Here is a 57671-nt window from a genome sequence, read left to right on the forward strand (position 1 = left end):
AGCCCGCCGGCGCCCCCGACGAGAAGCATCTGCGCATCCGCGTCACCTTCGACGACACCGAAGGCGGCGAGCTGCGCTTCGTCGACCAGCGGACCTTCGGCGGGCTCTCCGTACACCCCGAGTCCGTGGCACCCGGCGCGGGCGCGCTCCCCGACGTGATCGCCCACATCGCCCGCGATCCGCTGGACCCGCTCTTCGACGAGGGGGCGTTCCACTCGGCGCTGCGCCGTCGCCGTACGACGATCAAGCGGGCCCTGCTCGACCAGTCGCTGATCAGCGGAGTGGGCAACATCTACGCCGACGAGGCCCTGTGGCGCGCCAGACTGCACTACGAGCGCCCCACCGCGTCGCTGACCCGCCCCCGCACCACGGAGCTGCTCGGCCATGTACGCGACGTGATGAACGCGGCGCTGGCCGCCGGAGGCACCAGCTTCGACAGCCTCTACGTCAACGTCAACGGGGAGTCCGGCTACTTCGAGCGGTCACTCGACGCATACGGGCGCGAGGACGAGCCCTGCCGGCGCTGCGGCACCCTGATGCGCCGCCGCCCGTGGATGAACCGCTCCAGCTACTTCTGCCCGACATGCCAGCGCCCGCCGCGCCCGCGGTCCACGGTGTCCGTGGCGCCGGGGCGGGCGGGCAAGCCGGCCGTCTCTCAGTAGCCGAAGTCCTGCGTCCACCAGGGGCCGTCGTCGTCGATGTACTCACCGACGCCCATGGTCCGGTACTCGCAGTTGAGGATGTTCGCCCGGTGCGACGGGCTGGCCATCCAGTCCTCCACCACGCTCTCCGGGCTCTCCTGACCGCGGGCGATGTTCTCGCCGCCCAGGTCGAGGATGCCGAGGTCCTCGGCACGGTCCCAGGGGCTGGAACCGTCGGGCGCCAGATGGCTGAAGAAGCCCTCGATCGCCATCTCGCGGCTGAAGTCCCCAGCCAGGTCAGAGAGTTCCTTGCTGGCCTTGAGGGGCTTGCAGCCCACGTCCTCGCGCTCGTCGTTGACCAGCGCCAGTACGTCGGCCTCGTCGCGGGTGGTCTTGCCCACCGGACGGGAGGCACCCTGGGAGTTGCCCGCGCCGGAACCCTGGGCCTTGCCCTTGCCGGAGCCGTTGTCCGAACCGCCTCCGCTGCCCTGGCCGTTGCCCGCGCCGGAACCCTGGTTGTTCCCGTCGCTCTGGCCGTCCCCGGGGGCGGGACGCTGCGAGTCGTTGCCGCCGCCCGGCTCCGACGGCTGCGAGGAACCCGGGTCCTGATTGCCGGGACGGGAGGTGTCCGGCGGTACGTTGCCGCCCTGCGAGCCTCCGTCGCCGATCGGGTCCTCCGAACCGCCCTCAGGCGCGGGCACGTTCGGCTTTGACGACTGGTCGGGAGGACCACCGGCCTCGACGTCGCTGTACTGAGTCCCGGCAGTACCTCCGGGCTGGGGAACCACTGTGGAGGCGACGGCCACCGCACCCATTGCCATCGCCGCGGACGCTCCCAGGAGTCCCGCCCGTGCCGAGAACCCGCCCCGCTGAGGAGTGGGGGGGATCGGCCTGCGGTGCGAGCCGCGCTGCCGAGCCGCCATGTCGTAGGTGACGACCGGCTCGGGAGCGTGGGAAACACGTCTGTGACGGCCCATCTCAGAAAGTCCTCACATGTTCGGCTTTCGAAGCCTCCCCCGAACGGGTGAAGCTTGTTGCGCGGGACTTTACGGCATGACAGAGGGGGCGCATGTGCCGACCGAGGAAATGTCCGGATAGCGTGCGGCCATGACTTCGGGTAATACGAAGCCGGGTGACAATAACGCGTCAGCAGTCCCCGCGCGCATGACGGCCTGGGTGCGCGGCCGGGTCCAGGGGGTCGGCTTCCGCTGGTTCACGCGGGCCGCCGCTCTGCGTATCGGCGGACTCGAGGGCTTCGCCGTGAACCTCGGCGACGGACGGGTCCAAGTGGTCGCCGAGGGACGGCGCCCGCAGTGCGAACAGCTCCTGGAGTGGCTGCGATCCGGCGACACGCCCGGGCAGGTCGACGGCGTCACGGAGATCTGGGACCGGCCGCGTGGCGGCTACAACGGCTTCGCCATTCGATGATCCAAACCGGTTGCCATTCGGGGCTGACCATGCAAGGCTGCCGCCACGAGTGGTTGAGAGTGATCTTCACGCCCCCTGCGGGCCGCCGTCTCCGGCGTTCGAGCGCCGTCGAGCAAGGGCCGCCCAGGGCCGCGGGGTGTGATCGTGTTGACCGTCAAACCTTTTGGTGAGAAGCTTGAAGTCCCCCGCAACCGGACTGATTGCTCCGGAAAAACAAGTTCAGAAGTGGTACAGCGGGCGCGATTTTTTCCCTCACGACCAGCCACCACTCGGGTTGGTCACTCAGTGTGGAGGACCATCGATCATGGCAAAGGCGCTTCTCGGTTACGTCGGCGGCTCCGACCCCCGAGTCCTCGCCGAGATGCGACGGCTTCAGCAGCGTGTCCAGGACCTGGAATCCGAACTCGTACGGATGCAGGCCGAGAACGACGCTCTGTCCGCCGCCGCACGGCATCAGGACTCGATGCTCGAAGGAATCGACATCGACGTACACCAGGCAGAGCCTGCGCTGACCTGACTCGACCCGCTCCCGGGCCGGGCCTTGCGTACAGGCTGCCGCTCATGAAATCCGCGAGGGACGCTTCGGCGTCCCTTCGTTGTTTCCAGGTCCTCAGTATCCAGGTCTTCCGGGTGGCCTCTTCCTCCACCACCTCGTGTGCTGTGGGCAGTTGGCGCGCGCTTACCGACTGATGTGCCCATGGCCTGACGCGGTGAAACCGAATGGAACCGGCGGGAGTTCGCCGCGCTCGGTGCCCGTCCCGGACAGGTGCGGGCGGCAAGTGGACTAGAGTCCGACGGCGTGCATCTGAAGAGCCTGACACTGCGGGGATTCAAGTCCTTCGCCTCCGCCACGACGCTGCGTTTCGAGCCCGGCATCACCTGCGTCGTGGGTCCCAACGGCTCCGGCAAGTCGAACGTCGTGGACGCCCTGTCGTGGGTGATGGGGGAGCAGGGCGCCAAGTCGCTGCGCGGCGGCAAGATGGAGGACGTCATCTTCGCCGGTACGACCGGGCGTCCGCCGCTCGGCCGTGCCGAGGTCTCCCTCACCATCGACAACGCCGACGGCGCCCTGCCCATCGACTACTCCGAGGTCACCATCACGCGGATCATGTTCCGCAACGGGGGCAGCGAGTACCAGATCAACGGCGACACCTGCCGGCTGCTGGACATCCAGGAGCTGCTGTCGGACTCCGGGATCGGCCGCGAGATGCACGTCATCGTCGGGCAGGGCCAGCTCGACGGCGTACTGCACGCCGACCCCAACGGGCGGCGTGCCTTCATCGAGGAGGCCGCCGGAGTCCTCAAGCACCGTAAGCGCAAGGAGAAGGCGCTGCGGAAGCTGGACGCGATGCAGGCCAACCTCGCCCGCGTGCAGGACCTCACCGACGAGCTGCGGCGCCAGCTCAAGCCGCTCGGCAGGCAGGCCGCCGTCGCGCGCAAGGCGCAGGTCATCCAGGCCGACCTGCGGGACGCCAGGCTGCGGCTCCTCGCGGACGACCTGGTGACGCTGAAGGAGGCCCTGAAGTCGGAGATCGAGGACGAGGCCGCGCTGAAGGAGCGCAAGGACGCCGTCGAGGCACGGCTGAAGGACGCGCTGCGCCGCGAGGCCGACCTGGAGCACCAGGTACGGATGCTGACGCCGCGTCTGGAGCGGGCGCAGCAGACGTGGTACGAGCTTTCGCAGCTCGCGGAGCGGGTGCGCGGCACCATCGGACTCGCGGACCAGCGCGTACAGCATGCGGCGGCCGAGCCGGTCGAGGAGCGGCGCGGACGCGACCCGGAGGACATGGAGCGCGAGGCCGTACGCATCCGTGAGCAGGAGGCGGAGCTGGAGGCCGCGCTGGAGGCGGCCGAGCGGGCGCTGGACGACACCGTCTCGCACCGGGCCGAGCTGGAGCGGCAGTTGCAAGAGGAGGAGCGGCGCCTCAAGGACGCCGCCCGCGCCATCGCCGATCGCCGCGAGGGCCTTGCGAGGCTGCACGGACAGGTCAACGCCGCCCGCAGCAGGGCCGCTTCGGCGCAGTCCGAGATCGACCGGCTGGCCACGGCGAGGGACGAGGCGCAGGAGCGTGCCGCCGCGGCGCAGCAGGAGTACGAGAGTCTCCAGGCAGAGGTCGAGGGGCTGGACGAGGACGATACGCAGCTCGCGGAGCAGCACGAGGCCGCCAAGCGTGAACTGGCCGACGCGGAGGCCGCGCTCTCCGCGGCGCGTGAAGCCGTCACCACTGTCGAACGGGAGCGTGCGGCGACCTCCGCACGCCATGACGCGCTCGCCCTGGGCCTGCGCCGTAAGGACGGCACGGGCGCGCTGCTGTCGGCGGGCGAGGCGCTGAGCGGGCTGCTGGGCCCCGCTGCCGAACTGCTCAGCGTCACCCCGGGGTTCGAGGTTCCCGTGGCGGCGGCACTGGGCGCCGCCGCCGACGCCGTGGCCGTGGCGGACACCTCGTCGGCCGCGGACGCGCTGCGGCTGCTGCGCAAGCACGACGCGGGCCGGGCAGCGCTGCTGCTGGGCTCCGCCGCCTCCGGGCCGGGGGAGGAGCCCTCCGGGTCCGCACACGGCGGCGACGGCGGGCCGACCCCGGCCGCACATCTGGTGACCGCCCCGGCCGAGCTGATGCCGGCCGTACGAAGACTGCTGCGGGACATGGTGGTCGTCAGAACGCTGGAGGACGCCGAGCAGGCCGTCGCCGACCGGCCCGGCACGGTGGCCGTGACCGCCGAAGGCGACGTACTCGGGGCCCACTTCGCGCACGGCGGCTCGGCCGGAGCGCCCAGCCTCCTGGAGGCGCAGGCGTCGGTGGACGAGGCCGCCGCGGAGCTGGAGGAACTGGCGTCCCGGCACACGGAGTTGAGCGAGCAGCAGGAGCAGGCGGCGGCACGGCGCCGTGAATGCGCGGCACTCGTCGAGGAGTTGGGGAAGCGGCGCAGCGCGGCCGACAAGGAGAAGTCGCAGATCGCCGGGCGCCTCGGCACGCTGGGCGGGCAGGCGCGTGGGGCGGCCGGCGAGGCCGAACGCACGGCCGCCGCGGTGGCGAAGGCCGAGGCCGCTCTGGTACGGGCGAACGAGGAGGCCGGGGAGCTGGCGGAGCGCCTGTCGGTGGCCGAGGAGGCGCAGCAGGACGAGGACGTCGAGCCCGACACCTCCCTGCGCGACCGGCTCTCCGCCGACGGCGCCAACGCGCGGCAGACCGAGATGGAGGCCCGCCTCCAGGTGCGTACGCACGAGGAGCGGGTCAAGTCGCTGGCGGGGCGGGCGGATTCGCTCGACCGTGCGGCGCGTGCGGAGCGTGAGGCGCGGGCCCGTGCGGAGCGGCGGCGCGCCCGTATGAGGCACGAGGCGGAGGTCGCCGGGGCGGTGGCCTCCGGTGCGCGGCAGCTTCTCGCACATGTAGAGGCGTCCCTGGAGCGTGCACAGGAGGAGCGCGAGTCGGCGGCCCAGGCCAAGAGCGAACGTGAGCGCGCGCTGACCGCCGAACGCAACGAGGGCCGCGAACTCAAGGACGAACTCGACAAGTTGACCGACTCGATGCACCGGGGCGAGGTGCTGGGCGCCGAGAAGCGCATGCGGGTCGAGCAGTTGGAGACCAAGGCGCTGGAGGAGCTGGGCGTCGAGCCCGCGGGGCTGATCGGCGACTACGGTCCCGACCAGCTCGTACCGCCGTCCCCGCCCGCCGAGGGCGAGGAGCTGCCGGAGGATCCGGAGCATCCGCGCAACAAGCCGGTGCCGTTCGTACGGGCGGAGCAGGAGAAGCGGCTGAAGGCGGCCGAGCGCGCCTATCAGAAGCTGGGGAAGATCAACCCGCTGGCGCTGGAGGAGTTCGCGGCGCTGGAGGAGCGCCACCAGTTCCTCAGCGAGCAGTTGGAGGACCTGAAGAAGACGCGCGCCGACCTCCTACAGGTCGTGAAGGAGGTCGACGAGCGGGTCGAGCAGGTCTTCACCGAGGCGTACTACGACACGGCCCGGGAGTTCGAGGGCGTCTTCTCGCGCCTCTTCCCCGGCGGCGAGGGCCGCCTCGTGCTGACCGACCCGGAGAACATGCTCACCACGGGCGTGGACGTCGAGGCCCGGCCTCCGGGCAAGAAGGTCAAGCGGCTCTCGCTGCTCTCCGGCGGAGAGCGTTCGCTGACGGCGGTGGCGCTGCTGGTGTCGATCTTCAAGGCGCGCCCCAGCCCCTTCTACGTGATGGACGAGGTCGAGGCGGCGCTGGACGACACCAACCTCCAGCGGCTGATCGGTCTGATCGAGGAGCTGAAGGACAGTTCGCAGCTCATCGTGATCACTCATCAGAAGCGCACGATGGAAGTCGCCGACGCGCTCTACGGCGTCTCCATGCAGGGCGACGGCGTGACGAAGGTCATCAGCCAGCGGCTGAGTTGAGCCCCGGCCTGCGGCTCCGTAGGTCCCAACGGGGCGCAGGGCACCCTCTCTTCACACTTTGAACGAGTACGTGACAGTCGTAACTGTCATTCATTCAGTCTGGACCTATTGACTTCGATACTTAAAGTCATAGTCTCTGCAACGTCACTTTTACCTTCAAGCTGTGGCGCATGCAGTGTGCGTGCACGCCTCGGAGGCGACACAGTCCCGAACCCGGTCCCCACGCCGGGCACGCAGGAGAGACCTTGACGAGCACCTCACCATCGGCGCCCCCGGCGGAGAGCGGTCACACCGCCCCGCTCGGACGTGTCGTCTTCATCGCAGCATCGGCCGCCATGGGCGGCTTCCTCTTCGGCTACGACAGCTCCGTGATCAACGGCGCGGTCGAGGCGGTACGCGGCAGGTTCGACGCCGGCTCCGCCATGCTGGCCCAGGTGATCGCCGCCGCACTCATCGGCAGCGCGATAGGCGCCGCACTCGCCGGACGCATCGCCGACCGCATCGGCCGCATCCGCGTCATGCAGATCGCCGCCGTGATCTTCACGGTGAGCGCCGTCGGCTCGGCACTGCCGTTCGCGCTGTGGGATCTCGCGCTGTGGCGCGTCCTCGGCGGGGTCGCCATCGGCATGGCCTCCGTGATCGGGCCCGCATACATCGCCGAGGTGTCGCCGCCCGCGTACCGCGGACGTCTCGCCTCCTTCCAGCAGGCCGCTATCGTCACCGGCATCGCCGTCTCCCAGCTCGTCAACTTCGCGATCCTCACGCTCGCCGACGGCGACCAGCGCGGGAACCTGGCCGGTCTCGAGGCGTGGCAGTGGATGCTCGGGATCATGGTGGTCCCGTCGATCGCCTACTTCCTGCTCTCCTTCGTGATCCCCGAGTCGCCGCGCTTCCTGATCTCCGTCGGGAAGCACGCCAGGGCCCGGGAGGTGCTCCGGGGCGTCGAGGGCGACCACGAGCGCATCGACGACCGGCTCGCCGAGATCGAGCACGGCATGCGCACCGAGCACAAGTCGACGTTCAAGGACCTGCTCGGCGGGCGCTTCGGCTTCCTGCCCATCATCTGGGTCGGCATCGGGCTGTCGGTCTTCCAGCAGCTCGTCGGCATCAACGTCGTCTTCTACTACTCCTCGACGCTGTGGCAGTCCGTGGGGATCAACCCCGAGAGCTCGTTCTTCTACTCCTTCACGACCTCGATCGTGAACATCATCGGCACCGTCATCGCGATGCTGCTCGTCGACAAGATCGGCCGCAAGCCGCTCGGGTTCATCGGCTCCGCCGGGATGACCGTCTCGCTCGCGCTCGTGGCCTGGGCGTTCTCGGCCGTACGGGGCTCGGGCAAGAACGTGTCGCTGCCGGACACCCAGGGCACCGTGGCGCTCGTCGGGGCCCACACCTTCACGCTCTTCTTCGCGCTCTCGTGGGGCGTCGTCGTATGGGTGCTGCTCGGTGAGATCTTCCCCAACAAGCTGCGTGCCGCCGGGCTCGGCGTCGCCGCTGCCGCCCAGTGGATCGCGAACTGGGTCATCACCGCCAGCTTCCCGAGCCTGTCGGACTGGAACCTGTCCGGCACCTATGTGATCTACACGGTCTTCGCCCTGCTCTCGATCCCGTTCCTGCTCAAGTGGGTGCCGGAACCGAAGGGCAAGGCGTTGGAGGAGATGGGCTAACCGACCCCCGCCGCCCACTCCTTGGCACGGTCGCCGCCCCGGTCCCCCTCCACTACGGGCCGGGGCGGCGGCGCGTGCGGGGGCGGCGTACCGGTGCAGGGTTGACGGTGGCGGATACTGGACGGGCTATGGAAATCGTCATCCTTGTTGCAGTCATCGCCGTGGTCCTGCTGGCCACCGTCAGCGGGCTCGTCGTCAGCGGCCGCAGGAAGAAGGCCGCCCGCGAGAAGCCCGCCGCCACCAGGGGCACGGCCACCGCACCCGCCGAACCCCGTGTGGGCGACGAGGCGGTGGGCACCGCCGAAGCGCCCCGAAGAACGATCGAGGAGGTCGGCCTCCCGGAGGCCGAGGCCGAGGCGCCCGCCGCTCCGGCCCCCGCCGAGCCCGCGATCGAGATCCCGGAGCCGACCGCCGGCAGGCTCGTAAGGCTGCGCTCCCGGCTCTCCCGCTCGCAGAACACCCTGGGCAAGGGCCTTCTCACGCTGCTCTCCCGTGAGCATCTCGACGATGCGACCTGGGAGGAGATCGAGGACACGCTGCTGACGGCCGACGTGGGCGTGGCACCCACGCAGGAGCTGGTCGAGCGCCTCCGTGAGCGGGTACGGGTCCTCGGCACCCGCACGCCGGAGGAGCTGCGCGGGCTGCTGCGCGCCGAACTGCTCACGCTGGTGGGCCCGGACCTGGACCGTACGGTCCACACCGAGACCGCGGGCCCGGTCGACCGTCCCGGTGTCGCACTGGTCGTCGGGGTCAACGGCACCGGCAAGACCACCACCACCGGCAAGCTCGCCCGAGTGCTGGTGGCCGACGGCAAGTCCGTGGTGCTCGGCGCCGCCGACACCTTCCGTGCCGCCGCAGCCGACCAGTTGGAGACCTGGGGCAAGCGCGTCGGTGCCCGCACCGTGCGCGGACCCGAGGGCGGCGACCCGGCGTCCGTGGCCTTCGAGGCCGTCAAGGAGGGCACCGAGCAGGGCGCCGAGGTGGTGCTGATCGACACCGCGGGGCGGCTGCACACCAAGACCGGGCTCATGGACGAGCTGGGCAAGGTCAAGCGCGTCGTGGAGAAGCAGGGCCCGGTCGACGAGGTGCTGCTCGTCCTCGACGCCACCACCGGTCAGAACGGACTCGTACAGGCACGGGTCTTCGCCGAGGTCGTGGACGTCACCGGCATCGTGCTCACGAAGCTGGACGGTACGGCCAAGGGCGGCATCGTCGTCTCGGTACAGCGTGAACTGGGCGTACCCGTAAAGCTGATCGGGCTCGGGGAAGGCGCGGACGACCTGGCGCCGTTCGAGCCGGAGGCTTTCGTCGACGCGCTGATCGGCGGGGATTGACCGCGCGGGACTCGGCGGACGGCGTTCCGCGAGCCCCGCGTGGCCGCGGCGAGCGCACGGGTCCGCAATGCGGCGCCCCGCCCCCGGTGCCTCAAGTCAGGCCGGGGGGCGGGGCGTTGCCACGTCCGGACGGCTCGTGCGCCGGGTATGGCTCGCGTGACTCACGTGGCTCTCGGTTTCCGGATGTGGGGCGTATGCGCCGGGCGTACCGTCCCGGCCGTCGCCGGCCGGGCGGGAAGAGCCGGGAGCCGGGTCAGGCCGCCGAGCGGTTGGACACATACGCGAGCGTGCCCAGCAGCAGCCTCGCCTGTGGCGGACGGGCCGTGGCCTCCAGCGTCGGCTGTCGCAGCCAGCGCACCGCGCCGAGCCCGCCGCGGTCCGACGGCGGCGCCGTGACGTACTCGCCCTCGCCGAGGCCCCGCAGATCGAGCCGGGCGTCGTCCCAGCCCATCCGGTAGAGAAGTTCGGGCAGTTCGGCGGCGGCGCCGGGGGCGACGAAGAACCAGGCACGGCCGTGCGGCGCCAGGGCCACGGGCCCCAGCGGCAGACCCATGCGTTCAAGTCTTACGAGCGCGTGCCGTCCGGCGGCCTCGGCGACCTCGATGACGTCGAAGTGGCGGCCCGTGGGCAGCAGCAGCGCGGCGCCGGGGCACTGCGCCCAGGCCGCGGTCACCTCGTCGAAGGGCGCGCCTGGCGGCACTTCGAGTGAGGCGTCGAGCGGGTGCGCTCCGGGCGCGGGGCAGACCGCCGCGCCGCATGAGCATTCCGTACGCCCCCCGGCTCCACGCGCGGCCCTTGCGCCGGGGACCACGGACCATCCCCACAGGCCGGTGTACTCGGCGACTGCGGTGGCGGCGGAGGCGCGGTGGCGCCGGCGGGAGCCCGGGCGGAGCTGATGAGAGTCGCGGATGCCGCCCAGACCGCTGATGGCGCCGATCGTGAATCCCATGCTCCCTCCAACGGGTCCTGCCTGCCGATGGTTACGAGCGCACTGCGCACAGTGACGGGTCACATGCGTGAGCGTCCGCCCGCATCGGCCGAGTCGTGTGTCAAGTGAATCGTGTGCGGCGTCACAAGGGTTCATTCGAAGGGGTGGCGAATGGTGGCGATTCTGCGAACCCCCTCGCCCGGCCAGTGATCGTAGGATTACTTTCGGTACACACCGACGGTGGCGGTATCGCCTCGTGGGTATGCCGGAGGCATGGGGTGTCATGGGGGCGGTGAGGGGACTGATGGGGGTTTTACCGGTTGGTGAGGGCGAGAAGCTCCCCAACGAGCAGCTGAGTTCGTGGTTCATGCGCAGCGGCTGGTCGAAGGGTGAGCTTGCACGCCAAGTCAACCGCCGGGCCCGTCAGTTGGGCGCACACCACATCAGCACCGACACATCCCGCGTACGGCGCTGGCTGGACGGCGAGCAGCCTCGCGAGCCCATTCCGCGCATCCTGTCCGAGCTGTTCTCCGAGCGCTTCGGCTGCGTCGTCGCGGTCGAGGACCTCGGCCTGCGTCCCGCCCGGCCTTCCCCCGCGGCCTCCGGGGTCGATCTGCCCTGGGCCGGGCCGCAGACCGTAGCGATGATCAACGAGTTCACGCGCAGCGATCTGATGCTCGGCCGGCGAGGGTTCCTCGGCGCCTCCCTGTCTGTCTCGGCCGGACCTTCGCTGATCGAGCCGATGCAGCGCTGGCTGGTGCCGAGCCCGTCGGCGCCCGAGGCGGGGGCCGTGGGGCCTTCGGACGCCGGCTCCGCTGCCGTGACCTCCCCGCACGGCAGCGGAGCGACGTCTTCGGCCCACGGCAGCGGCGGCGGCGCGGTCGCGGCGATGCCCGCCAGGGGCCGGTCCGCGGCGCGGCAGCGCACGGCGAAACTGTCGATGCCCGAGGTCGAACTGCTGGAGCACACCACGGTGATGTTCCGGCAGTGGGACGCCCAGTGCGGCGGCGGACTGCGCCGCAAGGCGGTCGTCGGGCAGCTCCACGAGGTGACGGACCTGCTTCAGGAGAAGCACGCGGAGCCGGTGGGAAGCCGGCTTGTTCCGTGTGACGGCCGAACTCGCCGCGCTGGCCGGGTGGATGAGCTACGACATCGGGCTCCAGTCCACCGCGCAGAAGTACTTCGTACTCGCGCTGCACGCCTCGAAGGAGGCAGGGGACCGGCCGCTCGGCTCGTACGTGCTGAGCAAGATGGGGCGGCAGATGATCCATCTCGGCCGCCCCGACGACGCGTTGGAGCTGATCCACCTCGCGCAGTACGGCAGCCGCGACGGGGCGACGGCCCGTACGCAGGCGATGCTGCACGCGATGGAGGCACGTGCGTACGCGAACATGGGGCAGCCCGGTAAGTGCCGGCGGGCGGTGCGCATGGCCGAGGACACCTTCCAGGACGTCACTCCGGGGGACGGCGACCCGGACTGGATCCGCTTCTTCTCCGAGGGCGAACTCAACGCGGAGACCGCGCACTCCTACCGCGACCTCGCCTACTCCCAGGGGCGCAGCCCGACTTACGCGTCGATGGCGCGGCCGGCGATGGAGCGCGCCGTCGAGCTGTTCCGGCAGGAGGCGGAGGAGACCGAAGGCGGCGGCCACCGCCGCTCGTACGCGCTGAACCTGCTGGGCATGGCGAGCGTGCATCTGCTCCAGCGGGAACCGGAGCACTGCGCCTACCTGGCGGGGGAGGCGATCGACCTGGCCAGGCGCCTCCGTTCGGAACGCGTCAACAACCGCCTTCGCAGGACCGCCGCCTGGGCCGCACGCGACTTCGGGGAGGTGGCGGAGGTGGTGCAGCTCGGCGAGCGGCTGGCCGCCGAGCTGCCCGACATGGAGACGGCGGGCGCGGCGGCGGGATGAGCACGGGCCGCCGCACCCGCGTGCATCGGCGCACGCCACGCCTGCGTCCGCGCAAGCCACGCAGCCGTCGCGCCCATCCGCGTACGGGGCCGCACCGGCGCCTGCCGGACCGACACGGACGGGTCTCAAAATAATTACGAACTCGTGGAACCCATCCGGGAGTTGATCCGTCCAACCCATGACAACCGGCCGTGACCGGCACCCCGGACACCCGACAGGCTCCCCCCGTTTCCTGTCGTACAGGGTGCGGTCACGGCCGGTTCTGCATGCCGGGGGCGCGAAGGCGCCCGCCGCACTCTCCGTCCCGGGTCCTTCGCGTCTTCGCATGGGCGGCCTTCTCCGGCAGTTCACCGGTACGTAACACCGCGGCGCGCATCGTCACCGCCGCGAAACAACCCGCGGCATCGACGGAAACCGAATGCGGCGACTGTTGCCGGTACACCCCCCTGGGCCACCCCGGCCACCTGGCGACCCGGCCATTCCGGTCGGCCCGCCCGTCCCGCATCCCCGTCCGTTCCACGCGGGCCGGTACTTGGAGGAGACGTCCATTGAACGGCGCCGATACCGCATTCGTACTGATCAGTGCGTTCCTGGTCATGCTGATGACGCCTGGCCTCGCCTTCTTCTACGGCGGCATGGTCCGCGTCAAGAGCGCGCTCAACATGCTGATGATGTCCTTCATCTCACTGGGCGTACTGAGCGTCCTGTGGGTGCTCTACGGCTACTCCCTGGCCTTCGGGCCCGACACCGGCGGCTTCATCGGCAACCTCGACTTCGCCGGGTTCAAGGGCATCACCGACGGATCGCTGACCGAGAAGGGCGGCATCCCGGTCCTGGCCTTCGCGCTCTTCCAGATGATGTTCGCGATCCTCACGCCCGCGCTGATGAGCGGGGCGCTCGCCGACCGTGTGAAGTTCGGCGCGTGGACGGTGTTCATCGCGCTGTGGGCGACGCTCGTCTACTTCCCCGTCGCGCACTGGGTGTGGGCTGAGGGCGGATGGCTCTTCGACCTCGGCGTCATCGACTTCGCGGGAGGCACCGCCGTACACATCAACGCGGGCATCGGGGCGCTCGCGGCCGTACTGGTCGTCGGCAAGCGCATCGGCTTCAAGAAGGACCCGATGCGTCCGCACAGCCTGCCGCTGGTGGTGCTCGGCGCGGCCCTGCTGTGGTTCGGATGGTTCGGCTTCAACGCGGGCTCGGCGCTCGCCGCGGACGGCACCTCGGCCCTCATGGCCATGAACACCCAGCTCGCCACCGGAGCCGCCGTACTGGGCTGGCTCGTCTACGAGCGGATCCGGCACGGCGCGTTCACCACGCTCGGTGCCGCCTCCGGCGCCGTGGCGGGGCTCGTCGCGATCACGCCGTCCGGGGCGAACGTCAACGCGATGGGGGCGCTGGCCATCGGCCTGGTGGCCGGGCTGGTCTGCTCGTGGGCAGTGAGCCTCAAGTTCAAGCTGGGCTTCGACGACTCGCTCGACGTGGTGGGAGTGCACCTCGTGGGCGGTGTCATCGGGACGCTGATGGTCGGGTTCCTCGCCGTCGACGGCGACGCCGGACTGGCGCAGTTCGGCAAGCAGGCCACCGGAGCGTTCTCCGTGATGGGCTATTCGTTCGCGGTCTCCTGGATCATCGCCAAGCTGATCCACGTCACTGTCGGGATGCGTGCGAGCGAGGACGAGGAGACGAGCGGTCTCGACCGTGCCTACCACGCGGAGACCGCCTACGACTTCAGCGCCGTCGGCGGCTCCCACTCGGGTGCGGGCGTGGGCGCGCTCGCCTCGGGCACGGGAACGGGCAGCGGCCGGGGCGCCGCCTCCCAGGCAGACTCGTCGTCCGCCGCCTCCTCGTCCGTACGTGACGACGCGGCGAAGTCCGGCCCCCTGACCGAGAAGAAGGTTGACGCATGAAGCTCATCACCGCGGTCATCAAGCCGCACCAGCTCGAGGACGTGAAGGAGGCGCTGCGTGCCTTCGGCGTGCAGGGCCTGACGGTCACCGAGTCCAGCGGCTACGGGCGCCAGCGCGGGCACACGGAGGTCTACCGGGGCGCCGAGTACACCGTCGACCTCGTGCCGAAGGTCCGTATCGAGGTGCTGGCCGAGGACGAGGACGCCGAGGAGTTGCTGGAGGTCGTGGTGAAGGCCGCCCGCACGGGCAAGATCGGCGACGGCAAGGCATGGACGGTGCCGGTGGAGACCGCCGTCCGCGTCCGTACCGGCGAGCGCGGGCCGGACGCCCTCTAGGGGTCGGCGGACATGAGCGGGCACACGGGGCTCCAGGACACGACGGACGGCATCGACCCGGACGGCGGCGACGACGAGGCCGACGCGGCCGGCGGCGCCGGTCCGGACGATGCGGCCGGCGCCGCCGATGCGATCGGCGGCGATCCGGACGGTGGGGGCGGCTACGCCGCGGCCCGGCTGCGTCTCCTCCGCGGCGACGACGGCACAGCGGCGGGTGCTCCCCGCCGTGCCGAACTGGCGCGGCTGACCGACCGGTGGCTGGCCGGTCTGCTGGGGGACGCCGGACCGGGCGTCGCCCTCGTCGCCGTCGGCGGCTACGGGCGGGGCGAACTCTCGCCGCGCAGCGACCTGGATCTGCTGCTGCTCCACGACGGCAAGGCAGGCACCGGCGGGATCTCCCGCATCGCCGACCGGGTCTGGTATCCCGTCTGGGACCTGGGGATCGCGCTGGACCACTCCGTGCGTACGGCGGCGGAGGCACGTGCCACCGCCAAGGAGGATCTAAAGGTCCAGCTCGGTCTTCTCGACGCCCGGCACATCGCGGGCGACGAGACGCTCACCGACGGGCTGCGCACCGGGCTGCTCGCGCAGTGGCGGGCGGAGGCCCCCAGGCGGCTGCCCGAGCTGAGGGAACTGGCGGAGGAACGGGCGCGCACGCACGGCGAGTTGCGCTTCCTGCTGGAGCCCGATCTGAAGGAGGCACGCGGAGGGCTGCGGGACGCCACGGCCCTGCGCGCGGTCGCCGCGTCATGGCTTGCGGACGCGCCGCGCGACGGGCTGGCGCGGGCGCGGGAGTCGCTGCTGGACGTGCGCGACGTACTGCATCTGTCGACGGGCCGTGCCACCGACCGGCTCGCTCTCCAGGACCAGGACCAGATCGCGGCGGCCGCCGGCCTCGCCGACGCGGACGCACTGCTGCGGCATGTGTACGAGTCGGCGCGGACCATCGCCTACGCCGCCGACGTGACCTGGCGCGAGGTGGGCCGGGTGCTGAAGGCGCGCGGGGGGCGCACTTCACGCCTGCGGGGGCTGCTGGGCGGCGGCGCTTCGGGCGCCCGGCGCACCCGGCTCACGGCGGCGAACCAGGCGGTGGACGGTGAACGCACGCCGCTCGCCGAGGGCGTCGTCGAGCACGAGGGCGAGGCCGCCCTGGCGCGCACCGCCCGCCCCGAACGCGATCCCGTACTGCCGCTGCGTGCGGCGGCGGCAGCCGCACAGGCCCAACTGCCGCTCGCGCTGCCCGCGGTACGCAGGCTCACGGCCGCGGCCGAACTGCCCGTGCCATGGCCCGCGGAGGCCCGCGAGGAGTTCGTCACGCTGCTCGGCGCGGGTGAGGCGACGGTGCCGGTGTGGGAGGCGCTGGACGCCGAGGGCCTGATCGGCCGGCTGCTGCCCGACTGGGAGCGGGTGCGCTGCCGCCCGCAGCGCAATCCCGTGCACCGCTTCACCGTCGACCGCCACCTCGTGGAGACGGCCGTACGTGCCTCGGCGCTGACCCGCCGGGTGCAGCGGCCCGACCTGCTGCTGGTGGCCGCGCTGCTGCACGACATCGGCAAGGGCTGGCCCGGCGACCACTCCGTGGTGGGCGAGACGATCGCCTACGACATGGCCCGGCGCATGGGCTTCGACGCCGCGGACGCGGACGTGCTCGCCACGCTCGTACGGCATCACCTGCTGCTGGTGGAGACGGCGACGCGGCGCGACCTGGACGACCCGGCGACGATCCGTTCGGTGGCGGACGTGGTGCGCGGCGTGGGAACGCTGGAGCTGCTGCACGCGCTGACGGAGGCCGACGCGCTCGCCACCGGGCCAGCCGCGTGGTCGGCGTGGCGGGGCACGCTCGTGGCGGACCTGGTCAAGCGGGTCGGCGGGGTGCTCGCGGGGGAGGCGGTGGAGGAGCACACGGAACCGTTCGTGCCGTCGGCGGAGGCCGAACGCCTCGCGGTCGAGGCATGGCGTGCGCTGGGGGGCCGGCGCTCGCGCTCAGCACGCCGGGCACGTCGAGTGCGGCGGGGGAGCACGCGGAGGGCGAGCACGGCGGCGGTCGCCACGGCGATCCGCGCGGCGGCGGCGGACGCCACGGCGGCGGACACCAGGGTGACGTGGAGCCGTCCGTCGCCCCGGTCGGTGCCGAGCTGCTGGTCGCCGTCCCGGCACGTCCCGCGTCCGGGCACCCCGAAGACCCCGCAGGCGCCCGGGAGTTGACCGTGCCCGGACACCTGGCGGCGGGCGGCGGGCCCGGTCAGCCCGGCGCCCCCGGCGGCAGCGGACCGTATGCGATGGGCGTGCTCCCGGCGGTCGCGGGCGTGCTCGCGCTGCACCGGATGACCGTACGGGCGGCGGACCTGCGCCTGATGCGGCTCCCGGCCGAGGTGGCGGAGGGCGTGACGGAGGGTGCGACGGAGGGAGCGCCCGCCGCGCACGTCGGCGACGGAGACACCGGTGCGCCCGGCGCCTCCGATGCACCCGGCGCCTCCGAGGCCCCAGCAGCGGACGCTTCCGTACTGCTGCTCTCGTGGCGGGTGGCCGCCGAGTACGGCTCGCTGCCTGCCGCGCCACGGCTCCGCGCGGACCTCGCGCGGGCGCTGGACGGCTCACTGGACATCGCCGCCCGTCTCGCCGAGCGCGAGGCCGCCTACCGCGGGCCGAGGCGGCGCCGGACCGGGCGTCAGGCACCGCCGCCGCGCGTCACGGTGGCGAGGGGCGGTTCGCAGTCCGCGACGGTGCTGGAGGTACGGGCCCAGGACGCCCCCGGTCTGCTGTACCGCATCGGGCGGGCGCTGGAGGGCGCCGGTGTGCTGGTACGCAGTGCACACGTCAGCACGCTCGGCGCCAACGCCGTCGACGCCTTCTATCTCACGGGGGCCGACGGTGCCCCGCTGCCCTCCACCGAGGCGGCCGGGCTCGCACGCGAACTCGAAGCGGAGCTGGGCGCGGCTCCGGAGGAGGAGACGTAGCAACGCGGCCCCGGTACGCACCCGGCCCCGGTACGCGCGCGGCCCCGGTACGCACGCGGCCCCGGTACGCAGGCGCACCTCGGCACGTAGCCGCACAGCGCACCGACAGAACCCTGTACACCCAACGATGCGGTGAGCACTGCTCTCGCGTCGAAGCGCCGCTCTCTTCTGTCGCACCGCGCACCCCCGCAGACCGCTGCTCTCCGAGCGGAGCAGTGCTCTCCCGGGGAGGCACCGCTCACTCGCTCAACCACCGCTCACCCAGCGGGACATCGCTCACGCCACGGAGCACCGCTCACTCGGCCAACCACCGCTCACGCCACAGAGCACCGCTCACCCAGCAGACCGCCGCTCGGCGCGCGGCACCTCGCGGAGATCCGTGCCCGGCGTGTGCGTGGGCCCCGCCCTCGCGCCTGAAGCCCGTCGGCGCCCGGACCTGACCGCACTCCGCGTGGACGGATACCCTTGGAGGCCGACTGCCGACCTGACCCAGTACCCAGACGCGAAGGATCCGCGAACGCCGTGTTCGACACTCTCTCCGATCGCCTCGCAGCGACCTTCAAGAACCTCCGGGGCAAGGGCCGCTTGTCCGAGGCGGACATCGACGCCACGGCGCGCGAGATCCGTATCGCCCTGCTGGAGGCGGACGTCGCCCTTCCCGTGGTGCGTGCCTTCATCAAGCAGGTCAAGGAGCGTGCCGTCGGGAGCGAGGTCTCCCAGGCGCTGAATCCCGCACAGCAGGTCATCAAGATCGTCAACGAGGAGCTGATCGGCATCCTCGGCGGCGAGACCCGCCGGCTGCGCTACGCGAAGAACCCTCCGACGGTCATCATGCTCGCGGGTCTCCAGGGTTCGGGTAAGACGACCCTGGCGGGCAAGCTCGGGCGCTGGCTTCAGCAACAGGGCCACACGCCGCTGCTCGTCGCCTGCGACCTCCAGCGTCCCAATGCCGTCAACCAGCTCTCGGTGGTCGCCGAGCGCGCCGGTGTCGCCGTCTTCGCCCCCGAGCCGGGCAACGGCGTGGGCGACCCGGTGAAGGTCGCCGAGGACTCGGTGGTCCACGCCCGGGAGAAGCAGCACGACGTGGTGATCGTCGACACCGCGGGCCGCCTCGGCATCGACGAGGAGCTGATGCGGCAGGCCGCCGACATCCGCGACGCGGTCAGCCCCGACGAGATCCTCTTCGTCGTCGACGCGATGATCGGCCAGGACGCGGTCACCACGGCCGAGGCGTTCCGCGACGGCGTCGGCTTCGACGGCGTGGTCCTCTCCAAGCTCGACGGCGACGCTCGCGGCGGTGCGGCCCTCTCCGTCGCCCAGGTCACGGGCAAGCAGATCATGTTCGCCTCCAACGGCGAGAAGCTGGACGACTTCGACGCGTTCCACCCGGACCGCATGGCGTCCCGCATCCTCGGCATGGGCGACGTACTGACGCTCATCGAGAAGGCCGAGCAGACCTTCAGCCAGCAAGAGGCCGAGAAGATGGCCGCGAAGCTGCAGAAGGGGCCGAAGGAGTTCACGCTCGACGACTTCCTGGCGCAGATGGAGCAGGTCCGCAAGATGGGCTCCCTGTCCAAGCTGCTCGGGATGATGCCCGGCATGGGCCAGATGAAGGAGCAGATCAACGACCTCGACGAGCGCGAGGTCGACCGCACGGCCGCGATCATCAAGTCGATGACGCCTGCCGAGCGCGCCGAGCCCACCATGATCAACGGTTCACGCCGCGCCCGTATCGCACGGGGTTCCGGCGTCGAGGTGAGCGCGGTGAAGAACCTCGTCGAGCGGTTCTTCGAGGCGCGCAAGATGATGTCGCGCATGGCCCAGGGCGGCGGCATGCCGGGGATGCCGGGGATGCCCGGCATGGGCGGCGGAGGCAAGAAGAAGCCGAAGCAGCAGAAGAAGGCCAAGGGCAAGCGCCAGTCGGGCAACCCGATGAAGCGCAAGCAGGAGGAGCAGGCCGCCGCCCAGCGCAAGGCGGCGGGCGCGGGCAGCGCCTTCGGCGGTTCGGGCGCGGGACAGGGCCCTGAGGAGTTCGAACTTCCTCAGGAGTTCAAGGACATGCTCCCCCCGAAGTGAAGCATCGGGCGCGGGGGCGGATGATGTCGTTCATGCGCGTATACATCCGGCCCCCGCAGCCCGGCGACGAGACCGCCTACCGAGAGGCGGTGCTCCGCTCCGCCGACCATCTCAGCCCCTGGAACCCCGTCGAGCCGGACGGCCTTCCCGATCTGCTGCGGCGTCAGGGCCCCGCGCTGCGCAGCTTCATGATCTTCGACGCCGAGGACGACGGGCTCGTGGGACGCGTCAACGTCGCGAACATCGTCCGTGCCCGCTTCTGCAACGGCGCGCTCGGCTACGACAGTTACGTGCCGTACGCGGGCACCGGCCGCATGACCGAGGGCATGCGGCTGATCGTCGACCGGTGCTTCGAGAGCGCCCCGCAGGGGCTGGGACTGCACCGTCTGGAGATCAACGTCCAGCCGGAGAACGACCGCTCCACCGCCATGGCGCGGCGCCTCGGTTTCCGGCACGAGGGGTTCTCCCCGAGGATGCTCTTCCTCAACGACGCCTGGCGCGACCACGAGCGGTTCGCCATCACCGCCGAGGAGTGGCCCGAGGCGCGTGCCGCCGTGCAGCTTCGTGAGCAGGCCCGTGGCAACGGTTCGAGGCGCGAGACCCGTCCCGGGTCGCGGCAGGGGCGGCCCGAACCGGGTGTGGGAATGGGCGCCGACCGCTGACACCGGCCACCGGGCCGTCTGCTGACGACTGACGTTCTGACGGTCGACGGCTGACCGCTGACCGATGACGGCCGCCTGCTATCCGCTGACGACTGACCGACCCGATGACGACTGACCGTTCCCGCGCCCGGCTCGCTGCCCGGCGCGGGAGCCCCATGGTCCGGGCCGAAGTCCAGCCCCAGGCCGGTTCAAGGCACGCCCATGCGCAGGTCAAGGCCCGGAATATCACCGGTGATTGGCGAGTGTCTGATGCCCCGCCAGGTGAAAGATGTACGGTACATGCCACTGGGGCGGTGTCATTCGGACACGGCCCCGACGGCATTCCGCCCCCCTTCGTACACCGGAGAGCCTTATGCGTAACCGATCCGTTCTGGCCGCGGTGAGCCTCGCGGCGGTCGCTCTCGTGGCCTCGGTCCCCGTGCCCGCCGCGGCGGCAGCGGGGAGCACCGGCAACGGCACCGCCGGCACCGGAGCCGCCGCGCCCGCGTCCGGACGTGCCGACTGCCCGCGGCTTTCGAAGAAGCTCAAGTGGTACGGCCACAACCGGGCCGCGTTGCAGCGGATGATCGACGAGCGCGGGCTCTGCGGTCACCACGCCGCAGGTGACGGCGAGTCCCGTCCGGTGGCCGCGTTCGACTGGGACAACACCGTCACCAAGAACGACACCACCGACGTGACCCTCGCCTGGGCCCTGAAGCACGACAAGATCCTCCAGCCCCGTAGCTGGCGCGACACCAGCAAGTGGCTCACGCCCGCCGCGGACCGTGCGCTGACGAAGGCGTGCGGCGAGTCCGTGCCCGTGGGCCGTCCGCTGCCCACCTCCACCGACACCGACTGCACCGACGAGATCTTCCAGATCCGCACCGAGGCGCAGACGATGGACGGCCACCCGGCCTTCGGCGGCGAGTGGAACCACCGCCGCACGGTGCCCGAATACGCCTGGGTGGCGCAGCTCTTCGCCGGTCACACCCCGGCCCAGGTCGCCGCGTACACCGAGGCCGGACGCAAGAAGAGCCTGGCCGCCCGCGTCGGCAGCGAGATGGAGGTCGGCACCCACACCGTCCCGGCGTACGTGCGCTACTACCCGCAGCAGAAGGACCTCATCGGCACCCTGAAGAAGGCCGGATTCGACGTCTACATCGTCTCGGCGGGAGTCGAGTACGCGGCCGAGGTGTGGGCGAAGGGCGTCGGCATCGACGCCGAGCACACCATCGCCATCCGCAGCGTCCTGCGCGACGGCCGCATCACCACCCGCAACGAGGGATGCGGGGGAGAGCCCGCATCCGAGGGCGAGACCATCCCCTACATCGACGGCAAACGCTGCTGGATCAATCAGGACATCTACGGGATCAAGGGCGCGGCCGCCTGGAAGCAGCAGGACCGCGCGCACCGCATCGCCTTCGGCGCGGGCGACGCCGACACCGACGTCACCTTCGTACGCGACGCGACGGGCGGGCACCTCGTGCTCAACCGCAACAAGGACGAGGTGATGTGCCGCGCCTACGACGACGAGGACGGCCGCTGGCTGGTGAACCCGATGTTCATCGAGCCGCTGCCGCAGAAGCCGGAGCCCTACCCGTGCGCGACGTCCGCGTACATCGAGGAGAACGGCGCGCTGACGGCGGTGCGGCGCTACGACGGCAGCGTCGTGCCCGACCAGCGGGACGGCGTCTTCGGCTGAGCCGTACGGGACTTGAGGCTTCGGCCGGGACGCCGGTCCCGCGCCGCCCGGGTCAGACGGGGAGCGGAGAGCCCGCGGCCGTGCCGCGCGGGCCCTGGCCGGTGTCCTCCCCGTCGCTCCGGGGTGAGCCGATGCCGAGGAAGCGTGCCGCCGTGGCACCCACGTCGGCGAGGGACGCCGCGTCCGGGAGCAGCAGCGCCCCGGACGCGGCGTTCTGCGTCCCGGCGCGGCGGACGAGCATCAGCACCGGCACGTACTCGCGGGTGTGGAACGCGTGCCCGATCAGCGGGTCGTTGCCGTGGTCCGCGGTGACGACCAGCCGGTCGCCGGGCCGGTCCAACTCCTCGATCAGCAGGGCCAGTCCGGCGTCGGCCTGCTGAAGCACCTCGCCGAAACGCAGCGGGTCCTGCTGATGCCCGGCCAGATCGGTCTCCTGGACGTTGGCGACCACGAGAGCCGGGGCGACGGCCCTGTCCTCGGCGTCTCCGGTGTCTCCGGTGTCTCCGGCGTCTCCGCTCCCTCCGTCCCCTACGGGCCAGGGTCGTGCCCGTACGGCGTCCCGCACCGCGTCCAGGGTGTGCGCCATCACCTCGTCCGTACGAACTGCCGGGCGGCGCACCGCACTCGGGCACGCGAGGATGTCCGCCGCCTTGCCGACCAGGGTGACCGCGGTGCCCGCGCGTGCCGCCAGCTCCGGCAACTGCCGTGCGTGGTCCAGCGGCGCGCCCAGGTGCTGAACGCGGAGGCCGCCGTTGCGGTAGAAGCCGGAGGCCGGGGTATCGAGGCCGGCGGTGCCGCCGTCGCCGTGCCGCACGAAGGAGCGCAGCGGGCCGTCGGCTTGACCGCCGACCGCGATGACCCGGGCGACGGGTGCGACGGCGCGGACTGTGCGGGCTATGGAGAGGATCGCTTCGAAGGGCCGGTCGTCCAGGCATGCGGAGACGTTCCAGTTGACGCCGGGGTCGGCCTCCAGGTTGTCGTGCACGAGCACGTGGCCGTCGACGAGCAACACCGGGCCGCCGTCCAGGGGTCGGGCCTCATGGCCCGCGTCCTTCAGCGCACGTACCACATGCGCGGTGTGCTGCGAGAGACGGGCGAGGCCGATCCCGGTGAAGTCGGCGCCCATCATGGTCTGGTGGCCCGCCCAGGTGTCGGCGCCGTCGTAGCCGAGCGCGGCACGGGCGAGGGCGACCGGCAGCGTCGTCGCGGGCGCGAGCGCGGGGTGCGGGCACAGCACGCCGAGTCCGAGGCGGCCGAGGGCGGGAAGCCGCAGATGACCGCCGTTCACGGCCCGGCAGCGGTCGAGGAGATGCCGGAGGGTGTGTGCGTCGCGGTCGCCGGGACGCAGGGCGCCCGCGTCGGGCATGGCGCCGATGCCCAGCCCGTCGAGTACGACGATCACCGTCCTGCCGGCGGGCGGCGGCGACGGCAGCCCCCGGCCCGCGCCGGACACGCCGGCGCTCACAGGGCCCGGCCCAGCGGGTCGTACAGGCCGGTCAGTTTCGGGGTGCCGGAGGCCAGCCCGGAGACCACGGCGACGCTGCTGCGGGTGACGAACATCTGCGTGCGGAAGGCGAGCAGCGCCGTGTCGCCGACTCGTACCGGCGGCGCACCGGGCGAGGGGGCGTCCAGCAGCCGGTAGTAGTCGATGTTCTCCGCGGGCATGCCCTGCACGGGCAGCCGCAGACCCGTGCGGTGCAGCAGTGCCTCCTTGATGTGCGCACGGGGATAGAAGCCGCCTCCGAGGAGCGCCGGGCGGCCGTCGGCGAGGGTGTGGGCGACCTCGGTGACATAGACGTAGCCGGGGCGTTCCGGCTGCTCGGGGTCGGCCGCGTGCAGCGGCGTGGTGCCGGTGAGAGCGTGCCCGGGCTCGCCGTGGGTGGCGCCGAGTCCGGCGAGCAGCGGCAGCGCGGCGGCCGAAGTGGCGCCCGGCGCACTGAGTTTGAGGTCGCTGTGGCCACGGCTCTCCAGCCGTGCGCGGGCCTCGCGCAGCCTCGTGAAGGTCTCCGTGGGCCGCAGTCCCGTAGCGGGGTCGCACACCAGGCACGGGAACCCCGTCACGCCCGCGATGCGTACACCCGGCATCTCCTCGGCCTCGGCCGCGAAGCCGTCGACGCCGCCGGGCGGCACACCGCCCTCCTGGCCGGGGAAGACCGCGCGGGCCCCGCCCGCCAAGCGCAGCAGTACGTCCTGCACGAAGCCCTGCCGTAGTGCCTCGTCGGAGACGGCACGGGCGTTGGCCGCGTCGAAGACGGTGACCGCTTCGGGGCGCCAGGCCAGCATCTCCGGGAGCGCCCGCCGAGGGATCTGCACGAGGTGGCCGATGTTGCCGGTGCGTGCACCGGCGGCGTGCAGCGCGCGCGCCTCGGGGGCGTCGATCGCGGCGGAGGCGGGCAGATGACGGGCCGCGGCGGCGATCAACTCGGGGTTGCGGCCGAGCTGTTTGACGACGAACCACAGCGTCAGGCCGTGCCGGCGGGCCCGTTCTGCGAGCAGTGCGGCGTTGGCCTCCACGGCGTCCCGGTCGACGACGTAGGTGTCCGGCGGTATCGCGCCGTCCCGGTGCAACGCGGCGGCCGTGTCCGCGAGTCCGGGGTTGCGGGCGAGGACGGTGTCGAGGAACAAGGTCGGTCCTCCGGGGGCGGGACGGTGGCTGGAGGGGCGGGATGCGCCTGGTGGCCTAAGGGGCGGCGCTCTCAGGACGCTCCCGGTCCGTGCGCCGCATACAGGTCCTCCAGGGCGCGCCGCAGGATGTCCACCACGAGGCCGGCGCCCGCACGCATCGGATTGATCCGCACCGTCCAGTCGGCGAGCCCCGGTTCGTCGTCCAGGGCGGAGGAGGACATCCGGTAGAACAGCGGGGCGATCTCGTAGCGGGAGCAGGCGCCCACCGGGTAAGGCGCCGCCCCGTAGCGCGCCGCCAGCTCCGGCAGCCCACGCGCCAGCGGCCTGTCCAGCCGCACCACCACACAGCGGTCCTGCACGTTCGCCAGCCGGACCTCCGCCACGCCTGGCACCTCGCCCGCCTCCAGCCGCGCCGCGACCTCCTCGCCCGTGCGCGACTGCACGGACCACATCACCGGTACGTGTGTGAGCGCACGCAGCGCCTCCAGCGCCTGACCGCCCTGAACCTGGCCGCCGCCCGAGTAGTTGTCCTCGCGTACGCGCCCCACCAGCGCTCCGGAACCCACGACGGCGCCCACGCCCTCCGGTCCGTGCAGCTTGAACAGCGAGAAGCACGAGGCGTCCGCGCCCATCCCGGCGCCGCTCGTGGGCACCCTGAAGACGGCGTAGTTGTCGTCCACGACGGTGCGCACACTCGCAGCACGGCACATCGCCACCACTTCCCCCGGGTCGTGGGAGTCGCCGAGCCGCTGCCGTGAGTGCTGTACGTACGCGAAGCGGAACTCCCCGCTCGCCAGGGCTTGTTCGAGGGCCGCGCGGTCGCCGAAGTCCACCTGGTGGGTGCGTACGCCCAGACCGCGCAGGGTCACCGCCGTGGTGCGGTAGACCGGAGCGCTGTGGATGAGCAGCGGCTCCCCGTGACGCAGCACCGCGGCGAGCGCGCTGCGGATCGCGCCGGTGCCCGCGCCCTGCACCAGCGCGGCGTCGTCCGCGCCGAAGAAGTCCGCCAGCACCGCCTCCACACGGGCCGTCGTACGGGGTCTGCCCAGGCCGGGCACGACACCGGCGTCCGCTTCGAGGAGCTGTGTGCCCTCGAAGTGCCGCGCGGTGCACTCCAGCAGCCGGAACTGCGTCTGCACGGCCTCCTCCAGACCCACGGTGGGCAGCGGGTACGTCCGCGGCAGTCGTGGCGCGCTCATCTCACGGCTCCTCCTTCCTCCTCGCACTGCTTCTCGCCGTGGGCCCGGCCCCGGGCGTCGTCATGGGCCCGGCCGTGGGCAAGCCGGTCGCCGTCGCCGTCGCCTTCGACGTCGCCTTTGCCTTCGATGTCGCCGTCGTCGCCCGTCAGAAAGCGCAGCGGATTGCGCCGCGTCAGCAGGTCGATCAGATCGTCGTCGGCGCCCGCCGCCCGCAGCCGCGGAAGGAACGAGCGGAACAGATGGCCGTAGCCTCTGCCGCCCTCGCTTCTGAGGTAGCCGTGGCGCGAGATGTCGCAACTGAGCAGCGCACGCTCGGCGTGGCCCGCCTCCAGCAGCGCGAGCAGCAGCCTCAGCCGTGAGCCGTCGCTGCGGTAGTTCTCCTTGCCGACGGTGTCGAACGCGATGTACGCGCCCGCCGCGGCCAGTTCGCGGTGCACGCCGGGGTCGTCGAGCAGATCCTGGTGCCCGACGCAGACACGGTGCGGCGCCAGCCCGGCACCGGTCAGCACCTCGATCTGGGCGAGCCCGCCCCGGCCCAACTGGGCGTGTGTGGCCACCGACAGGCCCGTCGCCCGCGCGGCGAGCGCGGCGGCCGTGAGGGTACGGACCTCCTGCGCGCTCGGTACGTCGCCGTGGCTTCCGGCCTCACCGATCACCCCGGGGCGTACGGGAGTACCGCCGGAGCCGGAGCCGGAGCCGGAGTCGGAGCCGAGGCCGAGGTCCCGTCCGGCGTCCCGGCTGTGGTCACGGGCCGAAGTTCCGCCGCCGGCCCCGGACTCGGGGCCGATCCCGTCCTCGATCTCGTGGATCAGCAGCTCGGCGAGTTCACCCGCGTCCGCCGTCGCCGCCTCCTCCGGGTGGAACCGCTCGTAGTACCAGCCCGTGCCCGCCACCACCGCGACCCCCGACTCCCGCGACAGCCGCGCCAGGGCGCGAACATCCCTGCCCATGCCCCGGCACGTCAGCTCCACGACCAGTGAAAGGCCGAACTCCTCGCGCAGCGCTCCCAGTTCGGCCCCCACCGGCGCCATGTGGCGGCCGTCGAGCACCGCTTCGGCGTCCCCGCCGTGCGACAGGTCCAGCGCCAGATGCTCGTGCGGCAGCACGGGACCGCGTACCCGGGCCGTTGCGAGCGGCCCCGCGACGGTACGCAGCAGACGCTCGGACCGCTGCGGGGGCCGCTGCTCGTACATGCCCGGTGCCCCTTCCCTGCCGTGCCTGTCCACCTGGGGGAGGGGGTCAGCTCTTGACCGGGGTGAACAGGTCAAGCCAGTAAAGGAGGTTGAGCAGCACTCCGCCCACCAGCACCGCGGCGGGTGCGGCGGCCATACGCACCACGACCCGGCCCGTCGCCTCGTTGAGCAGATAGAGACCGCCGACGATGAGGATGCCCAGCCCGCCGCCCATGGTGTTCGCTGCCAGCAGCGACCCGAACAGGATGGCCAGCCACAGGCTTTCGCTGATCGCGCTGCGCAGATGCTCGGAGGAGTCCCGTACCGACGGAAGCCGCCCCAGCATCCTGCCGATCCAGGAGAGCGCCAGCACCTCGACGGCGAAGACGGCCGCACCGGCGAGCACGGCCAGCCAGGGGTTCGGCAGCAGATAGCCGATGGGGTAGACGAAGGTGAAGCCCGCTATCGCATACGCGCCGGAGGCGAGCGCGGTGGTGGCGATCAGGGGTATGAAGCCGAACACGCGGTAGAAGTCGACCTGCGCTGCCCCGGCGTGGTCGCCCTTGGCTATGAGGAAGCTGGTGGCCTCGCCGCCGCCGAAGACATGCATCTGCGCCAGCAGGCACACGCCCGCGCCCAGCAGCATGAACAGCGGCAGATGGCGGCGCAGCCGGGTCGCGCTCGCGCTGAACAACGAGCGCATCGGGTCCTCCAGTTCGGCCTCGGAGACCGTACGGGAGTCCGGCGCCGCGGAGGCGGCCGTACCGGCCTTGGCTGTGGCGGTGGCTGGGGTCGCGGTCGCCTTCGCGTCTGCGTCTGCGGCTGCGGCTGCGGTCTTCGCGTCTGCCCCGCCCGCACCCGCACCCGCGCCCACTCCCGCGACCGCTCCGGCCTCGGCCCGCGCCTCGTCGGCCTCCTGCTGCGCCTTCTCCTCCTGCTCGCGTTCGGCCGCCTCCGCCCGCTCCGCGCGCCGCTGCCGTACGTCCTTTGCCGTGGCGAAGCCGATGAGCATGACGACGCCCACCGCCATCGCCGGCGCACCGGCGAACACGTCGGGCCACAGCTTCATCGTGAGGACGACCAGGGCCAGTTCGACCACACCCGCGATGCCGCCGCGCAGCCTGCCGAACTGCCTGCTGATCGCGAGCACCGGGAAGAGCGTGAACAGGAAGAGGATCGGCGTCGACATCTGCTGCATGGCCGTGAGGAAGTCGACGGGCAGATCGTGCGCGACCTTGTTCGCACCGCCCAGCCCGAAGACGACCACGGCACCCCAGGCGCCGCCCAGCAGCGGGGCGAGCCACCGCTTCGGCGAGAGCAGCCCCAGCACATCGGTGGGCAGGAACAGCAGCCAGGGGTTGAGCACCCCGGTCGACAGCGCCATCGGCGCCCCCAGCCCGAAGATGAACCCCGCGGAGAGGCCGAAGGAGACCGCCGTCGTCGCACTGCGCGTACTGCGGCCCTGGATGAAGTCGAGCATGAACGGCCGTACGCCGTCGTTGAACACCGCCAGCGCCAGATGGGATATGAGCGCGGTCAGCGCACACAGCAGGATCACGGTCGTCTGCTGGGCGCCCGAGAAGTCCAGGCTGTGTCCGCCGGCGCTGCCCGCGCCTGCCAGAAGATCGCTCACGGGATTCTCCCTCTCCTCGTCCGGCGGACCGGCGGTTCAGCGGGTGTGCGCGGCGATTGCACGCGCGATGACGGGTGTGGTGTCCGTGATCTGGTCGACGCCGAAGCCGAAGACCTTCCTGCCGCTCTCCAGCAGTTCGGTGACCTCCGCCTCGCTGGGCACGCTCCGCCCGAAGGTGTGGCACACGCCGCTGCCGAGCACGCCGAGGAGCACCCCGAGGGACGCCCCGGCACCGGTGTGGCACGTACCGAGGTAGTAGTCGGCCTGCCCGGCGCGCAGCCTCATCGCCGCCTCCATGTCCGAGGACACGGCGACCTCCAGGCCGTCGATGCCCAACCCGCCCAGCTCCTCGGCGACTTGGGCCTTGCCGATGCCTCCGGTGAGGATCCTCGTCACGGCTGCTCTCCGTTCTGCCGTACGGACGCGCCCTCGGGCACGCCCGCTCGTTCGCCTGCCCCCGGCCGCTGCTGGAGTACGGCCAGATGCATCGCCAGGTAGTGGATCTCTGAGCCGGGGAGCGGCGGGGCGCCGAGCGTCCGCTGCGCGCGTGCGGCGATCTGCCGCGCCAGCCGCAGGGCCCCCGGCCGGTCCGCCAGTTCGGCCGCCATGTGCTCGCCCGCGGCCGGGTCGTCGACGGGTTCGCCGTCGAGCAGCCGGTTCAGGGCCGTCATCAGATGGCTGGTGAGCATTCCGGCGGTCTCCTCCGAGACGGGCAGTCCCGCTCGGGCCAGTCCTTTCAGCTCCCGCTCGACGAACTCCACGATTTCCGCGCGTACTTGACCGGTCTCGCGGAACAGCCCGATGCGCAGGGCGAGTTGTTCCTCCAGCGTCCCGTCCGGAATCCCGTACGGATTCCCGCCCTGTTTCTCCTGCATGGAGCGTCCTTCCACGGCACTGACACCGGCCACGACAGTAATCAGGATTCTGCTTTCTGGGGAGCCCTGCTGCGGCTCCTTTTTTCGGCGCCCGCATGGAAACAGGCGCGGAGGCAGCGGAGGAAATGCCAAATGGCCGCGGAGTACTGGGAGTTGAGGAAGCCGGGACCCGGGGGAGCCGGGAAGGAAAGGACCGCGGGGCGCGAAGCCCGGGCGGTCAGTACAGCGGCACCCGTTCGCCCCGCAGTACCTCTCCCTGCACCTCGGTCACCACGGAGAAGTCCAGCGACGCCCGTACGGCGTCGAGCGCGGGCGTCTCACCGGACCGCCCGATCAGCGCCGCGCTGGAGTTGCGTGAGGCCAGCTCACGGGCGATCTCCTCGTCCAGCGGCAGGACTTCGACGTCGGGGCCGAGATGGTCGCGCACCTCGTCGAGGTTCCACACCGTGGCGTCGACGCGTCCCTGCGCGAAGAGACCGCGAAGCTGCATGTACGACGCCTCGACCCACTCCACGTCCTCCCGGCCCGCGAACGCCCGTGCCGCCAGCATCCGCAGATCCTCCGAGGAGGAGTCCACTGCGACGCGCAGCCCCTCGGTTCGCAGCGGGGTGCCGCGTCGCAGCAGCAGCCCGTGCGAGCCGACGTACGTACCGGGCCCCAAGTCGGCCACCAGCTCCACGGGATGCTCCTCCGCGATCCGGTCCGCGGCGAAGCGCGAGAGCACGACGAGGTCGGCCTTGCCGTCCAGCAGCGCACCGAGACGCGTGGACGCGCCCCTCATGAAGGTGATGGCGAACGGCGCCCCGGCCTGCTCGAACGCCGCACGCAGCCCCGTGGCCAGGCCCTCGTAGCGGTGCGAGTACGGCAGGGGCATCGCGGCGAGCAGCGTGCCCAGCCCGGCGAGCCGCCACAGTATGGCCCGCTCCGAGCGCACGAGGAACGTGCCGAGATGGCCTCGGGCCTTGGTCTCGACGGCGCCCTCCTCCTCCAGGAGCTGAAGCGCCGCCTGCACGGTGCCGTTCCCCACCTTCAACTCGGCGGCGAAGTCGCGCAGTCGTGGAAGGCGTGTGCCCGGCCTCGTGATTCAGCAGCAGCGCGGCCAGTTGACGTGCTGCCATTCCGTTACGGGTGAGGAAGCGCGCCCCGTCGCCGCCGATCATGCGCCGGATAATATCCAGAATCCTGGATATTGCCAACGGGAAGAGCACGTGATCCTGCTCTCTCCCTGGTCGCAGGCGGTACCCCGGTGCACACGACTCCGGAGAATGTCGGTATGGTCACCGAGGTGTACCGATCGCTCCCGACGGGCCTCCTATCCCGGAGGTACGTCCGGGATGGCCGTGTCGGGCGGAGTCATCCATGCTCCTGTCCGCTCGCCCCGCTGGTGCGGCACCATCGCAACTGACCGGTACGTGCAAAATATTCAAGTTGTCCCGGAATCGGAACACTGAGGCGGTCCGACTCGTTGAGCACGACGTGAGCACGACACCACCAGTCCTCGCCGCCGAGTTGGCAGCAGCATGGGCGGACATTCAAAGTCACCACCCGGAGCTGCCGGACTTGGCCGCGCCCGAATCGCTTATCGGGGAGTCCTCGTCCGCATGCGGCGGCGGACTCTCCTTCGAAAGGCTGCTGCACGAGGCCGTGCACGGAATCGCGGCGGCACGCGGAATCAGAGACACCTCCCGCGCAGGCCGCTATCACAACCGCAGATTCCTCGCCGTGGCCGAGGAGTTGGGGCTTGTGCATCCCGAAGAGCCGCACGCCAGCAGTGGTTTCTCACTCGTCAATCCGTCCGCGGAGACCAGACGCATCTACCGGCCCACGATCGAGCGCCTTCAGCGTGCGCTGAAGGCATACAGCGCCGCGACGGAGACGGACGGCGCGGGCAGCTTCCGCGGCCCCGCGGCCCGTCACGGTTCGAGCGGCGGCGGCGTGCGCGTGAAGGCCGTGTGCGACTGCGGGCGGAACGTGCGCGTGGTGCCCTCGGTGCTGGCGCAGGCCCCGATCGTGTGCGGAGCGTGCCGCAAGCCGTTCCGCATCCCCGACACCGCGGACACCGCGGTGGGGCGTGCCGGTGCGGGCTCCGGCTCCGAGGAGCGGGTGGAGGCGGTCGCCGGCGTCGGCTGACACCGGGCCGGGCGCGGCTGCTCCTCCGCGTGACGATGTGAAGTACAGGGCGGCGCCGGGGAGTTGAGACGTCCCCGGCGCGCGGTCCCTCGTACGTCGGCCGGGAGCGGTGATCGTTTGCGCCGCCGCCCCTACGTCGCTCCGGGCGGGCCCCTTCCGCCCGTCTGCTACGGCCCGATGCCCCCGCGGTATCGGGCCGAACCGGGTTCGGCCGGGCGGGTCACTTGTGGCATCATGGTGCGCTGTACTCGACAGTCGCACAGGACCCCTCTCTCCTTCGGCTGACGCGTCCATCGGACCTCCGGGTACCGCAACCCCACGTGGTCACCCGTTGTGTCCACCCACGTCAAGACCAGGAGACACCACAGCAGTGGCAGTCAAGATCAAGCTGAAGCGACTGGGCAAGATCCGCTCGCCGCACTACCGCATCATCGTCGCCGACTCCCGTACGCGCCGTGACGGCCGTGCCATCGAGGAGATCGGTCTCTACCACCCGGTGCAGAACCCTTCGCGCATCGAGGTCGACTCGGAGCGCGTCCAGTACTGGCTGGGTGTCGGTGCGCAGCCGACCGAGCCCGTCGCGGCCATCCTCAAAGTCACCGGAGACTGGCAGAAGTTCAAGGGTCTGCCGGCCCCCGAGCCGATGAAGGTCGCCGAGCCGAAGGCCGACAAGCGTGCCCTCTTCGAGGCCGCGGCCAAGGAGTCGGCGGACGAGCCGAAGGGTGAGGCGATCACCCAGAAGGCTAAGAAGGCGGACAAGAAGGCGGACGAGGCCGACAAGAAGGCCGAGTCCACCGACGAGTCGACCGGGTCCTGATCATGCTCGAGGAGGCCCTCGAGCACTTGGTCAAGGGCATCGTCGACAACCCGGACGAGGTGCGGGTCGAATCGCGCACCCTGCGCCGCGGGCGCGTTCTGGAGGTCCGGGTCCACCCCGACGATCTCGGAAAGGTGATCGGCCGCAGCGGTCGCACCGCGCGCGCTCTGCGTACGGTCGTGAGCGCCCTCGGCGGGCGGGGCGTCCGCGTCGACCTGGTCGACGTGGACCAGGTCCGCTGAGCAGCCGCACAAGACAGCACCGGCACGGGCCGGGGACGGCCACTGGCCGTCCCCGGCCCGCGTTCGCATGCGGGGGTGCGCCCGCGGCACCCCGGGAACGGCAGGAGCCGCAGGCAGTGGGACTCCGCCGTAGGCAGCAGGGCATCCAGAGCACGGAAAGCACGGAGAGGCACAGTGCAGCTAGTCGTCGCGCGCATCGGCCGCGCCCACGGCATCAAGGGCGAGGTCACCGTCGAAGTGCGTACGGACGAGCCGGAGTCGAGGCTCGCCCCGGGCGCGGTGCTCGCCACCGACCCTCCGCGGCCCAGGCCGCTGATCATCGAGCGCGGCCGGGTGCACAGCGGCCGGCTGCTGCTGCGCTTCGAGGGGGTCCGCGACCGTGACGCCGCCGAAGCCCTCCGCAACACCCTGCTCATCGCCGAGATCGACCCGGATGAACAGCCCGAGGACCCGGACGAGTTCTACGACCACCAGCTCGTCGACCTCGACGTCGTCACCCGTGACGGGACGGACGTGGGCCGTATCGAGGAGGTCGCGCACCCGCCAGGGCAGGACCTCCTCGTCGTGAAGAGGGAGGACGGCGGCGAGGTGCTGATCCCCTTCGTCACCGAGATCGTCCCCGAGGTCGACCTGGCGGCGCAGCGGATCGTCGTGGACCCGCCACCGGGGCTGCTGGACGAGGCCGGAACCGAACGTACCGGCACCGGCGCGTCCGCGAACGACCCGGCAGAGGGCCCGGAGTCCGGCGCCTCGACGGGCTCTTCCGCCCCGGAACGCGACACCGGGGACGGCCCCCGGTGAGGATCGACGTCGTCACCATCTTCCCCGAGTATCTGGAGCCGCTGAACGTCTCCCTCGTCGGCAAGGCCCGCGCCCGCGGCCTCCTCGACGTGCGCGTGCACGACCTGCGCGCATGGACGCACGACCGGCACCACACCGTCGACGACACCCCCTACGGCGGCGGCCCCGGCATGGTCATGAAGCCCGAGCCGTGGGGCGAGGCCCTGGACGAGATCATCGGCACGGCCACGCCCCCGCCCGCGCTGGTCGTGCCCACCCCCAGCGGCAGGCCCTTCGACCAGGAGCTGGCCGTCGAACTCTCCCGCGCACCCTGGCTGGTCTTCACCCCCGCCCGCTACGAGGGCATCGACCGTCGCGTCGTGGACGAGTACGCGGAACGCCTGACGGTCCACGAGGTCTCCATCGGCGACTACGTGCTGGCCGGCGGCGAAGCACCCGTACTGGTCATGGTGGAGGCCGTCGCACGGCTGCTGCCCGGCGTCCTCGGCAACGCCGAGTCCCACCGCGACGACTCCTTCGCGGGCGGTCCCATGGCAGGACTGCTCGAAGGCCCCGTCTACACGAAGCCGCCGCAGTGGCGTGACCGAGGCATCCCCGACGTACTGCTCTCCGGCCATCACGGCCGTATCGCACGCTGGCGAAGGGACCAGGCCCTGGCCCGTACGGCCGCGAACCGGCCCGATCTCATCGCCCGCATCGACCCTGCCGCACTCGACGCGCACGACCGCGCCGAGCTGGAGCGCCTGGGCTGGAGCGAGGGAACCGACGGCCGATTTTGGCCGACCGGGCAGCACGTGGAAGAATAGGCGGCTGCTCCGTACCGGCGCGCGACCCTGCCACAGGGGGACCGACGCCCGCACGGGCCGGAGCCCTCCAGTCAGCATCACGATCACATTCCGCTGATGACCTGTGGCATCGGCGAGGAAAGCAGACGGTCATGTCTCAGCTTCTCGAAAACCTCGATGCGGCTTCGCTGCGCGACAACGTGCCGGCCTTCCGCCCCGGTGACACGGTCAACGTCCACGTACGCGTCATCGAGGGCAACCGCTCGCGTGTCCAGCAGTTCAAGGGCGTCGTCATCCGCCGCCAGGGCGGCGGCGTGCGGGAGACCTTCACCGTCCGCAAGGTCAGCTTCGGCGTCGGCGTCGAGCGCACCTTCCCGGTGCACACCCCGATCGTGGAGAAGATCGAGGTCGTCACCCGCGGTGACGTCCGCCGCGCCAAGCTGTACTACCTGCGTGAGCTCCGCGGCAAGGCCGCCAAGATCAAGGAGAAGCGCGAGAACTGATCGAGCTGTCGGCGGTCCGGCGGGCGACTAGGCTTTCGGCCCGATGGACACCGAGACGCAGCAGCAGGACGACGCGGAGCGGGACCGCTCCTCCGGCCCCCTGGGGCAGGTGTGGAGGGGATGGTCACGCTCCGCTCGTTTGTGTGCCGTTGCTGCGTCGCTGCTCAGCGGGCTGCTGCTGATCAGCGCGTTCATCGCGCAGCCTTTTTTGATCCCGTCTGCATCAATGACCCCCACGCTGGCGGTCGGTGACCGGATACTGGTGAACAAGCTTGCCTACCGAATCGGCAACTCTCCGGGCCGCGGAGACGTTGTTGTCTTCGACGGCAGGGGTTCGTTCATGGACGAGGAGGGGACGGGCGGCAATCCGGTAGCCGGTCTGTTGCGAGAGGCCGGAGCTGCGGCCGGACTTGTGAAGCCGGCCGAGACGGACTACGTCAAGCGTGTGATCGGCGTCGGCGGAGATCGGGTCCGGTGCTGCGACAAGCGCGGAAGGATCGAGGTGAACGGTGTTCCGCTGGACGAGGACTATCTGCATGACGGTGACGACCCGTCAGCCGTACCGTTCGATATCGAAGTGCCTCAAGGGCGGTTGTGGGTGATGGGCGATCACCGTTCCGACTCCAGCGACTCACGGGACCACCTCGGTGACGCGGGTGGAGGTACCGTTCCCGTGGAGCGGGTGATCGGGCGGGCCGACGGCATCGCATGGCCGACGGACCGCTGGGGAACGGTTCACGGCGGGGGAGGTGCCCATGAGTGACAGGGTCGGCCCCGCGCGCCGATACGACTACGGCGTACCGAGCGACTACGACGACGAGCCCTACGACGGCCGCTACAACCGGCCTGCCCCCAACGGCGGTGGCGACTACGCCGGTTCGAACGGCTACGGCGATCCCAACGCCAACGGCGCCCAGAACGGCAACGGTTACGGCAGCGCAGGCGCCAACGGCTACCCGAACGGCAACGGTTACGGCAGCCCGAACGGCAACGGCGCGGTGCCCTACTCCGGCTTCACCGGACGCAACGGCGGCCCCGACGGCTCCGACTACTACTCCGGCGACTACGACTACACCGAGCCGTACGAGTACTTCGGGCGCTCCCAGGGCACCCGCGCGCCCAACGGCGCCCCCGGCGGCGACGGTTACCAGGTCCCCAACGGCTACGGCTACGGAGCGCCCAGCGGCAACGGCCTCGGCGCGTCCCCCACCGGCACGAACCCCCGCGTACCGTCACCGGCGAGCTTCCCGCCCAACGCCCCACTTCCGCCGCCGCAGGTGAGTTCCGGCGAGACCATGAAGCTGAGTGTCTACTCGGCACGGCTTCTGGATCTGCCCGGCCGCGAGACCAGGGACGAAAGGCTCGGCATCCCGCCCGGTCCGAGCGGCGGGCGTGCCGAGCGCCGGCGTGCGGCGAAGCGCGTCAAGCGGCGCAGACGTCTGTCGGTGACGAAGGAGATACCGATCCTCGTCGGTGTCGCCCTCGTCATTGCCCTTGTGCTGAAAACTTTCCTCGTTCAGGCGTTCGTGATCCCGTCGGGTTCGATGGAGCAGACGATCCGGATCGGCGACCGCGTCCTGGTGGACAAGCTGACGCCCTGGTTCGGTACGAAACCGGAACGCGGCGACGTGGTCGTCTTCGAGGACCCGGGCGGCTGGCTGCCCGCGGAGGAGAAGAAGCGCAAGGAAGACCCCGTCGGCGTCAAACAGGGCAAGGAGTTCCTGACCTTCATCGGCCTCCTGCCCTCCGACGACGAGCAGGACCTGATCAAACGTGTCATCGCCGTCGGCGGCGACAAGGTCAAGTGCTGCAACGCGCAGGGCAAGGTCACGGTCAACGGCAAGCCGCTCCAGGAGCCCTACATCAACCCGGGCAACAAGCCCTCGGAGATCAAGTTCGACGTCAACGTGCCGAACGGCCGCGTGTTCGTGATGGGCGACCACCGCGCCAACTCGGCGGACTCCCGCTTCCACTTGCGCGACGAGGGCAGCGGCACCGTTCCCGAATCCCAGGTCCAGGGGCGTGCCGTCGTCATCGCCTGGCCGTTCGACCACTGGGGCAAGCTGGAGGCGTCCGACACCTTCAGCGCCGTGCCGCAGGCACCGGGCGCATCGTCGGCGGCTGGACCGATCGGGGGCGCGAACGACCGACTGACGCAATATCCGATCCCTGCGGAACTCCCGCTCGTTATGGGAGTGGTGGGCCTGTCCCGGCTGTGGGACAGGCGGCAGTGGATTGTGAGGAGTGGTTGTGGGGGACTTGGCGGTCGGCGCTCGTTCCGGTTCCGGCGAGAACGAGGACGAGGGCGAGAGCGGCACGGAGCACAGGAACCCTGACGCATCCGCGTCACCCGCAGCCGTGTCCGCTTCCGGACCCGAGGCACAGACAGCGGCGAGCCACGAGCCGCCGACCGCAGAGAAAGGCAGTGACATCAGCGTGAGCACGGGTGCGGAAGACAGCACCACAAGTGATCACACGTCGGACGTACACGGCAGGCATCAGCGCTCGTTCTTCAAAGAGCTGCCGGTTCTGATCGGCATCGCGCTGATCCTGGCACTGCTGATCAAGACTTTTCTCGTCCAGGCGTTCTCCATCCCGTCGAACTCGATGCAGAACACCCTCCAGGTCGGGGACAGGGTGCTGGTCGACAAGCTCACCCCCTGGTTCGGCTCCGAACCCCAGCGGGGAGAGATCGTCGTCTTCCACGACCCGGGCGGCTGGCTGAACGAGGCGCCCGTGCCGCAGCCCAGCGGCGTCGGCGGCGCCATCCAGACCGTCCTCAGCGCCATCGGCCTCATGCCGTCCGCCGACGAGCAGGACCTGATCAAACGCGTCGTCGCCGTCGGCGGCGACCGCGTCGAGTGCAAGCGGGGCGGCCCCGTAAAGGTCAACGGCAAGGCCCTCGACGAGTCGTACCTCTTCCCCGGGAACACCCCCTGCGACGACAAGCCCTTCGGGCCCGTCGAGGTGCCCATCGGGAAGATGTGGGTGATGGGCGACCACCGCCAGGACTCCCTCGACTCCCGCTTCCACCAGAAGCTCGACAACGGCATGATCCCCACCGACCGCGTCGTCGGACGCGCTCTCGTGGTGGCCTGGCCGCCCACCCGCTGGTCCGCCCTGCCGGTGCCCGACACCTTCGACCGCAACGGCCTCGCCGCGAAGGCGCTGGACGGGGCACCCGCGGCGCTCGGCGCAGCCGGCGCGGTACCGCTCGTACTCTGGCGCCGCAGGCGGCGAGCGGTACGGACAGCGACGGGACCGGCCCCCGCGGAGCGTGCCGCCGGAGCGTCACCCGTACCGTCCGGCGAGCGGTCCGTCAACGGCTGACCTCCCCCCGTACTCACGGCCCTCTACCCCGGGTAAGGTGCGCCCAGACCGAAGCGGCGAGCGGACCGGGAGTGCGGGAATGGGCAAGGCGGGACGTACGGGCACAAGTCACGGTCGCCTCGGCCATGCGCTCTCCGGCATCGCCGTCGCCGTCGGCTGCGTGCTCTTCCTGGGCGCCTTCGTACTGGGAGCCGTCCTCTACCAGCCGTACACGGTGCCCACGGACTCCATGGACCCCACCGTCAAGGCGGGGGACCGGGTGCTCGCCGAGCGGATAGACGGCAAGGACGTACGCCGTGGCGACGTCGTCGTCTTCCAGGACTCGGTGTGGGGCTCGGTGCCCATGGTGAAGCGCGTCGTGGGCACCGGCGGCGACAAGGTCGCCTGCTGCGACAAGCAGGGCAGGCTCTCGGTCAACGGCGAGACCCTCGACGAGCCGTACCTGAAGGACACCGGACCCGACTCCCAGCCCCCGTTCAAGAAGACGACGGTGCCCCAGGGGAAGCTCTTCCTGCTCGGAGACCACCGCATGGACTCCGTGGACTCCCGCGTCCACCTTCAGGACGGCGACCACGGGGCCGTCTCCCGGTCTGCGGTGAACGCACGCGTCGACGCCGTCGCCTGGCCGTTCAACGGGCTCGGGATGCTCGCACGTCCGGCAGGCTTCGCCGCGCTGCCGGGCGGCACCTCCGACCCCGGGCCGCTTCAGCCGCTGCTCGTCGCCGTCGTCGCCGGTGCGGCCCTGATCCTGGGCGGTGCGGCGTACGGCCCGATAGCGCGGCGGGCCGGACGGGGCACTCGCGGCTGACGCACAATGGGGGCACGCACGGCTGAAGGGGAACATGCCATGAGCGCCGAGGACCTCGAGAAGTACGAGACCGAGATGGAGCTGAAGCTCTACCGGGAGTACAGGGACGTCGTCGGTCTCTTCAAGTACGTGATCGAGACGGACCGGCGGTTCTACCTCACCAACGACTACGAGATGCAGGTCCACTCGGTGCAGGGCGAGGTCTTCTTCGAGGTCTCCATGGCCGACGCCTGGGTGTGGGACATGTACCGCCCTGCCCGGTTCGTGAAGCAGGTGCGCGTCCTGACGTTCAAGGACGTGAACATCGAGGAGCTGAACAAGAGCGAACTCGATCTTCCCGAGAACTCCGGCTTCAAGGGCTGACGGCGGTTCGCGGGCCCCTTGCGGGACGATTCCCGGCGCCGGTGCCGGTGCCGGTGGGTGACCCTGGGTCGGCTCACCCTCTGCGGTGACGGACTTATCCACAGCAGCCCAGTCGTCCCCAGATTCCGTCCTTGATCATCTACGTACGCCCACCTCCGTCACAGTCGGTGACGGAGGTGGTGGGCATGAGCGCCCGTAAAGCCCTCGGCCGATACGGCGAGGACGTAGCAGCCCGAAGGCTGCGCCAGTCAGGAATGGCAGTGCTGGAACGCAACTGGCGCTGCGTCGAAGGAGAACTCGACATCGTCGCGAGGGACAAGGACGCCCTCGTGATCTGCGAGGTCAAAACACGGCGCACAGGCCGGGGAGGCGCCTTCGAACACCCGATGTCCGCCGTGACCCCGGCCAAATCCGCCCGGCTACGGAGACTCGCCTCGCGCTGGCTCACCGAACGCTGGCTCGCCCGGTACGGACAGCCGCCCCGCGGCGGTGTACGCATCGACCTCATCGGAGTGCTCCTGCCGGAACGAGGCGCGCCCCTGGTGCAGCACGCACGAGGAGTGGCCTGATGGGATTCGCCCGCACCCGCTCGGTGGCGCTCGTCGGAGTCGAAGGCGTCGTCGTCGAAGTCCAGGCAGACCTCGAACCAGGCGTCGCCACATTCACCCTCGTCGGACTGCCCGACAAGAGCCTCACCGAGAGCCGCGACCGCGTACGAGCAGCCATCGTCAACGCCGGTGCGGAATGGCCACAGCGGAAGCTCACCGTGGGACTCAGCCCGGCCGCGGTCCCCAAGAGCGGCAGCGGCTTCGACCTCGCCGTCGCCTGCGCCGTCCTCGGCGCCGCCGAACGCATCGACCCACGCAGCCTCGCCGACCTGATGATGCTCGGCGAACTCGGACTGGACGGGCGCGTGCGCCCCGTCCGCGGGGTACTGCCGGCCGTACTCGCAGCAGCCGACGCGGGCCACCGGCAGATCGTCGTCGCCGAGGAGACCGTGCCCGAGGCGTCCCTCGTGCCCGACGTCAGCGTCCTCGGCGTCCGCAGCCTCCGGCAGCTCATCGCGCTCCTCAACGACGAACCCCCGCCCGAGGAGCCACCCGACGGCACACTCCCGGACGACGTGCCGCCCCACGAGCAGCGGCCCGAACACAGGCCGCCCACAGCCTCGTTCACCGCCCACGGCTGGTCCGCACCCGGCCTCACGCGGCGAACGGAACGCACCCTCGATCTCGCGGACGTAGCGGGCCAGACGACCGCCAGGAGAGCCCTCGAAGTCGCAGCCGCCGGACGCCACCACATCTTCTTCAAAGGCCCGCCAGGGGCAGGCAAGACGATGCTCGCCGAACGTCTGCCCGGACTGCTGCCGCCACTGACTTCCCAGGAAGCACTCGAAGTGACCGCAGTGCACTCCGTCGCAGGCGCGCTCCCACCCGGGCAGCCACTCGTCCAACGACCCCCGTACTGCGCCCCGCACCACTCGGCGACCATGGCCTCACTGATCGGAGGCGGCACCGGCCTCCCACGACCCGGCGCCGTGTCAATGGCCCACCACGGAGTCCTCTTCCTCGACGAAGCCGCCGAATGCAGCGCACGGGTCCTCGACGCCATGCGGCAGCCCCTGGAGTCCGGACACGTCGTCGTCGCACGAGCCTCCGGCATGATGCGCATGCCCGCGCGCTTCCTGCTCGTCCTCGCCGCCAACCCGTGCCCCTGCGGACGGCACGGCATAAGAGGCGGAGGATGCGAATGCCGCCCCGCGTCCATCAGGCGCTACCGGGCACGACTCTCCGGCCCCCTGATGGACCGCGTCGACCTCAGAGTCCAGGTCAAACCGCTCTCCCGCTCCGAACTCGCAGGCCAGCACGGGCAGCCCGAGAACACCGCCACAGTCGCCGAACGCGTACTGGCCGCACGAGAACGAGCCGCCGCGCGCTACGCGGACACCCCCTGGTCCGCCAACAGCGACGTACCCGGCCACGAGCTGCGCACTCGCTGGCCCGCCGAAGCAGGCGCCCTCAGCAGGGCCGAAGACGACATGGAACAAGGACTGCTGACAGCACGAGGCATGGACCGGGTGCTCCGGGTCGCATGGACAGTGGCCGACCTCGCCGGACACGACCGCCCCACGCCCGAAGACGTCGACTGGGCGCTGGAACTGCGCACAGGCGTCAAACGAAGCCCATCCGCGTTCCGCGCACCGCTCACGGTGCCCAGGAGCAGGCCATGACCCCGTTGCCCGGCCCCGCTGACGGCGACGCCCCGGGAGACGAGGAACCCGGTGAGGCCGAGCCCCAAGAACGGCTCGCACGGGCCGCGTTGACCCGCATCGTCGAACCCGGCGACGAAACCGCCTGCCGACTGCTCCGCACCCACGGCGCACAAGAACTCATGCGCGCCTTACGCAACGACGCCCGGCCACTGCCCGGAATCAGCGCTGAACGCTGGACCGGGCTGCGCTCCCGATCCCAACGAGCCCACCCGGAAGCCGACTTGGCACACATCGAATCCGCGGGCGGACGCTTCGTCTGCCCGGGAGACCGCGAATGGCCAGGTCAACTCGACGCCCTCGGAGCCACACGTCCCATCGGGCTCTGGATCATCGGAGCGGCCTGTCTGCGGTACTGGGCACTGCGCTCCGTCGCCGTCGTAGGCGCCCGCGCCTGTACCGAATACGGCGTACACATGGCCGCCCTCCTCGGCTCAGGACTCGCCCGGCAAGGCTGGACAGTGGTCTCGGGGGCCGCCTACGGGATCGACGGCGCCGCCCACCGCGCAGCCCTTGCCACTGGCGGCGCCACCATCGCAGTCCTCGCAAGCGGTGTGGACGTCGCCTACCCTCCCGGCCACAGCGAGTTGATCTCACGCATCGCCGAACAGGGCCTGCTACTGAGCGAGTTGCCGCCCCAGGACCACCCTTCACGAAGCCGCTTCGTACTACGCAACCGAGTCATCGCCGCCCTCACACGAGGCACCGTCGTGGTCGAAGCCGCGCTGCGCAGCGGCTCGTTGTCCACGGCCCGCCATGCCAGGCGCCTCGGCCGATTCGTGATGGGCGTCCCCGGACCGGTCACATCGGGGCTCTCGGCAGGCGTGCACGAACTGCTGCGAAACGAGGGGAACCTCGTCACCGACGCCGCCGAAGTGATCGAACTCGTCGGCAGCATCGGCGACCTCGCACCGCGAAGACACGGCCCCTCACTGCCCCGCGACGTACTGCACCGCGAAGCCGCGTTGGTGCTCGACGCGCTGCCCGCACGCGGCGCGGTGACGTCCCGGCTGCTGGCGCAGACCGTCGGCATCACACCCGACGCCGCGGTGGCGAGACTCCAGGAACTGTGCGGGCTCGGCTTCGCCGAACGAGTCGGCGACGGCTGGCAGTTGAGCCGCTCGACGACACCCGCCGACAGCGCCGGGCACACCATCGAGTGATGAGCCGGTCCTTGACCTGCGGCTATCGAATGAAAGGGTGATCCGCATGGTCTGGTTCCGCTCCGCAGCCCCGCGAAGGCCGGTGCTGGGCACTGCCGTCGGAGTAACTCCCGGGTGCGGTCAGCGGAACGTATCTGCGCATGCTGGACCCCGCACTCATCGCATATTGCGACCCTTCGGTCACGCTACGCTCACAGCTCCCCAGGAAGAGGCATCCGGTCACGCACACCCCTTCATCGCGTGACGACTACTCAGCAGAACGGCTCAAAGCAACGAATGCCCCAGCACATCTCCGGGCCCGAACCCGTCGGCACCGCAGCGGCGCCGACCGGAACCGAGAACGCCACAGTCGGTCCCGGCCACAGCGCGCTCGACGAGCTGTGGCGGTCGTACAAGGCCACGGGCGACGAGCAGCTGAGGGAACAACTGATCCTCCACTACTCGCCACTGGTGAAGTACGTAGCGGGACGCGTCAGCGTCGGCCTGCCCCCGAACGTGGAACAAGCCGATTTCGTATCGTCCGGAGTGTTCGGACTCATCGACGCCATCGAGAAGTTCGACCCTGAGCGGTCCATCAAATTCGAGACATACGCGATCACCCGCATCCGCGGCGCCATGATCGACGAACTACGCGCACTCGACTGGATCCCACGATCCGTCCGGCAGAAGGCACGCGCCGTCGAGCGTGCCTACGCCACCCTCGAGTCCAGGCTCCGGCGCAGCCCCTCCGAATCGGAAGTCGCAGCGGAAATGGGCATCCCGCTCGAGGAACTCCACGGCGTCTTCAGCCAGTTGTCACTGGCCAACGTCGTAGCGCTCGAAGAGCTGCTGCACGTCGGAGGCGACGGCGGCGACCGGCTCAGCCTCATGGACACCCTCGAAGACACCGCCGCGGACAACCCCGTCGAAGTCGCCGAGGACCGCGAACTGCGACGATTCCTGGCCCGCGCCATCAACACCCTCCCCGACAGGGAGAAGACCGTCGTCACCCTCTACTACTACGAGGGCCTCACACTTGCCGAAATCGGCCAGGTCCTGGGCGTCACCGAAAGCAGAGTGAGCCAGATCCACACCAAGTCGGTCCTTCAGCTTCGGGCAAAGCTGGCCGACGTCGGTCGCTGAACCGGCACCTCCGTCCGTAAGGTGGACAGCGTGCCAAGGATTCGAGCGGCCTCAGTGGCCGAGCACCGGAACATGCAGCGCTCCGCCCTCCTCGACGCTGCCCGTGCCCTGCTGTCCGAAGGCGGTACCGAAGCGCTGACCTTCCCGGCCCTCGCACAGCGCACCGGGCTCGCACGCTCATCGGTCTACGAATACTTCCGGTCCCGGGGCGCAGTCGTCGAAGAACTCTGCGCCGTCGACTTCCCCGTATGGGCAGCCGAAGTCGAAGCGGCGATGGCCGAAGCCGAAACCCCGGAAGCAAAGATCGAAGCTTACGTACGGCAGCAGTTGTCGCTCGTGGGCGACCGACGACACCGCGCGGTCGTAGCGATCTCGGCAGGTGAACTCGACGCGGGCGCACGGGAGAAGATCCGCGCCGCGCACGGCGGACTCGTCGCCATGGTCGTCGAAGCCCTTGCGGCGCTCGGCCACGAGCAGCCGCGACTGGCAGCCATGCTTCTCCAAGGCGTCGTAGACGCGGCAGTACGGCGCATCGAACTCGGAGCCGCTGAAAGCCCGGAAGAGATCACCGAGGCGGCGGTTCGGATGGGGCTGAGCGGGGTCCGGGGGTAGGAGGCCCGCCCTCACTTCCTTTCTCCTCATCTCCTTCGGTCTTGCTCTCGGTGCCCGGCTGGTGAAGCCAACGGGCGTTGCCAATAACGAAGTTCGTAGAGCCTCCGTCGTGGTGCTTCGCCGCATCGCGTTGCTGACGCTCGGGACGTGCACGTACGCCTCGGCTCCGCATCGGTGCCTGAACCCAATCCCGGCGCCGGGGGAGCGCGGTCCAGTGGCTCTCGGTGAGAACGATCATGGTCCGGGCGGCCTGGCTCGTGCGATCAGGCTTGCACGGTGGGGCGGACCACGATCTCACTGACGTCGACGCCCTCGGGCTGTTCGATGGCGTAGCCGATGGCCGAGGCGACGGCGGAGGGCGGCATGGCGATCTCATCGCGCTGCTGGGCCATCGCCGCCGCGGCCTCGGGACTGGCCCCCTTGCCGACTCCTTCGGTGTCGGTCAAGCCGGGTGAGACGAGGGTGACGCGGAGGTCGGGTCCCGATTCCTGGCGCAGACCCTCGGTAAGCACCTTCACCGCGGTCTTGGTGGCGGCGTAGACGGCCTGGGGGGTTTTGACGACGTAGGCCGCAGTGGAGCCGACGTTGACGAAGTGCCCGAAGCGCTGACGTCGGAAGACAGGCAAGGCCGCCCCGATGCCGTTGAGCAGGCCGGTGACGTGGGTGGAGACCATTGCGTCCCAGTCGTCCTGGCGCAGGTCGTCGAACGGTGAGACGGCCATCGTGCCCGCATTGGAGACGAGGACGTCGAGCCGGCCGTACTGGTCGAGAGCCGTGTCCGTAAGGCGCTGGAGGTCCTCGCGGCGAGAGACATCGACGAAGACGCCGACGGCAGTGCCACCCTTCGCCGTGATGCCGTCCACGACGGCGTTGAGCCGGTCCTCGCGCCGGGCCCCGAGCACGAGCCGGGCACCTTTCTCCGCGAGGTGGGTCGCAGTCGCCTCACCGATGCCGCTGCTGGCGCCTGTGACGGCGATGACTTTGCCCTGGATTCCCGACATGAATGGCTCCCTCTCAGGGGGTGCGCAGGTCAGTGCGGTGACCTACAGTGAAACCGGAGGCGCCCCCGCTTTTGAACACTAAATGGGGGTGGCCCCGTTAGCAATCCGGGAGCTTCGACAGGGGGATGGCGACCACTGATGAGCGACGGCGCACGTCGTCCGCTGCGGGCTGACGCACGGCAGAACAGAGAGAAGATCCTCACGGCTGCTGTACACGTGTTCACGGCGGAGGGGCTGGACGCTCATCTGGAACGCATCGCCAAGGAGGCGGGTGTGGGCAGTGCGACTCTGTACCGCCACTTCCCCACACGGGAGACCCTGATCGAGGCGGTCTACCGCAACGAGGTATCCCGCTTGTGCGACGCCGCCCCCGCCCTGCTTGAGCAGAAGTCGCCAGTAGAGGCATTGCGCGCGTGGACACGCCTCTTCCTCGACTACGTCACCGCCAAGCACGGCATGATCGACGCCCTGCGTGCCATCGCCGCGACGGGAAGCAATCCCTACGGTCACAGCCGGGAAATGATCCAGGCCGCCATCACCTCGCTCATGGACGCTTGCACGGCCGCCGGAGCGATCCGTACCGACATCCAGCCCACCGACTTCGGCGCCGCCCTCGAAGGCATCGCCCTCACCTCGGCGGGCGCTGAACACCGGCAGCAGGCCGAGCGCCTGCTCGCCCTCACCCTGGACGGCCTCACGGTCCGCCCGTGATGACTCGTACCGGGGGGCGCTCCACCACCGCAGCGCCTCGTGCGGTCATCCCTCGCCCGTGTCTCGTCCTCGTCCAGCTTGGACCTTCGCCTCTCGTCCTCTTGCTGGTTCGCCGATGCCGATGTCGATGCCGCACTCACGCCCCCTGGATTCGGCCCGCTCTGGTCGCCCCTCCGCGCCCATGTCGCGCCGCCCGCGTCAATTGACGGTGGGCGCATATAGCCGCGCTGCCGAGTCCGGCCGCCACCGGCAGTGCCCATCCGGTGGCCCCCGCTTGTGCTCCGCTGACGTCCGGCCCCGTTTCCGCTGCGGCCGGACGCATCTTGTGCGTCCGATACCGGCCGACTGCGGTCTCCGGGCTGCCGCCGGAGCCGCTGCCCGCTGTGCCTCGGCCCCTGGGCAATGGCACCCCGAAGACCGGGAGCAGCCTCGACGGGCCGCCGCGTAGCAGAGCCTCCGGGAGCAGCGAGAGCGGGTCGAGGTAGTGCTCGCCTTTTCGTGCGCCCCAGTGGAGGCAGGTGCTTCCGCAGTGGGAGGTCCCGTCCGTGACGGTGCCGAGGGTCTGTCCCGCTCGTACTCGCTGGCCGTTGTGGACAGAGGCCCGTACGGGTTCGTACGTAGTACGCAGCGGCGGGCGGCCCATGCCGGGCAGTTCGACCGACACCACCCCGCGTCCGGCGACGCTGCCCGCGAAGGACACCCGCCCGCCTGCGACTGCGCGTACCGGGCTGCCACGGGGAGCCGCGAGATCGACGCCGCGGTGACCGGCCGCCCATGGCTTCGGCGGCGGCTCCCATCCGCGTGTGATCGCCGGTCGAGCCGCTCCCGCCCGGCCGGCCACCGGCCACACACGGTCCTCGGCGCGATCAGTGCCTCCGCTGCGTGGAGGCGATGGACGGGACGCCGCAGCTCCCTCGTCCGCATGCGCCCGTGGGTTCCATACCGCGCACACGACCAGCGCCAGCGCAGCGCTCACCGCCGCGCACAGGACTGCTCGGACACCCATCACCTTGCGCCCCCGTCGGTCGATCATCGGGCCGATCCCAAATGCTTCGGGTTCCGCCGAGACACGGAGATCGGCCTCGTCGCTTCTCGCCGTCTCCGCCAGGCGACCCCACCTACGTCCCCGTACAGGCACCATGCCGCATACCTGCCTCCGGCAGGAATCTTGCTGAACTTCTGTGGAAAGACCGCTTGTTGTGGATAAGCCCGTCACCCGCAGGTCTCACCTGTCCCACCGCTACCGAGCCCCCATGTCCGGAAATCCGGCCCTTCTCCCGCGAGGGAGCCGGGGCTCCCTCCGTTCCCGTACACTGCTGGTGGCGGCCCGGGCACCGGGCTGACTTCGCACGCCTCGCCACCCTCACCCGGTGGCCGCGTATCTCGGTCCCATGCGGACCTCTCGGCAGGTCCCGCGGGCACAGCGCGACAGAGGCGTCAGGCAAGCGATGGCCGTCCCGGCCAGCGCTGACGACAACCGAGTAACACAAGGAGAACGGCCATGGCCGTCGTCACGATGCGGGAGCTGCTGGAGAGCGGCGTCCATTTCGGGCACCAGACCCGCCGCTGGAACCCGAAGATGAAGCGCTTCATCTTCACCGAGCGCAACGGCATTTACATCATCGACCTGCTCCAGTCGCTGTCGTACATCGACCGCGCCTACGAGTTCGTCAAGGAGACCGTCGCGCACGGCGGTTCCATCATGTTCGTCGGCACCAAGAAGCAGGCCCAGGAGGCCATCGCCGAGCAGGCGACCCGCGTCGGCATGCCTTACGTCAACCAGCGCTGGCTCGGCGGCATGCTGACGAACTTCTCCACCGTCTACAAGCGTCTTCAGCGGCTGAAGGAGCTTGAGCAGATCGACTTCGAGGATGTGGCCGCGTCCGGTCTCACCAAGAAGGAACTGCTCGTCCTCTCCCGCGAGAAGGCGAAGCTGGAGAAGACCCTCGGCGGTATCCGCGAGATGCAGAAGGTGCCCAGCGCCGTGTGGATCGTGGACACCAAGAAGGAGCACATCGCCGTAGGCGAGGCGCGGAAGCTCAACATTCCGGTCGTCGCGATCCTGGACACCAACTGCGACCCGGACGAGGTCGACTACAAGATCCCGGGCAACGACGACGCGATCCGTTCCGTCACGCTGCTGACCCGCGTGATCGCCGACGCCGCCGCCGAGGGCCTCATCGCCCGCTCCGGTGCCGCCGAGGCGGCCAAGGGCGGCGACAAGGCCGCCGAGCCGCTGGCCGAGTGGGAGCGCGAGCTCCTGGAGGGCGAGAAGGCCGAGAAGGGCGAGGGCGCGGCGGCCAAGACCGCCGAGGCCGCTCCCGCCGAGGCCAAGACCGAGGAGCAGGCCGCCCCGGCCGAGGAGAAGCCGGCAGCCGACGCCGCCGAGTCGAAGACCTCCGAGAGCGCCTGACGTTCACCGGAGCGCGGCGGGGGCACGCTTCCGTCGCCGACCGCCGCGCTCCGGTAGCCAGTTCGGCGGCCGTACGGAAAAAGAGACACGGCAGAGACACGGACCTGACGCCGAGGCGACGCTCACGCGGAGTCTCGCCGCATCGCGCAGCCAGCGCTCACGTGACTCCGCCCCGGCGCCCGTACTTCGGTGCGGGTGGGGCGTATCCGTGGCCGCAAAGAGACCTCAAGAAGGACGAGTTCCGCTCCGGAACCTCCACAGCGCTCAGCGCGGATGACGGAGACCCGAGGCGGAGCCTGGTCACAGAAGGAAACCAAAGCATGGCGAACTACACCGCCGCCGACGTCAAGAAGCTCCGGGAGCTCACCGGCGCCGGCATGATGGACTGCAAGAAGGCCCTGGAGGAGTCCGAGGGCGAAGTCGACAAGGCCGTAGAGGTTCTGCGCGTCAAGGGCCAGAAGGGCGTCGCGAAGCGCGAGAGCCGCACTGCCTCCAACGGTGCGCTCGTCGCCCGCATCGCCGACGACAACTCCTCCGGTGTGCTGGTCGAGTTGAAGTGCGAGACGGACTTCGTCGCGAAGGGCGAGAAGTTCCTCGCCGTGGCCGACGCCATCGCCGCGCACGTCGCCGCGACTTCCCCGGCCGACACCGCCGCGCTGCTCGACTCGGAGATCGAGCCCGGCAAGAGCGTGCAGGCGTACGTGGACGAGGCCAACGCCAACCTCGGCGAGAAGATCGTCCTCGACCGCTTCGCCCAGTACTCCGGCGCCTACGTCGCCTCCTACCTGCACCGCACCAGCCCGGACCTGCCGCCGCAGGTCGGTGTGCTCGTCGAGCTGGACAAGGAGAACGCGGAGATCGCCAAGGACGTGGCTCAGCACATCGCCGCGTTCGCGCCGAAGTTCCTCACCCGCGACGAGATCCCGGCCGAGACGGTCGAGAACGAGCGCCGCATCGCCGAGGAGACGGCGCGTGAGGAGGGCAAGCCCGAGCAGGCTCTGCCCAAGATCGTCGAGGGGCGGGTCAACGGCTTCTTCAAGGAGAACACCCTGCTCGACCAGCCCTTCGCGAAGGACAACAAGAAGAGCGTCCAGAAGGTTCTGGACGAGGCTGGTGTCACGCTGAAGCACTTCGCGCGCTTCCGCGTGGGCGCCTGAGCCCCCCAGAGCCTTCGGCCTGGGCGGTACCCGCAGCCCGGCCCGTAGGAGCATGCCGCCGCGTGGACCCGCGATGGGCATGCGCCCGATAAGGTCGGGCACAGGGCAGTTGTGACGAGGAGGCCATTGCCGCAGCAGGGATTCGCAAGACCCGACGGCAGTGGCCTCCTTCGTATGTGCACGAGGAGAGTTCATGGGCAAGGACAGCGACACATCCGACACAGGCAGGAGCCGCAGCGGCCGTAAACGCTTCCTGCTCAAGCTCTCCGGTGAGGCGTTCGCCGGCGGCGGAGGGCTGGGCGTCGACCCCGACGTCGTGCACAAGATGGCCCACGAGGTCGCCTCCGTCGTACGGGACGGGGCGGAGCTCGCGGTGGTGATCGGCGGCGGCAACTTCTTCCGCGGCGCCGAGTTGCAGCAGCGCGGCATGGACCGTGCCCGCTCCGACTACATGGGCATGCTGGGCACGGTCATGAACTGCCTGGCGCTCCAGGACTTCCTGGAGAAGGAAGGCATCGACTCCCGCGTCCAGACGGCGATCACGATGGGACAGGTCGCCGAACCGTACATTCCGCTGCGGGCGGTGCGGCATCTGGAGAAGGGCCGGGTCGTCATCTTCGGCGCCGGTATGGGCATGCCGTACTTCTCCACCGACACCACGGCCGCGCAGCGCGCCCTGGAGATCCACGCCGAGGCGCTGCTGATGGGCAAGAACGGCGTCGACGGCGTCTACGACTCCGACCCCGCGAAGAACCCGGACGCGGTGAAGTTCGACGCCCTGGAGTACGGCGAAGTCATCACGCGTGACCTGAAGGTCGCCGACGCCACGGCCGTCACGCTCTGCCGGGACAACAAACTGCCCATCCTCGTCTTCGAGTTGCTCGCCGAGGGCAATATCGCGCGGGCGGTGAAGGGTGAGAAGATCGGCACCCTGGTGAGCAACCAGGGCACGAGAGGCTGACGTTCGCAGTCGGGCGGTCGCCCCGGGCGCGTTCGGTGCCCGCGGTGTGACCCACCGTCGTACGAACGGCTCGACACGGGGTGGACAACCGCTTGCCGGTCGGACACCGTGCAGGAAACAGGGCTTATCCGCATAGCTCATTCAAGGAAACCAGGAGCACGTGGTGATCGAAGAGACCCTCCTCGAAGCCGAGGAGAAAATGGAGAAGGCGGTCGTGGTCGCCAAGGAGGACTTCGCCGCGATCCGCACCGGCCGTGCGCACCCGGCGATGTTCAACAAGATCGTGGCGGAGTACTACGGCACGATGACGCCGATCAACCAGCTCGCATCGTTCTCGGTTCCGGAGCCGCGGATGGCGGTGGTGACGCCGTTCGACAAGAGCTCGCTGCGCAACATCGAGCAGGCGATCCGCGACTCCGACCTGGGCGTCAACCCGTCGAACGACGGCAATATCATCCGGGTGACGTTCCCCGAGCTGACCGAGGAGCGCCGCAAGGAGTACATCAAGGTCGCCAAGAGCAAGGCCGAGGACGCGAAGATCTCGATTCGCAGCATCCGGCGCAAGGCCAAGGAGTCCTTCGAAGCGGCGATCAAGGACGGCGACGTCGGTGAGGACGAGGGCCGCCGGGCCGAGAAGGAGCTGGACGACACCACCTCGAAGTACACCGGACAGGTGGACGAGCTGCTCAAGCACAAGGAAGCCGAGCTGCTCGAGGTCTAGGCCCCCCGTGGGGGCTGTCCGGGGTCCGTCCGGGATCCGTCGAGGTCTGAGGTCCGAGGTCTGAGGCTGCAATCTGTGAACGACTCAACGTGGGGAGCCCAGCCCCCGACGCCCCGCGCCGGATTCCAGGGCGCGTACGAGCAGGGGCGCGGCGCGCCGGGAAGCGCGTTTCAGCCCGGTGCGGGTGAAGCTCCCGCGCACGAGGCGGGGGGTGTGCCGCAGACTCGGCATATGCCCATCGTGTCCGACCCGGGCGGCCCTGGCGGCGGCCACGGCAGCCACGGCAGCCACGGCGACTCCGGTCCAGGAGGTCCCGGCGGCTCAGGCGGCGCCGGAGGGCCCGGCAGCCCGGGCGGACCCGGCGACTCCGGGGGTTCCGGCGGTCCTGGCGGTTCGGACAGCAGGGGCGGTGACCGCGGCGACCGCAGCGGAGCGCCCGCCTCCGACTCCGGTCCGGCACCACTGGGCGGCAAGAAGCGGGCCGGACGCGACCTGCGCGCCGCGATAGGGGTCGGCGTCAGCCTCGGCGTCGTCATCATCGCCTCCCTGTTCTTCTACAAGCCGGTCTTCCTCGGCGTGATCGTCGTCGCCGTGGTCGTCGGCCTGTGGGAGCTGACTTCGCGGCTCACCGAACGCAAGGAGATCCAGGCGCCGTTGGTGCCTCTCGCCGTGGGCGGCGCCGCCATGGTGATCGCGGGCTATCTCCGCGGTCCCGAGGGCGCGTGGGTGGTGATGGCGCTGACCGCGCTCGCCGTGCTCGCGTGGCGGATGACCGAGGCGCCCGACGACTATCTGCGCGACGTCACGGCCGCCGTCTTCGCCACCTTCTACGTGCCGTTCCTCGCCACGTTCGTCGCGCTGATGCTCGCCGCCGACGACGGCCCATGGCGGGTCCTGACGTTCCTGCTGCTGACGGTCGTCAGCGACACCGGCGCGTACGCGGTCGGCTGGCGCTTCGGCAAGCACAAACTCGCCCCCAGCATCAGTCCGGGCAAGACCCGCGAGGGGCTGGGCGGCGCCGTCGCGTTCTCCATGGGCGCGGGGGCGCTGTGCATGCACTTCCTCATCGACGGCGGCAACTGGTGGCAGGGCATCCTCCTCGGCCTCGCCGTCGCCGTCACCGCCACCCTCGGCGACCTGGGCGAGTCCATGATGAAGCGCGACCTGGGCATCAAGGACATGGGCACCCTGCTCCCGGGCCACGGCGGCATCATGGACCGCCTGGACTCCCTGCTTCCCACGGCCCCGGTCGTCTGGCTGATCTTCGTCGCCTTCGTCGGCGGAGCCTGACCGTACGACCGGGAACGCACGGCAGGTGGCCGCCGACGGGAGCCGACGGCAAGTCACCGCGCGCAACGCTGAGTTGACCGGGGCGGCAACTGCTATGTTGCTTGGAACAGCGAAGCCTCACCGGACGGGACGCCCCCGCCGGTGAGGCTTTTTCGTGCCCTGGCAGCGCAACCGCGGGGCCGCGACGACCGCCGAACGGGACCGCCGACCGAAGGAGCCCCCGATGCCCGAAGTCACCGTACGACCGGCAACTGCCGCCGACCGGCACGTAGTCGAACGACTGTGGCTGATGTTCCGCCACGACCTGTCGGAGTTCTGGGGCGCACTGCCCGACCGCGACGGCACCTTCCGCAGCGACCGGCTGCACCTGGCCCTCACGGACGACGACTGGGCGCCCTACCTGCTGACCTGCGGAGACCGCCCCGTGGGTCTCGCGTTCGTGCGTTCACTGTCCGGCCCTACGCGCGTACTGAACGCGTTCTTCGTCGTACGCGGCGCACGCCGAACCGGGATCGGCCTGCACGCCGTGCGACAGGTCGTCGCCAGACACCCGGGCCCCTGGGAAGTCGCCTTCCAGGACAGCAACCCCACCGCGGTCCACTTCTGGCGCCGCGTCGCCACGGAGATCGCGGGCGATGCGTGGACGGAGGAACGCCGCCCGGTCCCCGGCCGCCCGGACATACCGCCCGACGTGTGGATCTCCTTCAACGTTCCGGAGTCACGGGGGTGACGCCCCGCGCACGGCTCAACTCCTCGCCGTCCTTGGGAAGTTGCTGACCGAACCTGCCCGATCGCCCGCCTCGAGCGGCTACTTCCCGCCGGTCTTGCTCTCGCGCGCAGCCTCGATACGCTCCGACCTTTCTCGAGGCTCATGCACCCGCTCGTACGCCTCCTTCCACGCCGGGTCGGCCCGCTCGTACGCCTCCTTCCACGCCGGGTCGGGCTTCCCCCTCGCCTCTTCCGCCGGATCCTCCCCGCCCCTCGGCAGTTCCCCGACCGCCCCGGAGCCGGTGACCTGTCCCGAAGAAGCCGCGGCCACACCCGGAACACCGCACAGCCACACCCCCAGCGCAGCCGCACCCACGAGCCCGCCGACGACGGAACGCTTGACCCGACCGGACATGAGACCTCCCGCGTAAAGACAGACTGGGCCACTATCTGGTCGTAACGACGGCCCACACTCGATGGCAGCACGCGCCACACGAGCCCGCGACTCGGTTGATCCCCCGAGTCCGGGGCTGGGCCGCTTCCGATCCGTACGAGTCCGGACCCCGCCATGCCCACCTACTGCCGCACCTTCCCGGGACACGTGGAGCAGGTCGGCTGCGCTCGCCGCTGGGCCCGCGAAGTCTTAACCGGATGCTCCTGCGCTGGGGACGCAGTGCTGATCGTGAGCGAGCTGGGCACCAATGCCGTCACGCACACCACGAGCCCCGACTTCCACGTCACGATCCACCGGGCACGAGGTTCTGTGACGATCACCGTCACCGATCACGGAGGCAGCACCACCGCTCCACACCTGGCGAAGCCCTACGACCACGGCATGCACGGCCGCGGATTGGCCGTCGTGACAACCCTCGCCACCGATGTGCGCTTCACCAGGAACGCGCACGGGCACGAGGTCGCGGCTCACCTCGCCTCGGAGGTGCCCGCATGCTGACACCGCCAACATCGCGCCGCCCCGGGTTGATTCACCGTGGCCGACCGGTTCCGTACATCACGCAATGGAGCGGAGAACGCCCAGCACGCATGCCGATGGTCGTGCGACGCGGCCGGATCGCCTACGCCGACCAGCGCCCCTACGACCGCGACTCCCAGGGCGTGCTCTGGCCCCGCATCCCTTCCCAACCGGGCAAAGGCAGGCCGGAGTTCGGAATGGTCCACGCCCTGCGGCAGCGCAACGCGATGGAGCAACTGCTCTGCCAGGTCTGCGCACAGCCCGCCGACCGAAACGACGACGGCATCCTGTGGCTCCTCTCGGAAGAACTCGACACCACCGACGAGGACATCGTGACGCCGCATCCACCGGTGTGCCTGCCGTGCGCCCACGCTTCGATCAGCACATGTCCGCATCTACGGCGCGAGTTCACGGCGGTGCGCGTCCGCGCCTGCGAGGGTGCAGGAGTACGCGGAGCCCTCTACGAACCGGCCGACCCTCACCCGGTCCCGGTCGACGCCATCGCGGTCGCGTTCGGTGACCCCCTCATCAATTGGGTCCGCGCAGGCCAACTCCTGCTGAGGCTCACCAAATACCGCCGCATCGAGCTGCCGGAAGACGTCCCCTGAGGAAGCTGTCCAGCGCACCGCAGCAGACACGCACCACGATCCCCAGCGCGATAAAACTTTCCCTACTTCATCAAGGGCTCGCTTCGCTCGCCGCGCGGCCCGGCTCGCCGCCGGGCCGACGCTTCTGTCTCCGCCCCGCTCCGGCCCGGCCGCCGTGCCGCGCGCAGCAGCGAGCCTCAGAGAAGGAGCACCGTTGTGGCTGGGCCGGCCGGCTCCACGGCTTTACGGAGCCAACTTGGAGCGAGCCTCTACGATCATGGCCGACATCGGGCCATTGCGGGTAGCCGAGGAGCCAGCCCGATCCGCAGAAGCGTAAGGGCCATGATCTTTCGCCCCAAGCCAGCTCCACCCCAAAGCCGCTTCGCCGACCTATGGTCGCATCTGCACCAATTCCGAGCTGCGAGGAATGGTTCGATAGACGGCGAATGGAATGAGAGAGAACCCTGGATGCTGAGGCAAATCAATAAATCCAATCCTTCCCAGGTTTCGCATTTGGGCATTCATGGACTCAGCGAATTCACCGCGGTTGATGCTTCCGTCCGAGTTGTAAAAATCCATATCCGGCAGCTCCGTTTCTTCCGTCCCGTAGCTCCCGATGCTGCCGACGAGCGTCCACTCGTTTCGCTCGGTGCCGTAGCGAGCGAAAAGAATCTCTGCCTCAGTGTCGAGATACTGCCGACCCTCTTGGAGTCGGGCACTCACTAGAGCGCCTTTGGCCGGAATCAGGTTGATGTGCAAGCCCGGAGTGAACACGCCTTTCGCGATTCGCACGAACGAGCGCAGGGCGTTTCCGTCCAGCCCATCAATTCCCGGGAAGTCAGGGATGGCATCCTCTAGCTGGTCGGCGCCGTCGTCTTTCTTGGCTTGCCTAGCGCGCTGCTGCCCCTGCTTGCCCTTTCCTGGCGGCTGCGATTGGTTCGACGGCGAAGCTCCGATTCCCTGGAGCCCGACGTTCACATGCCCAAAAGCCGCGAATGCGGAAGCCGCATACCTTGTGTCAAACAGAGAGCCAAGAGCCGTAATTCTGACGAGTGACCCCGGAGGATACTTGGTCTTTAAATTGCCAGTTTCCCAGGAGTCCACCTCTGACGCTTCCACTGAGATATCATGCAATAGAAGTTCCGATTCTAAGGCGTCTTCCAGTGTTGGGAATAGCGCGTCGCCAAGAGACTTATTGGTGTAACTCTCACTGCCGGTTCCTTGTAGATGTTGAGCCGCTGAGCGCGGTCCTATGGTTGTCCTTTTCTCGACCCGCTCCGTCTCCCGTGATTCTTCGACAATTCCACCATCCAGCTGGGCAAGGAGTGCGCGAACTTTGTCGGTGTCTACGTAAAGGAACTCGCGCAGAATCATCGGCTCTCCTGGTGTTGAATCGTCTGTCACAGGGCTTATGTAGTGTAGCTACACATAAGGTGATTTAACACCTAACTTGCAGTAGATGTCTAGGTTTCGACAGGCCCAGCCCTCCTGTTACACCTGCTGTGTCAGCTTCTGAAGGCCGATCAGCGATCACCGCCCTGAGTGCTCTGGGCCGTCTCTGGGCCGTGCGAGGCTGGCCGACGATGACAGGTGATGGCGGATGGTGACCGTCCCCACCCCGCTCCGGCCCAGGCCACCCCCGCCCGTCTGCGACACTGGTACGGCTATGCCTGCACCCGGAGAGCTCACATTCGTCGCGCCGCGCGGAGCCGCCAAGCCGCCGCGGCATCTTGCCGATCTCACGCCCGACGAGCGGCGGGAGGCCGTGGCCGGGGTGGGGGAGAAGCCGTTTCGGGCGAGGCAGTTGTCGCAGCACTACTTTTCGCGGCTCGCGCACGAGCCCGAGCAGTGGACGGACATCCCGGCCGCCGCCCGCGGCAGGCTCGCCGAGGTGCTGCTGCCCGAACTCATGAGCGTCGTACGGCACATCGGCTGTGACGACGGCATGACACGCAAGACGCTGTGGCGGCTGCACGACGGCACGCTCGTGGAGTCCGTGCTGATGCGTTATCCGGACCGGGTCACGATGTGCGTCAGTTCGCAGGCGGGCTGCGGGATGAACTGCCCGTTCTGTGCGACCGGTCAGGCCGGGCTCGACCGCAATCTGTCGACCGCGGAGATCGTCCACCAGATCGTCGACGGCGTACGGGCACTGCGCGACGGCGAGGTGGGGGACGCGCCGCAGGGCGGACGTACCGGCGAAGGACCGTCGCGGCTGTCGAACATCGTGTTCATGGGCATGGGCGAGCCGCTCGCCAACTACAAGCGCGTCGTAGGGGCCATCCGGCGGCTCACCGATCCCGCACCCGACGGGCTCGGGCTGTCGCAGCGCGGCATCACCGTCTCCACGGTCGGACTCGTCCCGGCGATGCTGCGTTTCGCCGACGAGGGCCTCAAGTGCCGTCTCGCGGTGTCGCTGCACGCGCCGGACGACGAGCTGCGCGACACCCTCGTGCCCGTCAACACCCGCTGGAAGGTACGCGAAGTGCTCGACGCCGCATGGGAGTACGCGGCGAAGTCCTCACGGCGTGTGTCCGTCGAGTACGCGCTGATCCGGGACATCAACGACCAGACTTGGCGCGCGGATCTGCTGGGCCGCCTCCTCAAGGGCAAGCCCGTGCACGTCAATCTCATCCCGCTCAATCCGACGCCCGGCTCCAAGTGGACCGCCTCGCGGCCCGAGGACGAGGCCGCGTTCGTCGAGGCACTGGAGTCGCACGGGGTGCCGGTGACCGTAAGGGACACCCGCGGTCAGGAGATCGACGGCGCCTGCGGACAACTGGCCGCCAC

50 protein-coding genes and 4 pseudogenes (2 of these 54 only partly in view) are annotated in these 57671 nt (G+C 70.1%); 40 read left to right on the forward strand and 14 right to left on the reverse strand.

Going from position 1 to position 57671, the window contains the following annotated elements; all coding sequences use genetic code 11:
- Positions 1-662, forward strand: partial view of a bifunctional DNA-formamidopyrimidine glycosylase/DNA-(apurinic or apyrimidinic site) lyase gene (mutM, locus tag MMA15_RS21345; protein WP_241061731.1) — the 3' portion only. Its footprint begins 256 nt before the window's first position; only the last 662 of its 918 coding nucleotides appear in the window; the start codon falls outside the window, past its left edge; its stop codon occupies positions 660-662.
- On the opposite strand, the gene MMA15_RS21350 is transcribed toward mutM, so the two are convergent.
- Positions 656-1462 (reverse strand): CAP domain-containing protein, encoded by an 807-nt coding sequence (locus MMA15_RS21350; RefSeq protein WP_241061732.1) that lies wholly within the window; start codon positions 1460-1462, stop codon positions 656-658. The genes mutM and MMA15_RS21350 overlap by 7 nt on opposite strands.
- A gap of 343 nt (positions 1463-1805) precedes the next feature.
- On the opposite strand from MMA15_RS21350, the gene MMA15_RS21355 reads away from it, so the two are divergent.
- The 5 genes from MMA15_RS21355 to ftsY all read left to right on the forward strand — a co-directional run bounded on the left by MMA15_RS21355 (position 1806) and on the right by ftsY (position 9451).
- A complete protein-coding gene (locus tag MMA15_RS21355; protein ID WP_241061733.1) occupies positions 1806-2069 on the forward strand; it encodes an acylphosphatase in 264 nt (87 codons plus the stop codon).
- Between the two features lie 304 nt (positions 2070-2373).
- Positions 2374-2586: a hypothetical protein gene (locus MMA15_RS21360; protein WP_028435389.1), complete on the forward strand. Its 213-nt coding sequence runs from the start codon at positions 2374-2376 to the stop codon at positions 2584-2586.
- 282 nt (positions 2587-2868) lie between these two features.
- Positions 2869-6447, forward strand: coding sequence for a chromosome segregation protein SMC (smc, locus tag MMA15_RS21365; protein ID WP_241061734.1), 3579 nt, complete (start codon positions 2869-2871; stop codon positions 6445-6447).
- Positions 6448-6692: 245 nt separating this feature from the next.
- Positions 6693-8117: a sugar porter family MFS transporter gene (locus tag MMA15_RS21370; protein WP_241061735.1), complete on the forward strand. Its 1425-nt coding sequence runs from the start codon at positions 6693-6695 to the stop codon at positions 8115-8117.
- A gap of 128 nt (positions 8118-8245) precedes the next feature.
- Entirely contained in the window at positions 8246-9451 is a 1206-nt protein-coding gene (gene ftsY / locus MMA15_RS21375; protein ID WP_241061736.1) for a signal recognition particle-docking protein FtsY, read from the forward strand.
- Positions 9452-9704: 253 nt separating this feature from the next.
- Here ftsY and MMA15_RS21380 read toward each other — a convergent pair whose 3' ends face one another.
- Positions 9705-10400 (reverse strand): bifunctional DNA primase/polymerase, encoded by a 696-nt coding sequence (locus MMA15_RS21380; protein ID WP_241061737.1) that lies wholly within the window; start codon positions 10398-10400, stop codon positions 9705-9707.
- Positions 10401-10683: 283 nt separating this feature from the next.
- On the opposite strand from MMA15_RS21380, the pseudogene MMA15_RS21385 reads away from it, so the two are divergent.
- From MMA15_RS21385 to MMA15_RS21420, 8 genes and pseudogenes are all read left to right on the forward strand, one after another.
- Positions 10684-12292, forward strand: a pseudogene (locus tag MMA15_RS21385) (NsdA family TPR-like regulatory protein).
- A 548-nt stretch (positions 12293-12840) separates the two neighbouring features.
- Positions 12841-14202, forward strand: coding sequence for an ammonium transporter (locus tag MMA15_RS21390; RefSeq protein ID WP_241061738.1), 1362 nt, complete (start codon positions 12841-12843; stop codon positions 14200-14202).
- A complete protein-coding gene (locus tag MMA15_RS21395) occupies positions 14199-14537 on the forward strand; it encodes a P-II family nitrogen regulator (protein WP_241061739.1) in 339 nt (112 codons plus the stop codon). Before MMA15_RS21390 ends, MMA15_RS21395 begins: the two co-directional genes overlap by 4 nt.
- A 12-nt stretch (positions 14538-14549) precedes the next feature.
- Positions 14550-16742, forward strand: coding sequence for a [protein-PII] uridylyltransferase (locus MMA15_RS21400; RefSeq protein WP_241061740.1), 2193 nt, complete (start codon positions 14550-14552; stop codon positions 16740-16742).
- A gap of 65 nt (positions 16743-16807) precedes the next feature.
- Positions 16808-17494 (forward strand): annotated as a pseudogene (locus tag MMA15_RS21405) ([protein-PII] uridylyltransferase); the annotation flags it as partial.
- Positions 17495-18016: 522 nt separating this feature from the next.
- The gene (ffh, locus tag MMA15_RS21410) at positions 18017-19570 is read left to right on the forward strand and encodes a signal recognition particle protein (protein ID WP_241061741.1); all 1554 of its coding nucleotides are present in this window, start codon (positions 18017-18019) and stop codon (positions 19568-19570) included.
- Positions 19571-19590: 20 nt separating this feature from the next.
- Positions 19591-20109 (forward strand): annotated as a pseudogene (locus MMA15_RS21415) (GNAT family N-acetyltransferase); the annotation flags it as partial.
- 475 nt (positions 20110-20584) lie between these two features.
- Positions 20585-21913 (forward strand): HAD family hydrolase, encoded by a 1329-nt coding sequence (locus tag MMA15_RS21420; protein WP_241061742.1) that lies wholly within the window; start codon positions 20585-20587, stop codon positions 21911-21913.
- A 52-nt stretch (positions 21914-21965) separates the two neighbouring features.
- On the opposite strand, the gene MMA15_RS21425 is transcribed toward MMA15_RS21420, so the two are convergent.
- From MMA15_RS21425 to yhfZ, 8 genes and pseudogenes are all read right to left on the reverse strand, one after another.
- Positions 21966-23378, reverse strand: coding sequence for a phosphopentomutase (locus tag MMA15_RS21425; RefSeq protein WP_308290574.1), 1413 nt, complete (start codon positions 23376-23378; stop codon positions 21966-21968).
- Positions 23375-24538, reverse strand: a complete 1164-nt coding sequence (locus MMA15_RS21430) for an alanine racemase (protein ID WP_241061743.1) — start codon at positions 24536-24538, stop codon at positions 23375-23377. Before MMA15_RS21430 ends, MMA15_RS21425 begins: the two co-directional genes overlap by 4 nt.
- A gap of 71 nt (positions 24539-24609) precedes the next feature.
- Positions 24610-25737, reverse strand: a complete 1128-nt coding sequence (locus tag MMA15_RS21435; RefSeq protein WP_241061744.1) for an aminotransferase class V-fold PLP-dependent enzyme — start codon at positions 25735-25737, stop codon at positions 24610-24612.
- On the reverse strand, positions 25734-26930 hold the full coding sequence (locus MMA15_RS21440) for a phosphotriesterase family protein (protein WP_241061745.1): 1197 nt from the start codon (positions 26928-26930) through the stop codon (positions 25734-25736). Before MMA15_RS21440 ends, MMA15_RS21435 begins: the two co-directional genes overlap by 4 nt.
- Before the next feature lie 46 nt (positions 26931-26976).
- The gene (locus MMA15_RS21445) at positions 26977-28542 is read right to left on the reverse strand and encodes a YhfT family protein (protein ID WP_241061746.1); all 1566 of its coding nucleotides are present in this window, start codon (positions 28540-28542) and stop codon (positions 26977-26979) included.
- Positions 28543-28578: 36 nt separating this feature from the next.
- The gene (locus MMA15_RS21450; RefSeq protein WP_241061747.1) at positions 28579-28938 is read right to left on the reverse strand and encodes a DUF2620 domain-containing protein; all 360 of its coding nucleotides are present in this window, start codon (positions 28936-28938) and stop codon (positions 28579-28581) included.
- Entirely contained in the window at positions 28935-29369 is a 435-nt protein-coding gene (locus MMA15_RS21455; protein WP_241063344.1) for a PRD domain-containing protein, read from the reverse strand. Before MMA15_RS21455 ends, MMA15_RS21450 begins: the two co-directional genes overlap by 4 nt.
- A 265-nt stretch (positions 29370-29634) precedes the next feature.
- Positions 29635-30577: pseudogene (yhfZ, locus tag MMA15_RS21460) on the reverse strand (GntR family transcriptional regulator YhfZ).
- Positions 30578-30845: 268 nt separating this feature from the next.
- On the opposite strand from yhfZ, the gene MMA15_RS21465 reads away from it, so the two are divergent.
- The 16 genes from MMA15_RS21465 (at position 30846) to MMA15_RS21540 (ending at position 44362) form a co-directional block, all read left to right on the forward strand.
- Positions 30846-31547, forward strand: coding sequence for a hypothetical protein (locus MMA15_RS21465; protein ID WP_241061748.1), 702 nt, complete (start codon positions 30846-30848; stop codon positions 31545-31547).
- A gap of 370 nt (positions 31548-31917) precedes the next feature.
- Positions 31918-32364: a 30S ribosomal protein S16 gene (rpsP, locus tag MMA15_RS21470; RefSeq protein ID WP_241061749.1), complete on the forward strand. Its 447-nt coding sequence runs from the start codon at positions 31918-31920 to the stop codon at positions 32362-32364.
- Between the two features lie 2 nt (positions 32365-32366).
- Entirely contained in the window at positions 32367-32606 is a 240-nt protein-coding gene (locus MMA15_RS21475) for an RNA-binding protein (RefSeq protein ID WP_241061750.1), read from the forward strand.
- A 174-nt stretch (positions 32607-32780) separates the two neighbouring features.
- The gene (gene rimM / locus MMA15_RS21480) at positions 32781-33407 is read left to right on the forward strand and encodes a ribosome maturation factor RimM (RefSeq protein ID WP_241061751.1); all 627 of its coding nucleotides are present in this window, start codon (positions 32781-32783) and stop codon (positions 33405-33407) included.
- Positions 33404-34213, forward strand: coding sequence for a tRNA (guanosine(37)-N1)-methyltransferase TrmD (trmD, locus tag MMA15_RS21485; RefSeq protein ID WP_241061752.1), 810 nt, complete (start codon positions 33404-33406; stop codon positions 34211-34213). The genes rimM and trmD overlap by 4 nt, the downstream gene beginning before the upstream one ends.
- A 131-nt stretch (positions 34214-34344) precedes the next feature.
- Positions 34345-34695 carry a 50S ribosomal protein L19 gene (gene rplS / locus MMA15_RS21490; protein ID WP_055486343.1) on the forward strand — a complete coding sequence of 117 codons (351 nt, stop codon included), beginning with the start codon at positions 34345-34347 and terminating at the stop codon, positions 34693-34695.
- A 43-nt stretch (positions 34696-34738) separates the two neighbouring features.
- Positions 34739-35458 (forward strand): signal peptidase I, encoded by a 720-nt coding sequence (lepB, locus tag MMA15_RS21495; protein WP_241061753.1) that lies wholly within the window; start codon positions 34739-34741, stop codon positions 35456-35458.
- Positions 35459-35990: 532 nt separating this feature from the next.
- Complete coding sequence (gene lepB / locus MMA15_RS21500; RefSeq protein WP_372498365.1) at positions 35991-37031, forward strand: signal peptidase I; 1041 nt, start codon at positions 35991-35993, stop codon at positions 37029-37031.
- Positions 36955-38025, forward strand: a complete 1071-nt coding sequence (lepB, locus tag MMA15_RS21505; RefSeq protein WP_241063346.1) for a signal peptidase I — start codon at positions 36955-36957, stop codon at positions 38023-38025. Before lepB (MMA15_RS21500) ends, lepB (MMA15_RS21505) begins: the two co-directional genes overlap by 77 nt.
- 79 nt (positions 38026-38104) lie before the next feature.
- The gene (gene lepB / locus MMA15_RS21510; RefSeq protein ID WP_241063347.1) at positions 38105-38833 is read left to right on the forward strand and encodes a signal peptidase I; all 729 of its coding nucleotides are present in this window, start codon (positions 38105-38107) and stop codon (positions 38831-38833) included.
- Positions 38834-38872: 39 nt separating this feature from the next.
- The gene (locus MMA15_RS21515) at positions 38873-39196 is read left to right on the forward strand and encodes a DUF2469 domain-containing protein (RefSeq protein WP_028435414.1); all 324 of its coding nucleotides are present in this window, start codon (positions 38873-38875) and stop codon (positions 39194-39196) included.
- A 185-nt stretch (positions 39197-39381) separates the two neighbouring features.
- Entirely contained in the window at positions 39382-39765 is a 384-nt protein-coding gene (locus MMA15_RS21520) for a YraN family protein (RefSeq protein WP_241061754.1), read from the forward strand.
- Positions 39765-41426, forward strand: a complete 1662-nt coding sequence (locus MMA15_RS21525) for a YifB family Mg chelatase-like AAA ATPase (RefSeq protein WP_241061755.1) — start codon at positions 39765-39767, stop codon at positions 41424-41426. The genes MMA15_RS21520 and MMA15_RS21525 overlap by 1 nt, the downstream gene beginning before the upstream one ends.
- Entirely contained in the window at positions 41423-42628 is a 1206-nt protein-coding gene (gene dprA / locus MMA15_RS21530; RefSeq protein WP_241061756.1) for a DNA-processing protein DprA, read from the forward strand. Before MMA15_RS21525 ends, dprA begins: the two co-directional genes overlap by 4 nt.
- 276 nt (positions 42629-42904) lie before the next feature.
- A complete protein-coding gene (gene whiG, locus MMA15_RS21535) occupies positions 42905-43750 on the forward strand; it encodes an RNA polymerase sigma factor WhiG (RefSeq protein WP_241061757.1) in 846 nt (281 codons plus the stop codon).
- Between the two features lie 72 nt (positions 43751-43822).
- On the forward strand, positions 43823-44362 hold the full coding sequence (locus tag MMA15_RS21540) for a TetR/AcrR family transcriptional regulator (RefSeq protein WP_241063348.1): 540 nt from the start codon (positions 43823-43825) through the stop codon (positions 44360-44362).
- 263 nt (positions 44363-44625) lie between these two features.
- On the opposite strand, the gene MMA15_RS21545 is transcribed toward MMA15_RS21540, so the two are convergent.
- Positions 44626-45363: an SDR family oxidoreductase gene (locus tag MMA15_RS21545; RefSeq protein WP_241061758.1), complete on the reverse strand. Its 738-nt coding sequence runs from the start codon at positions 45361-45363 to the stop codon at positions 44626-44628.
- 138 nt (positions 45364-45501) lie between these two features.
- On the opposite strand from MMA15_RS21545, the gene MMA15_RS21550 reads away from it, so the two are divergent.
- Positions 45502-46074 (forward strand): TetR/AcrR family transcriptional regulator, encoded by a 573-nt coding sequence (locus MMA15_RS21550; RefSeq protein WP_241061759.1) that lies wholly within the window; start codon positions 45502-45504, stop codon positions 46072-46074.
- 136 nt (positions 46075-46210) lie between these two features.
- Here MMA15_RS21550 and MMA15_RS28550 read toward each other — a convergent pair whose 3' ends face one another.
- Positions 46211-47215, reverse strand: a complete 1005-nt coding sequence (locus MMA15_RS28550; RefSeq protein ID WP_372498282.1) for a M23 family metallopeptidase — start codon at positions 47213-47215, stop codon at positions 46211-46213.
- Positions 47216-47575: 360 nt separating this feature from the next.
- On the opposite strand from MMA15_RS28550, the gene rpsB reads away from it, so the two are divergent.
- The 6 genes from rpsB to MMA15_RS21585 all read left to right on the forward strand — a co-directional run bounded on the left by rpsB (position 47576) and on the right by MMA15_RS21585 (position 53346).
- Positions 47576-48487, forward strand: coding sequence for a 30S ribosomal protein S2 (rpsB, locus tag MMA15_RS21560; RefSeq protein WP_241061760.1), 912 nt, complete (start codon positions 47576-47578; stop codon positions 48485-48487).
- 320 nt (positions 48488-48807) lie between these two features.
- A complete protein-coding gene (tsf, locus tag MMA15_RS21565; RefSeq protein WP_241061761.1) occupies positions 48808-49644 on the forward strand; it encodes a translation elongation factor Ts in 837 nt (278 codons plus the stop codon).
- Positions 49645-49837: 193 nt separating this feature from the next.
- Positions 49838-50605 carry a UMP kinase gene (gene pyrH, locus MMA15_RS21570; RefSeq protein WP_241061762.1) on the forward strand — a complete coding sequence of 256 codons (768 nt, stop codon included), beginning with the start codon at positions 49838-49840 and terminating at the stop codon, positions 50603-50605.
- A 163-nt stretch (positions 50606-50768) separates the two neighbouring features.
- Entirely contained in the window at positions 50769-51326 is a 558-nt protein-coding gene (frr, locus tag MMA15_RS21575; RefSeq protein ID WP_241061763.1) for a ribosome recycling factor, read from the forward strand.
- A gap of 75 nt (positions 51327-51401) precedes the next feature.
- Positions 51402-52616: a phosphatidate cytidylyltransferase gene (locus MMA15_RS21580; RefSeq protein WP_241061764.1), complete on the forward strand. Its 1215-nt coding sequence runs from the start codon at positions 51402-51404 to the stop codon at positions 52614-52616.
- Positions 52617-52839: 223 nt separating this feature from the next.
- On the forward strand, positions 52840-53346 hold the full coding sequence (locus MMA15_RS21585; protein WP_241061765.1) for a GNAT family N-acetyltransferase: 507 nt from the start codon (positions 52840-52842) through the stop codon (positions 53344-53346).
- A 78-nt stretch (positions 53347-53424) separates the two neighbouring features.
- Here MMA15_RS21585 and MMA15_RS21590 read toward each other — a convergent pair whose 3' ends face one another.
- Positions 53425-53739 (reverse strand): hypothetical protein, encoded by a 315-nt coding sequence (locus MMA15_RS21590; RefSeq protein ID WP_241061766.1) that lies wholly within the window; start codon positions 53737-53739, stop codon positions 53425-53427.
- 153 nt (positions 53740-53892) lie between these two features.
- Here MMA15_RS21590 and MMA15_RS21595 point away from each other — a divergent pair, with 153 nt between their 5' ends.
- Together MMA15_RS21595 and MMA15_RS21600 are read left to right on the forward strand one after the other, a co-directional pair.
- Positions 53893-54276 (forward strand): ATP-binding protein, encoded by a 384-nt coding sequence (locus MMA15_RS21595; protein WP_241061767.1) that lies wholly within the window; start codon positions 53893-53895, stop codon positions 54274-54276.
- Between the two features lie 89 nt (positions 54277-54365).
- Positions 54366-54902 carry a hypothetical protein gene (locus MMA15_RS21600; RefSeq protein WP_241059855.1) on the forward strand — a complete coding sequence of 179 codons (537 nt, stop codon included), beginning with the start codon at positions 54366-54368 and terminating at the stop codon, positions 54900-54902.
- Positions 54903-55271: 369 nt separating this feature from the next.
- On the opposite strand, the gene MMA15_RS21605 is transcribed toward MMA15_RS21600, so the two are convergent.
- Positions 55272-56255 (reverse strand): DUF6414 family protein, encoded by a 984-nt coding sequence (locus MMA15_RS21605; RefSeq protein ID WP_241061768.1) that lies wholly within the window; start codon positions 56253-56255, stop codon positions 55272-55274.
- A gap of 292 nt (positions 56256-56547) precedes the next feature.
- Here MMA15_RS21605 and rlmN point away from each other — a divergent pair, with 292 nt between their 5' ends.
- Positions 56548-57671, forward strand: partial view of a dual-specificity RNA methyltransferase RlmN gene (rlmN, locus tag MMA15_RS21610; RefSeq protein ID WP_241061769.1) — the 5' portion only. The gene runs 10 nt beyond the window's last position; the window shows 1124 of its 1134 coding nt (coding positions 1-1124); it begins with the start codon at positions 56548-56550; its stop codon lies beyond the right edge, outside the window.

The sequence above is a fragment of the Streptomyces marispadix genome (genome assembly GCF_022524345.1).
In the GTDB taxonomy this organism is placed as follows: Bacteria; Actinomycetota; Actinomycetes; order Streptomycetales; family Streptomycetaceae; genus Streptomyces; species Streptomyces marispadix.

Coding starts and splice junctions, on each gene's coding strand:
- MMA15_RS21380 (WP_241061737.1), bottom strand. CDS start 10,400: ATGGGATTCACGATCGGCGCCATCAGCGGTCTGGGCGGCATCCGCGAC.
- rplS (WP_055486343.1), top strand. CDS start 34,345: ATGTCTCAGCTTCTCGAAAACCTCGATGCGGCTTCGCTGCGCGACAAC.
- MMA15_RS21395 (WP_241061739.1), top strand. CDS start 14,199: ATGAAGCTCATCACCGCGGTCATCAAGCCGCACCAGCTCGAGGACGTG.
- MMA15_RS21525 (WP_241061755.1), top strand. CDS start 39,765: ATGGGATTCGCCCGCACCCGCTCGGTGGCGCTCGTCGGAGTCGAAGGC.
- MMA15_RS21605 (WP_241061768.1), bottom strand. CDS start 56,255: ATGATTCTGCGCGAGTTCCTTTACGTAGACACCGACAAAGTTCGCGCA.
- lepB (WP_241063347.1), top strand. CDS start 38,105: ATGGGCAAGGCGGGACGTACGGGCACAAGTCACGGTCGCCTCGGCCAT.
- MMA15_RS21540 (WP_241063348.1), top strand. CDS start 43,823: ATGCAGCGCTCCGCCCTCCTCGACGCTGCCCGTGCCCTGCTGTCCGAA.
- pyrH (WP_241061762.1), top strand. CDS start 49,838: ATGGGCAAGGACAGCGACACATCCGACACAGGCAGGAGCCGCAGCGGC.
- whiG (WP_241061757.1), top strand. CDS start 42,905: ATGCCCCAGCACATCTCCGGGCCCGAACCCGTCGGCACCGCAGCGGCG.
- MMA15_RS21550 (WP_241061759.1), top strand. CDS start 45,502: ATGAGCGACGGCGCACGTCGTCCGCTGCGGGCTGACGCACGGCAGAAC.
- MMA15_RS21400 (WP_241061740.1), top strand. CDS start 14,550: ATGAGCGGGCACACGGGGCTCCAGGACACGACGGACGGCATCGACCCG.
- lepB (WP_241061753.1), top strand. CDS start 34,739: ATGGACACCGAGACGCAGCAGCAGGACGACGCGGAGCGGGACCGCTCC.
- dprA (WP_241061756.1), top strand. CDS start 41,423: ATGACCCCGTTGCCCGGCCCCGCTGACGGCGACGCCCCGGGAGACGAG.
- MMA15_RS21545 (WP_241061758.1), bottom strand. CDS start 45,363: ATGTCGGGAATCCAGGGCAAAGTCATCGCCGTCACAGGCGCCAGCAGC.
- MMA15_RS28550 (WP_372498282.1), bottom strand. CDS start 47,215: ATGGTGCCTGTACGGGGACGTAGGTGGGGTCGCCTGGCGGAGACGGCG.
- MMA15_RS21350 (WP_241061732.1), bottom strand. CDS start 1,462: ATGGCAATGGGTGCGGTGGCCGTCGCCTCCACAGTGGTTCCCCAGCCC.
- lepB (WP_372498365.1), top strand. CDS start 35,991: ATGAAGCTGAGTGTCTACTCGGCACGGCTTCTGGATCTGCCCGGCCGC.
- MMA15_RS21600 (WP_241059855.1), top strand. CDS start 54,366: ATGCCGATGGTCGTGCGACGCGGCCGGATCGCCTACGCCGACCAGCGC.
- MMA15_RS21440 (WP_241061745.1), bottom strand. CDS start 26,930: ATGTACGAGCAGCGGCCCCCGCAGCGGTCCGAGCGTCTGCTGCGTACC.
- MMA15_RS21585 (WP_241061765.1), top strand. CDS start 52,840: ATGCCCGAAGTCACCGTACGACCGGCAACTGCCGCCGACCGGCACGTA.
- MMA15_RS21360 (WP_028435389.1), top strand. CDS start 2,374: ATGGCAAAGGCGCTTCTCGGTTACGTCGGCGGCTCCGACCCCCGAGTC.
- MMA15_RS21355 (WP_241061733.1), top strand. CDS start 1,806: ATGACGGCCTGGGTGCGCGGCCGGGTCCAGGGGGTCGGCTTCCGCTGG.
- MMA15_RS21435 (WP_241061744.1), bottom strand. CDS start 25,737: ATGAGCGCGCCACGACTGCCGCGGACGTACCCGCTGCCCACCGTGGGT.
- MMA15_RS21595 (WP_241061767.1), top strand. CDS start 53,893: ATGCCCACCTACTGCCGCACCTTCCCGGGACACGTGGAGCAGGTCGGC.
- MMA15_RS21590 (WP_241061766.1), bottom strand. CDS start 53,739: ATGTCCGGTCGGGTCAAGCGTTCCGTCGTCGGCGGGCTCGTGGGTGCG.
- MMA15_RS21475 (WP_241061750.1), top strand. CDS start 32,367: ATGCTCGAGGAGGCCCTCGAGCACTTGGTCAAGGGCATCGTCGACAAC.
- rpsB (WP_241061760.1), top strand. CDS start 47,576: ATGGCCGTCGTCACGATGCGGGAGCTGCTGGAGAGCGGCGTCCATTTC.
- tsf (WP_241061761.1), top strand. CDS start 48,808: ATGGCGAACTACACCGCCGCCGACGTCAAGAAGCTCCGGGAGCTCACC.
- ftsY (WP_241061736.1), top strand. CDS start 8,246: ATGGAAATCGTCATCCTTGTTGCAGTCATCGCCGTGGTCCTGCTGGCC.
- MMA15_RS21515 (WP_028435414.1), top strand. CDS start 38,873: ATGAGCGCCGAGGACCTCGAGAAGTACGAGACCGAGATGGAGCTGAAG.
- MMA15_RS21520 (WP_241061754.1), top strand. CDS start 39,382: ATGAGCGCCCGTAAAGCCCTCGGCCGATACGGCGAGGACGTAGCAGCC.
- MMA15_RS21420 (WP_241061742.1), top strand. CDS start 20,585: ATGCGTAACCGATCCGTTCTGGCCGCGGTGAGCCTCGCGGCGGTCGCT.